At 40.8% G+C, this 55638-nt stretch carries 66 protein-coding genes (2 of these 66 running past the window's edge); 33 read left to right on the top strand and 33 right to left on the bottom strand.

The genetic code is table 11. The features are described from left to right. Window positions 1–209 carry the beginning of a 3-isopropylmalate dehydratase large subunit gene (gene leuC, locus HSP_RS0101695; RefSeq protein ID WP_010128271.1) on the bottom strand. It extends 1201 nt beyond the left edge of the window, so the window shows 209 of its 1410 coding nt (coding positions 1–209); its start codon is at window positions 207–209; the stop codon falls past the left edge of the window. 332 nt (window positions 210–541) lie between these two features. On the opposite strand from leuC, the gene HSP_RS0101690 reads away from it, so the two are divergent. Continuing rightward, window positions 542–814 carry an acylphosphatase gene (locus HSP_RS0101690; RefSeq protein WP_010128270.1) on the top strand — a complete coding sequence of 91 codons (273 nt, stop codon included), beginning with the start codon at window positions 542–544 and terminating at the stop codon, window positions 812–814. On the opposite strand, the gene dusA is transcribed toward HSP_RS0101690, so the two are convergent. The 3 genes from dusA to HSP_RS0101675 form a co-directional block, all read right to left on the bottom strand. Further along, window positions 811–1785, bottom strand: a complete 975-nt coding sequence (dusA, locus tag HSP_RS0101685) for a tRNA dihydrouridine(20/20a) synthase DusA (protein WP_010128269.1) — start codon at window positions 1783–1785, stop codon at window positions 811–813. The two genes, HSP_RS0101690 and dusA, sit on opposite strands and share 4 nt — an antisense overlap. Before the next feature lie 100 nt (window positions 1786–1885). Further along, window positions 1886–2146, bottom strand: a complete 261-nt coding sequence (locus HSP_RS0101680) for a YfhL family 4Fe-4S dicluster ferredoxin (RefSeq protein ID WP_010128268.1) — start codon at window positions 2144–2146, stop codon at window positions 1886–1888. Between the two features lie 38 nt (window positions 2147–2184). After that, complete coding sequence (locus tag HSP_RS0101675; RefSeq protein WP_010128266.1) at window positions 2185–2808, bottom strand: response regulator; 624 nt, start codon at window positions 2806–2808, stop codon at window positions 2185–2187. Between the two features lie 184 nt (window positions 2809–2992). On the opposite strand from HSP_RS0101675, the gene rlmKL reads away from it, so the two are divergent. From rlmKL to miaB, 3 genes are all read left to right on the top strand, one after another. Beyond that, window positions 2993–5128, top strand: a complete 2136-nt coding sequence (rlmKL, locus tag HSP_RS0101670) for a bifunctional 23S rRNA (guanine(2069)-N(7))-methyltransferase RlmK/23S rRNA (guanine(2445)-N(2))-methyltransferase RlmL (protein WP_029494996.1) — start codon at window positions 2993–2995, stop codon at window positions 5126–5128. A gap of 22 nt (window positions 5129–5150) precedes the next feature. Further along, window positions 5151–6392 carry a glutamate-5-semialdehyde dehydrogenase gene (proA, locus tag HSP_RS0101665; protein WP_010128264.1) on the top strand — a complete coding sequence of 414 codons (1242 nt, stop codon included), beginning with the start codon at window positions 5151–5153 and terminating at the stop codon, window positions 6390–6392. A 128-nt stretch (window positions 6393–6520) separates the two neighbouring features. Further along, window positions 6521–7948 (top strand): tRNA (N6-isopentenyl adenosine(37)-C2)-methylthiotransferase MiaB, encoded by a 1428-nt coding sequence (gene miaB / locus HSP_RS0101660; protein ID WP_007526928.1) that lies wholly within the window; start codon window positions 6521–6523, stop codon window positions 7946–7948. A 72-nt stretch (window positions 7949–8020) separates the two neighbouring features. Here the strand turns inward: miaB and HSP_RS11135 are convergent, their stop codons facing one another. The 5 genes from HSP_RS11135 to HSP_RS0101635 all read right to left on the bottom strand — a co-directional run bounded on the left by HSP_RS11135 (window position 8021) and on the right by HSP_RS0101635 (window position 12974). After that, window positions 8021–8113: a methionine/alanine import family NSS transporter small subunit gene (locus HSP_RS11135; RefSeq protein WP_010128261.1), complete on the bottom strand. Its 93-nt coding sequence runs from the start codon at window positions 8111–8113 to the stop codon at window positions 8021–8023. 2 nt (window positions 8114–8115) lie between these two features. Then, the gene (locus HSP_RS0101650; RefSeq protein ID WP_007526883.1) at window positions 8116–9627 is read right to left on the bottom strand and encodes a sodium-dependent transporter; all 1512 of its coding nucleotides are present in this window, start codon (window positions 9625–9627) and stop codon (window positions 8116–8118) included. A 318-nt stretch (window positions 9628–9945) separates the two neighbouring features. Continuing rightward, window positions 9946–11229 carry an HlyC/CorC family transporter gene (locus HSP_RS0101645; protein WP_081466969.1) on the bottom strand — a complete coding sequence of 428 codons (1284 nt, stop codon included), beginning with the start codon at window positions 11227–11229 and terminating at the stop codon, window positions 9946–9948. 95 nt (window positions 11230–11324) lie between these two features. Further along, window positions 11325–12122: a cytochrome C assembly family protein gene (locus tag HSP_RS0101640; protein ID WP_007526901.1), complete on the bottom strand. Its 798-nt coding sequence runs from the start codon at window positions 12120–12122 to the stop codon at window positions 11325–11327. A gap of 207 nt (window positions 12123–12329) precedes the next feature. After that, window positions 12330–12974, bottom strand: coding sequence for a DUF4328 domain-containing protein (locus tag HSP_RS0101635; RefSeq protein WP_231287876.1), 645 nt, complete (start codon window positions 12972–12974; stop codon window positions 12330–12332). Between the two features lie 157 nt (window positions 12975–13131). On the opposite strand from HSP_RS0101635, the gene yceD reads away from it, so the two are divergent. The 5 genes from yceD to HSP_RS0101610 are packed head-to-tail and all read left to right on the top strand — an operon-like array spanning window position 13132 to window position 16001. Then, window positions 13132–13656 (top strand): 23S rRNA accumulation protein YceD, encoded by a 525-nt coding sequence (gene yceD, locus HSP_RS0101630; RefSeq protein ID WP_010128259.1) that lies wholly within the window; start codon window positions 13132–13134, stop codon window positions 13654–13656. A 16-nt stretch (window positions 13657–13672) separates the two neighbouring features. Then, complete coding sequence (gene rpmF / locus HSP_RS0101625) at window positions 13673–13843, top strand: 50S ribosomal protein L32 (protein WP_006251723.1); 171 nt, start codon at window positions 13673–13675, stop codon at window positions 13841–13843. 17 nt (window positions 13844–13860) lie between these two features. Next, window positions 13861–14892 carry a phosphate acyltransferase PlsX gene (plsX, locus tag HSP_RS0101620; RefSeq protein WP_007526699.1) on the top strand — a complete coding sequence of 344 codons (1032 nt, stop codon included), beginning with the start codon at window positions 13861–13863 and terminating at the stop codon, window positions 14890–14892. Window positions 14893–14897: 5 nt separating this feature from the next. Further along, on the top strand, window positions 14898–15377 hold the full coding sequence (gene trmL / locus HSP_RS0101615; protein ID WP_007526825.1) for a tRNA (uridine(34)/cytosine(34)/5-carboxymethylaminomethyluridine(34)-2'-O)-methyltransferase TrmL: 480 nt from the start codon (window positions 14898–14900) through the stop codon (window positions 15375–15377). Between the two features lie 57 nt (window positions 15378–15434). Then, window positions 15435–16001: an elongation factor P hydroxylase gene (locus HSP_RS0101610; RefSeq protein ID WP_007526655.1), complete on the top strand. Its 567-nt coding sequence runs from the start codon at window positions 15435–15437 to the stop codon at window positions 15999–16001. Window positions 16002–16118: 117 nt separating this feature from the next. Here the strand turns inward: HSP_RS0101610 and HSP_RS0101605 are convergent, their stop codons facing one another. From HSP_RS0101605 to HSP_RS0101575, 7 genes are all read right to left on the bottom strand, one after another. Then, complete coding sequence (locus HSP_RS0101605; RefSeq protein ID WP_007526749.1) at window positions 16119–16901, bottom strand: glycosyltransferase; 783 nt, start codon at window positions 16899–16901, stop codon at window positions 16119–16121. Between the two features lie 23 nt (window positions 16902–16924). After that, the gene (gene aroQ, locus HSP_RS0101600; protein ID WP_007526895.1) at window positions 16925–17362 is read right to left on the bottom strand and encodes a type II 3-dehydroquinate dehydratase; all 438 of its coding nucleotides are present in this window, start codon (window positions 17360–17362) and stop codon (window positions 16925–16927) included. A gap of 93 nt (window positions 17363–17455) precedes the next feature. Further along, on the bottom strand, window positions 17456–18490 hold the full coding sequence (bioB, locus tag HSP_RS0101595; protein ID WP_007526890.1) for a biotin synthase BioB: 1035 nt from the start codon (window positions 18488–18490) through the stop codon (window positions 17456–17458). A gap of 101 nt (window positions 18491–18591) precedes the next feature. Next, window positions 18592–19416 (bottom strand): 2,3,4,5-tetrahydropyridine-2,6-dicarboxylate N-succinyltransferase, encoded by an 825-nt coding sequence (dapD, locus tag HSP_RS0101590; RefSeq protein ID WP_007526855.1) that lies wholly within the window; start codon window positions 19414–19416, stop codon window positions 18592–18594. Window positions 19417–19559: 143 nt separating this feature from the next. After that, window positions 19560–19865, bottom strand: a complete 306-nt coding sequence (locus HSP_RS0101585; protein ID WP_010128256.1) for a heavy-metal-associated domain-containing protein — start codon at window positions 19863–19865, stop codon at window positions 19560–19562. Continuing rightward, entirely contained in the window at window positions 19862–20215 is a 354-nt protein-coding gene (locus HSP_RS0101580) for a mercuric transporter MerT family protein (RefSeq protein WP_010128255.1), read from the bottom strand. The genes HSP_RS0101585 and HSP_RS0101580 overlap by 4 nt, the downstream gene beginning before the upstream one ends. After that, on the bottom strand, window positions 20187–21287 hold the full coding sequence (locus tag HSP_RS0101575; RefSeq protein ID WP_010128254.1) for a transglutaminase-like domain-containing protein: 1101 nt from the start codon (window positions 21285–21287) through the stop codon (window positions 20187–20189). The genes HSP_RS0101580 and HSP_RS0101575 overlap by 29 nt, the downstream gene beginning before the upstream one ends. A gap of 226 nt (window positions 21288–21513) precedes the next feature. On the opposite strand from HSP_RS0101575, the gene HSP_RS0101570 reads away from it, so the two are divergent. The 3 genes from HSP_RS0101570 (at window position 21514) to HSP_RS0101560 (ending at window position 23562) form a co-directional block, all read left to right on the top strand. After that, window positions 21514–21921 carry a hypothetical protein gene (locus tag HSP_RS0101570; RefSeq protein WP_010128252.1) on the top strand — a complete coding sequence of 136 codons (408 nt, stop codon included), beginning with the start codon at window positions 21514–21516 and terminating at the stop codon, window positions 21919–21921. Window positions 21922–21966: 45 nt separating this feature from the next. After that, complete coding sequence (locus HSP_RS0101565; protein ID WP_010128250.1) at window positions 21967–22602, top strand: hypothetical protein; 636 nt, start codon at window positions 21967–21969, stop codon at window positions 22600–22602. A 207-nt stretch (window positions 22603–22809) separates the two neighbouring features. Beyond that, complete coding sequence (locus HSP_RS0101560; protein ID WP_010128249.1) at window positions 22810–23562, top strand: carbonic anhydrase; 753 nt, start codon at window positions 22810–22812, stop codon at window positions 23560–23562. 133 nt (window positions 23563–23695) lie between these two features. On the opposite strand, the gene HSP_RS0101555 is transcribed toward HSP_RS0101560, so the two are convergent. Then, complete coding sequence (locus HSP_RS0101555) at window positions 23696–24943, bottom strand: paraquat-inducible protein A (protein WP_007526691.1); 1248 nt, start codon at window positions 24941–24943, stop codon at window positions 23696–23698. Window positions 24944–25160: 217 nt separating this feature from the next. Here HSP_RS0101555 and ilvC point away from each other — a divergent pair, with 217 nt between their 5' ends. The 5 genes from ilvC to HSP_RS0101530 all read left to right on the top strand — a co-directional run bounded on the left by ilvC (window position 25161) and on the right by HSP_RS0101530 (window position 28787). Next, window positions 25161–26645, top strand: a complete 1485-nt coding sequence (gene ilvC / locus HSP_RS0101550; RefSeq protein WP_007526797.1) for a ketol-acid reductoisomerase — start codon at window positions 25161–25163, stop codon at window positions 26643–26645. 61 nt (window positions 26646–26706) lie between these two features. Continuing rightward, a complete protein-coding gene (locus tag HSP_RS0101545; protein ID WP_007526705.1) occupies window positions 26707–27039 on the top strand; it encodes an SMR family transporter in 333 nt (110 codons plus the stop codon). Between the two features lie 156 nt (window positions 27040–27195). Further along, a complete protein-coding gene (gene rplU / locus HSP_RS0101540; protein ID WP_007526734.1) occupies window positions 27196–27507 on the top strand; it encodes a 50S ribosomal protein L21 in 312 nt (103 codons plus the stop codon). 20 nt (window positions 27508–27527) lie between these two features. Continuing rightward, window positions 27528–27785: a 50S ribosomal protein L27 gene (gene rpmA / locus HSP_RS0101535; protein ID WP_005621788.1), complete on the top strand. Its 258-nt coding sequence runs from the start codon at window positions 27528–27530 to the stop codon at window positions 27783–27785. Between the two features lie 84 nt (window positions 27786–27869). Next, window positions 27870–28787: a DMT family transporter gene (locus HSP_RS0101530; RefSeq protein ID WP_007526759.1), complete on the top strand. Its 918-nt coding sequence runs from the start codon at window positions 27870–27872 to the stop codon at window positions 28785–28787. Window positions 28788–28883: 96 nt separating this feature from the next. Here the strand turns inward: HSP_RS0101530 and tpiA are convergent, their stop codons facing one another. Continuing rightward, on the bottom strand, window positions 28884–29675 hold the full coding sequence (tpiA, locus tag HSP_RS0101525; protein ID WP_007526833.1) for a triose-phosphate isomerase: 792 nt from the start codon (window positions 29673–29675) through the stop codon (window positions 28884–28886). Between the two features lie 147 nt (window positions 29676–29822). On the opposite strand from tpiA, the gene truD reads away from it, so the two are divergent. Both truD and surE read left to right on the top strand, forming a co-directional pair. After that, a complete protein-coding gene (gene truD / locus HSP_RS0101520) occupies window positions 29823–30836 on the top strand; it encodes a tRNA pseudouridine(13) synthase TruD (protein WP_007526657.1) in 1014 nt (337 codons plus the stop codon). A gap of 3 nt (window positions 30837–30839) precedes the next feature. Then, window positions 30840–31622: a 5'/3'-nucleotidase SurE gene (gene surE, locus HSP_RS0101515; protein ID WP_007526772.1), complete on the top strand. Its 783-nt coding sequence runs from the start codon at window positions 30840–30842 to the stop codon at window positions 31620–31622. 62 nt (window positions 31623–31684) lie between these two features. Here surE and HSP_RS0101510 read toward each other — a convergent pair whose 3' ends face one another. The 5 genes from HSP_RS0101510 to HSP_RS0101490 form a co-directional block, all read right to left on the bottom strand. Further along, complete coding sequence (locus HSP_RS0101510; protein ID WP_007526892.1) at window positions 31685–32476, bottom strand: glycosyltransferase family 2 protein; 792 nt, start codon at window positions 32474–32476, stop codon at window positions 31685–31687. Beyond that, window positions 32473–33171 carry a UDP-2,3-diacylglucosamine diphosphatase gene (lpxH, locus tag HSP_RS0101505; RefSeq protein WP_007526944.1) on the bottom strand — a complete coding sequence of 233 codons (699 nt, stop codon included), beginning with the start codon at window positions 33169–33171 and terminating at the stop codon, window positions 32473–32475. The genes HSP_RS0101510 and lpxH overlap by 4 nt, the downstream gene beginning before the upstream one ends. 91 nt (window positions 33172–33262) lie before the next feature. Continuing rightward, complete coding sequence (locus HSP_RS0101500) at window positions 33263–33739, bottom strand: hypothetical protein (RefSeq protein WP_007526730.1); 477 nt, start codon at window positions 33737–33739, stop codon at window positions 33263–33265. Window positions 33740–33770: 31 nt separating this feature from the next. Further along, the gene (locus tag HSP_RS0101495; protein WP_007526942.1) at window positions 33771–34193 is read right to left on the bottom strand and encodes a DNA polymerase III subunit chi; all 423 of its coding nucleotides are present in this window, start codon (window positions 34191–34193) and stop codon (window positions 33771–33773) included. Window positions 34194–34500: 307 nt separating this feature from the next. Further along, entirely contained in the window at window positions 34501–34953 is a 453-nt protein-coding gene (locus tag HSP_RS0101490) for a DIP1984 family protein (RefSeq protein ID WP_007526687.1), read from the bottom strand. A 111-nt stretch (window positions 34954–35064) separates the two neighbouring features. Between HSP_RS0101490 and lysM the strand changes: the two genes are divergently transcribed. The 7 genes from lysM (at window position 35065) to HSP_RS0101455 (ending at window position 40501) form a co-directional block, all read left to right on the top strand. Next, window positions 35065–35508, top strand: a complete 444-nt coding sequence (gene lysM, locus HSP_RS0101485; RefSeq protein ID WP_007526930.1) for a peptidoglycan-binding protein LysM — start codon at window positions 35065–35067, stop codon at window positions 35506–35508. 143 nt (window positions 35509–35651) lie between these two features. Then, window positions 35652–36953, top strand: a complete 1302-nt coding sequence (gene tig, locus HSP_RS0101480) for a trigger factor (RefSeq protein ID WP_007526787.1) — start codon at window positions 35652–35654, stop codon at window positions 36951–36953. 106 nt (window positions 36954–37059) lie between these two features. Further along, window positions 37060–37506, top strand: coding sequence for a rhodanese-like domain-containing protein (locus HSP_RS0101475; protein WP_007526862.1), 447 nt, complete (start codon window positions 37060–37062; stop codon window positions 37504–37506). Between the two features lie 9 nt (window positions 37507–37515). Continuing rightward, complete coding sequence (secB, locus tag HSP_RS0101470) at window positions 37516–38013, top strand: protein-export chaperone SecB (protein ID WP_007526949.1); 498 nt, start codon at window positions 37516–37518, stop codon at window positions 38011–38013. Between the two features lie 172 nt (window positions 38014–38185). Further along, on the top strand, window positions 38186–39196 hold the full coding sequence (gene gpsA / locus HSP_RS0101465) for an NAD(P)H-dependent glycerol-3-phosphate dehydrogenase (protein WP_007526841.1): 1011 nt from the start codon (window positions 38186–38188) through the stop codon (window positions 39194–39196). A gap of 39 nt (window positions 39197–39235) precedes the next feature. Beyond that, entirely contained in the window at window positions 39236–40051 is an 816-nt protein-coding gene (cysE, locus tag HSP_RS0101460) for a serine O-acetyltransferase (RefSeq protein WP_007526671.1), read from the top strand. An 87-nt stretch (window positions 40052–40138) separates the two neighbouring features. Then, complete coding sequence (locus HSP_RS0101455; protein WP_007526940.1) at window positions 40139–40501, top strand: DUF4870 family protein; 363 nt, start codon at window positions 40139–40141, stop codon at window positions 40499–40501. A gap of 41 nt (window positions 40502–40542) precedes the next feature. On the opposite strand, the gene tatC is transcribed toward HSP_RS0101455, so the two are convergent. Genes tatC through tatA form a run of 3 tightly spaced genes read right to left on the bottom strand, consistent with a single transcriptional unit; the run spans window position 40543 to window position 42109 of the window. Next, window positions 40543–41301, bottom strand: a complete 759-nt coding sequence (gene tatC, locus HSP_RS0101450) for a twin-arginine translocase subunit TatC (protein WP_007526851.1) — start codon at window positions 41299–41301, stop codon at window positions 40543–40545. Continuing rightward, window positions 41291–41884, bottom strand: coding sequence for a Sec-independent protein translocase protein TatB (gene tatB / locus HSP_RS0101445; RefSeq protein ID WP_010128243.1), 594 nt, complete (start codon window positions 41882–41884; stop codon window positions 41291–41293). Before tatB ends, tatC begins: the two co-directional genes overlap by 11 nt. A 3-nt stretch (window positions 41885–41887) precedes the next feature. Further along, window positions 41888–42109, bottom strand: a complete 222-nt coding sequence (gene tatA / locus HSP_RS0101440) for a Sec-independent protein translocase subunit TatA (RefSeq protein WP_007526803.1) — start codon at window positions 42107–42109, stop codon at window positions 41888–41890. A gap of 364 nt (window positions 42110–42473) precedes the next feature. Between tatA and corA the strand changes: the two genes are divergently transcribed. Then, window positions 42474–43427, top strand: coding sequence for a magnesium/cobalt transporter CorA (corA, locus tag HSP_RS0101435; protein WP_007526678.1), 954 nt, complete (start codon window positions 42474–42476; stop codon window positions 43425–43427). A 124-nt stretch (window positions 43428–43551) separates the two neighbouring features. On the opposite strand, the gene fghA is transcribed toward corA, so the two are convergent. Beyond that, window positions 43552–44379, bottom strand: a complete 828-nt coding sequence (fghA, locus tag HSP_RS0101430; protein WP_007526953.1) for an S-formylglutathione hydrolase — start codon at window positions 44377–44379, stop codon at window positions 43552–43554. An 8-nt stretch (window positions 44380–44387) separates the two neighbouring features. After that, the gene (locus HSP_RS0101425) at window positions 44388–45524 is read right to left on the bottom strand and encodes an S-(hydroxymethyl)glutathione dehydrogenase/class III alcohol dehydrogenase (RefSeq protein WP_007526736.1); all 1137 of its coding nucleotides are present in this window, start codon (window positions 45522–45524) and stop codon (window positions 44388–44390) included. 121 nt (window positions 45525–45645) lie between these two features. Here HSP_RS0101425 and HSP_RS0101420 point away from each other — a divergent pair, with 121 nt between their 5' ends. Further along, window positions 45646–46053 carry a MerR family transcriptional regulator gene (locus HSP_RS0101420; protein ID WP_007526955.1) on the top strand — a complete coding sequence of 136 codons (408 nt, stop codon included), beginning with the start codon at window positions 45646–45648 and terminating at the stop codon, window positions 46051–46053. A gap of 170 nt (window positions 46054–46223) precedes the next feature. Here HSP_RS0101420 and HSP_RS0101415 read toward each other — a convergent pair whose 3' ends face one another. The 5 genes from HSP_RS0101415 to prfA all read right to left on the bottom strand — a co-directional run bounded on the left by HSP_RS0101415 (window position 46224) and on the right by prfA (window position 50283). After that, the gene (locus tag HSP_RS0101415) at window positions 46224–47090 is read right to left on the bottom strand and encodes a SirB1 family protein (RefSeq protein ID WP_029494985.1); all 867 of its coding nucleotides are present in this window, start codon (window positions 47088–47090) and stop codon (window positions 46224–46226) included. Next, window positions 47087–47956, bottom strand: coding sequence for a peptide chain release factor N(5)-glutamine methyltransferase (prmC, locus tag HSP_RS0101410; RefSeq protein ID WP_007526757.1), 870 nt, complete (start codon window positions 47954–47956; stop codon window positions 47087–47089). The genes HSP_RS0101415 and prmC overlap by 4 nt, the downstream gene beginning before the upstream one ends. Window positions 47957–47962: 6 nt before the next feature. After that, window positions 47963–48535 carry an META domain-containing protein gene (locus HSP_RS0101405; RefSeq protein ID WP_244263558.1) on the bottom strand — a complete coding sequence of 191 codons (573 nt, stop codon included), beginning with the start codon at window positions 48533–48535 and terminating at the stop codon, window positions 47963–47965. Window positions 48536–48601: 66 nt separating this feature from the next. Next, window positions 48602–49159: a hypothetical protein gene (locus tag HSP_RS0101400; RefSeq protein ID WP_010128241.1), complete on the bottom strand. Its 558-nt coding sequence runs from the start codon at window positions 49157–49159 to the stop codon at window positions 48602–48604. A 41-nt stretch (window positions 49160–49200) separates the two neighbouring features. Beyond that, on the bottom strand, window positions 49201–50283 hold the full coding sequence (gene prfA / locus HSP_RS0101395; RefSeq protein ID WP_007526922.1) for a peptide chain release factor 1: 1083 nt from the start codon (window positions 50281–50283) through the stop codon (window positions 49201–49203). 206 nt (window positions 50284–50489) lie between these two features. On the opposite strand from prfA, the gene dnaA reads away from it, so the two are divergent. The 5 genes from dnaA to HSP_RS0101370 all read left to right on the top strand — a co-directional run. Beyond that, on the top strand, window positions 50490–51833 hold the full coding sequence (dnaA, locus tag HSP_RS0101390) for a chromosomal replication initiator protein DnaA (RefSeq protein ID WP_029494984.1): 1344 nt from the start codon (window positions 50490–50492) through the stop codon (window positions 51831–51833). 17 nt (window positions 51834–51850) lie between these two features. Beyond that, the gene (gene dnaN, locus HSP_RS0101385; protein WP_007526839.1) at window positions 51851–52954 is read left to right on the top strand and encodes a DNA polymerase III subunit beta; all 1104 of its coding nucleotides are present in this window, start codon (window positions 51851–51853) and stop codon (window positions 52952–52954) included. Between the two features lie 66 nt (window positions 52955–53020). Continuing rightward, a complete protein-coding gene (recF, locus tag HSP_RS0101380; protein ID WP_007526747.1) occupies window positions 53021–54106 on the top strand; it encodes a DNA replication/repair protein RecF in 1086 nt (361 codons plus the stop codon). A 26-nt stretch (window positions 54107–54132) separates the two neighbouring features. Continuing rightward, window positions 54133–54567, top strand: a complete 435-nt coding sequence (locus tag HSP_RS0101375) for a methyltransferase family protein (RefSeq protein WP_007526829.1) — start codon at window positions 54133–54135, stop codon at window positions 54565–54567. Between the two features lie 142 nt (window positions 54568–54709). Continuing rightward, window positions 54710–55638, top strand: the 5' portion of a protein-coding gene (locus HSP_RS0101370; RefSeq protein ID WP_010128239.1) for an anaerobic C4-dicarboxylate transporter. The gene runs 739 nt beyond the window's last position; the window shows 929 of its 1668 coding nt (coding positions 1–929); it begins with the start codon at window positions 54710–54712; its stop codon lies off the right edge, out of view.

Below are 55638 nucleotides of genomic sequence, written 5' to 3'. Positions count from 1 at the left end.
CGCACTTGGGTAGAAATGCTGTGGTCCATCGTACCGAAAGTTTTGCTAACTTGACGAACTTGGCGGCCAGCTACGCGTAAGCCGTCGAATGCTTGTGGGCTGGTCACTTCATGAATTAAGTGGCGGTTAATATAAAGAATAGGTGTTTCGCCTTCGGCTTCATACACGACATGTGCATCGAAAAGTTTATCGTAGAGTGTTTTTGCCATAATAATCCCACTTTTAAATCAATTGAATTTTAAACAGAACAAGCGGTGGAATATGCAAAAAATTTTGCAAAAATCACCGCTTGTGTGAATGCCATTCACTATAACGGCTTAAAAAACGAAAGTAAAATGCAAATTTGTCACTTTTTTTCGACTTTTATGCTATGCGATCAGCAAATAATGACTCCGTTTTAAGATTGCTTAGAATAATATTCTAAATATCATCTTTTTCTTGGCGGGTTGTTTGAGGTTTTTTAGACTTTTTAGCGGAATGAACCTTTAGCATTTTTTAGTATAATTGATTAAAACTCAGACTAAGAATGAGGAGAGGCAGTATGCAAACAAAACAGTTTTTTGTTTTTGGAGAAGTACAAGGCGTGGGATTTCGCTTTTTTACTTTGCAAGAAGCGGGCAAAATTGGGCTAAAAGGTACCGTACGAAATCGGATTGATGGCAGTGTGGAAGTGATTGCACAAGGCAGTGAAGTACAATTAGAGGCGATGGCTGCTTGGCTTAAACATGGGCCGAAAACGGCAGAGGTAGAGCGAGTGGTTGAGTTAGATTACCCAACCACCACGATTTTTGAAAATTTTTCGATTATTCGTTAATCCGCTTGCACGAATGCTAAGGCTTGCTCAACCACTTCCACGCCTGCGCCTGGTTTGGTTGCATTTTCACTTAAATGACGACGCCATTGGCGAGCGCCTTTGCATTGTTGGAAAGCCCCTAGCATATGGCGCACGATATGATTAAGATAAACGCCTTGTGAGAGTTGTTGTTCAATGTAAGGGAACATCTTCTCCACGGCTGCTTTGGCAGTGACAAGCGGTCGATTTTCACCAAAAATTTGCGAATCAATCGCACCCAGTAGCGAAGGGTTTTGGTAGGCTTCGCGCCCAACCATCACGCCATCAACAAATTGCAGGTGGGTTTTGATTTCGTCGATAGTTTTAATGCCACCGTTAATCGAAATATTTAAATGCGGAAAATCACGCTTAAGCTGATAAACCCGCTCATAATCCAGCGGTGGAATTTCGCGATTTTCTTTCGGGCTGAGGCCTGAAAGCCACGCTTTACGCGCATGTACGATAAAATCTTGTGAATAAGGCTGCACTTTTTCGATGAAATCGCATAAAAATTCATAGCTATCTAAATCATCAATACCGATGCGATGCTTCACTGTCACAGGAATATCTACCGCATCGCGCATCGCTTTCATACAATCTGCAACCAAATCAGCTTTGCCCATCAAGCAAGCACCAAACATGCCGTTTTGTACGCGATCTGAAGGGCAGCCAACATTAAGGTTAATTTCCGCATAACCCCGTTCTTCAACTAACTTGGCACAATGCGCTAATTGCGTTGGATCACTTCCTCCTAATTGCAATGCAACTGGATTTTCAGCGGGATCAAATGCAAGTAAATCATATTTTGCGTGAATGATTGCCGGTGCTGTAATCATCTCTGTATAAAGCAGCGTGTGTTGCGTAAATTGACGATGAAAATAGCGACAGTGGCGGGTTGTCCAATCAAGCATTGGCGCAACGGAAAAACGTCCGCGGTAGTAGGTTTGGTGCATAGTTTTCTTTAATCTTTGGTGGAATATGAAATTTCCTCTCCTTTGATGGGAGAGGAAATAGCAAGATGAACAGCGTTAAAATTCAGGACGCAGAGTGTAGTTAAACATCATCAGCATGATGAATGAGCACAAATCGTTCCCAAAGTTCTTCGGTCGTTTCTTGATGCGCCGGATCCGGAATAATACAGTTGCTGATTGGGCAAACTTTCTGGCAAGTCGGGTTATCGTAATGGCCTACACATTCCGTACACAAAACAGGATCGATAACATAGATTTCTTCCCCGACAGAAATTGCCTCATTTGGGCATTCGGGTAAGCACATGTCACAATTGGTACATTTGGAAGTAATGAGTAACGCCATGACCTGATGAATTCTCTTGGTTGCAAAAGTCGGCGATATTAGCCTTTTTGCTGTTCTAAGTAAAGCACTGTCGCCGCTACACGTGAATGTACGTTGAGCTTACGGAGTAAGTTGCGGATATGCACTTTTACCGTTTCTTCCGAAATAAAGAGTTGGGCGGCAATTTGTTTATTCGACATACCGGTGGCAATCCACTGTAATACATCGCGCTCACGATCGGTAAGTGTATGTAATGGATCGCTTTCTGGTTGGCGATTTAGGATATGTTGACGTACATTTTCGCTTAACACGGTTTCGCCTTTAATAGCGCGCTGAATGTTTTCTACTAGCTCAGCGGTGTCGCTGTCTTTTAATAAATAGCCATCAACGCCGGCATCCATCAATGCAAAAATATCAGATTGCGCATCAGAAACCGTCAACACAACAATACGAGAATCTACGCCTTTTGCGCGTAAAGCACGCAAAGTATCTAAGCCAGAAATGCCTTTCATATTTAAGTCTAGAATAATTAAATCTGGCTCGGTTGCTAAAGCTAATGCAACGCCTTCGGTGCCGTTGCTTGCTTCGCCGACCACTTCAATATTATCTTCTAAAGATAATATTTGGCGCATGCCTTGGCGCATCAATGGATGATCGTCAATTAAAATAATTTTGTATGTCATTGCTACACTCCTCAAAAACGGCTATTTTCCGTGCTATTGTGCCTAAATCAAGTTACCTAATTGAGGTAATTTGTCTATTTTTGATCTTCCTATCTTGCTTGTCTAGCGCATTTGCAAAACTTTCCAAGAAAATCACCGCTTGATCCGCTATAATAAAGCTAACTTTTTTTCTGAAAAATTGACCATGACAACAACCACTTATTTCGCCACAGCGGCGCGCGGTTTTGAGGAAATGCTTAAAACCGAATTAGAACAAATTTGCCAAGCGCAATGCCAAGTTGCACAAGGCGGTGTGCATTTCACCACCACACAAGAAGGCATGTATAAAGCGTTATTACATAGCCGTCTCGCTTCTCGAATTCTATTACCACTGATTACGACAAAAATTTTCAGCGAGTTAGATTTATATGCCTCGATAGTTGGTTATGCTTGGGAAACGGTATTCGACCCGCACGATACTTTTTATGTCGATTTCAACGGGACGAATCGTGAAATTCGTAACACACAATTTGGTGCCATGCGTGTGAAAGATGGGGTTGTGGATCACTTTGAGCGTAAAGGTTTTGCCCGTCCTACGGTGGATAAAATCCAGCCGGATATTCGCTTGCATGTTTACCTCAATCGCGATGATTTAATTGTTTCATTGGATTTAAGTGGCGAAGCGCTACATATGCGCGGCTATCGTGAAGAAACAGGTAAAGCGCCATTGCGTGAAACATTAGCAGCCGCTATTATTTTACGTTCTGGTTGGCAGCCAGATACGCCATTAGTCGATCCAATGTGTGGTTCAGGCACATTATTGATTGAAGCTGCGCAAATGCAGGCAAAAATTGCCCCACAACTTCATCGTAAATATTGGGGCTTTAATGCCTGGAAAGGCCATCAACAAGCCATTTGGAAAACGGTGTTAGATGAAGCCTATTTGCAAAAAAATGAAGAAATTCGACCGCTATTTTATGGCTTCGACCTTGATCATCGCGTGTTAGCAAAAGCAAAACAAAATGCGAATAACGCAGGGGTGGGGCATTTAATTCACTGGCAACAAGGCGATATTGCCGCTTTGAAAAATCCGTGTGAAACAGAAGTCGGCACTGTGGTGTGTAACCCACCTTATGGGGAACGTTTAGGCACAACGCCTGCGCTTATTGCACTTTACTCTGTTTTTGGTCAACGCTTAAAACGTGAGTTTGCTGGCTGGAATGTGTCAATTTTCAGTGGTGAGCCAGAATTGCTTAACTGTTTACGCTTGCGTGCGCATCGCCAATTTAAAGCGAAAAATGGCCCGCTGGAATGTTTGCAGAAAAATTATCAATTAAGTGAACGAAAAGCAGAGGAGCAAGCAGAAAACCTGACATTTGAACAAAATGCACAAGTTGCGCCTGATTTTGCCAATCGCTTAGCGAAAAACATTAAGAAAATTGAAAAATGGGCAAAACAGCAAGGCATTGATGCTTATCGTTTATATGATGCAGATTTGCCAGAATATAACTTGGCAGTCGATAGATATGCAGATCATATCGTTGTACAAGAATATGCTGCGCCGAAAAATATTGATGAACAAAAAGCCCGTCAGCGCTTGTTAGATGCTGTTTCTGCAACGCTATATGTGACGGGGGTTGAAACTAATAAATTAGTGTTGAAAGTTCGTCAAAAGCAAAAAGGCACCAATCAATATGAAAAATTGGCGAACAAAGGCGATTATTTCTATGTAAATGAGTACGGCGCGAAATTATGGGTGAATTTGACTGATTATCTTGACACTGGATTGTTCCTTGATCACCGTCTAACCCGCAAAATGGTTGGCGAGATGGCAAAAGGTAAAACCTTCTTAAATCTGTTTGCTTATACCGGATCGGCTACCGTCCATGCGGCTTTACATGGTGCAAAAGCGACCACGACGGTGGATATGTCGAACACTTATTTGAATTGGGCAGAGCAGAATTTAGAGCTTAACAATTTATTAGGTAAAAACCACCGCTTGTTCCAAGCAGATTGCTTGCAATGGCTTGCGGAATGTCGTGAGCGCTTCGAATTGATTTTCGTTGACCCACCAACGTTTTCTAACTCAAAACGTATGGATGAAAGCTGGGATGTACAGCGTGATCACATTAAGCTGCTTACCCAACTTAAACGCATTTTAACAAACGATGGCACCATTGTTTTTTCTAACAATAAGCGTGGCTTTAAAATGGATTTCGATGCGTTAGCGGAGCTTGGCTTAACAGCGGAAAATATTTCGAAGAAAACACTACCGTTAGATTTCGAGCGCAATCCGCATATTCATAACTGTTGGATTATTCGCCACCAAATTTCAGCCTAATTGCAAGGCGATAAGGAGTTTTATGCAAAATATGTTAGACATTGCCAAACAGGCTAAAGCCGCAAGTGTGGTGTTGGCACAATTAGGTAACGTGCAGAAAAATCAGGCATTGTTGACGATTGCTGAACAGCTTGAAGCGCGCCAAGCAGAAATCTTGGCGGCGAATGCAAAAGATATTGAATTTGCCCAGTCACAAGGGATTTCCCCTGCGATTATTGACCGTTTGTTGCTAACAGAAAGCCGTTTACAAGGCATTGCGAATGATGTGCGTAATGTAGCGAAATTGGCTGATCCAGTCGGGCAAGTGATGGATGGCGGATTATTAAATTCAGGCTTAAAAATTCAGCGCGAGCGTGTGCCATTAGGCGTAGTGCTAACGATTTATGAAGCTCGCCCGAATGTGACGATTGATGTTGCTTCGCTCTGTTTAAAAACGGGGAATGCTGCTATTTTGCGCGGTGGTAAAGAAACGAAATTTACAAATGCAGTGCTAGTTGAAGTTGTGCAACAAGCATTAGAACAAAGCGGATTGCCAAAATTTGCAGTACAGGCGGTCACCGATCCTGATCGCGCTTTATTGCTCGAATTGCTCAAACTTGACCGCTATATTGATATGCTGATTCCACGCGGTGGCGCGGGATTACATCAGTTCTGCAAAGAAAATTCAACCATTCCGGTTATTGTAGGCGGTATTGGTGTTTGTCACACTTTTGTGGAGAAGAGCGCAGATCAAGCGCGGGCGCTGGAAGTGATTGCGAATGCTAAAACGCAACGCCCAAGCACTTGTAATACGCTAGAAACGTTGCTAGTTGATCGCGCCATTGCTGCAGAATTTTTGCCAAAATTAGCTGAAAAAATGGCAGGATTAGGCGTAACGCTGCATACAGATGAATTGCAAAAAACAGATAAAATTGCACCGCTTGATCAAGAAAAATTACGCCAAGAGTGGCTCTCTTTAGATTTAAGTGTCGTTGTGGTAGAGGGTTTAGAAGGGGCTGTGGCACATATTCGTGAATATGGTTCACAACACTCTGAAGCGATTTTAACGGCAGACTATAAGCTCGCGCGTCAGTTTGTTGCACAAGTTGATGCCGCTGCAGTTTATATTAACGCCAGTACGCGATTTACAGATGGCGGAGAATTTGGATTAGGTGCGGAAGTTGCGGTAAGTACGCAAAAACTTCATGCGCGAGGCCCGATGGGACTTGAAGCGTTGACCACTTATAAATGGGTGTGCGAAGGGGATTATTTAAGTCGCGCTTAACGATTTCTCCGGATTAGTTATAGCGAAAAAATGAACAATCGGGTAGAATATCCCTCGATTTTTTAGCGTAGAGCCAGCCTCTACGCTTTTATTTTCTAACTTATTGATAAATCTATTATTTTTTGATTATGGCGAAATTACATATTACGACTTGGGGCTGCCAAATGAATGAGTATGACTCATCTAAAATGGCAGATCTTTTATTAGCAACACACGGTTTAGAATTAACTGAAAATCCAGAAGAAGCAGACGTTTTATTATTAAATACCTGCTCAATTCGTGAAAAAGCGCAAGAGAAAGTGTTTTCTCAATTAGGTCGCTGGAAAAACTGGAAAAAAGACAAGCCTGAATTGATTATCGGCGTAGGTGGTTGTGTTGCATCGCAAGAGGGTGAGCATATCCGTGATCGTGCGCCTTTCGTTGATATTGTTTTCGGTCCACAAACGTTGCACCGCTTACCTGAAATGATTAACAAAATCCGTGGTGGCGATCGTGCTATCGTAGATATTTCTTTCCCAGAAATTGAAAAATTTGACCGCTTACCGGAGCCAAAAGCAGAAGGCCCAACCGCATTCGTGTCTATCATGGAAGGTTGTAACAAATACTGTTCATTCTGCGTGGTGCCTTATACGCGTGGTGAGGAAGTTTCTCGTCCCGTAGATGATGTATTATTTGAAATTGCGCAATTGGCTGAACAAGGCGTGCGTGAAGTTAACTTATTAGGTCAAAACGTAAATGCTTATCGTGGCGATACTTTCGATGGCCAAATTTGCAGCTTTGCAGAATTATTACGCTTAGTGGCAGCTATTGATGGCATCGACCGTGTGCGTTATACCACAAGCCACCCAATTGAGTTTACCGATGATATTGTGGAAGTATACCGTGATACACCAGAGTTAGTGAGTTTTTTACACTTACCAATTCAAAGTGGTTCAGATCGTGTATTAACGATGATGAAACGTAACCACACCGCATTAGAATATAAAGCGATTATTCGTAAATTGCGTGAAGTACGACCGAATATTCAAATCAGTTCAGACTTTATTGTTGGCTTCCCGGGTGAAACTGCCGAAGACTTTGAGCAAACAATGAAAGTGATTGAACAAGTAAACTTTGATATGAGCTTTAGCTTTATCTATTCTGCGCGTCCAGGTACACCAGCCTCTGATTTACCAGATGATGTGTCGGAAGAAGAGAAAAAAGAACGTTTAGCACGCTTACAGCAACGTATTAACTTCCAAGCCATGCAATTTAGTCGTGCGATGCTTGGTACAGAACAACGTATCTTGGTTGAAGGCCCGTCGAAGAAAGACATCATGGAATTAACTGGTCGTACGGAAAACAACCGCGTAGTGAACTTCGTGGGGACGCCAGATATGATCGGTAAATTTGTGGATGTGAAAATCACAGATGTTTACACCAACTCATTACGTGGCGAGGTCATTCGCACTGAAGATGAAATGGGGTTACGTGTGGTTGAGTCCGCAGCAAGTGTGATTGCGCGTACGCGTAAAGAAGATGAACTTGGTGTTGGCCAATATGTGGTTAACCGTTAATTTACAAAAAATCTAAAAAACGCCCGCTTGAGTGAAACAACAAGCGGGCATTTTTTATGGTTATTTTGCTAATTATTCTTTTGGTAAGCGTTTAATCGAAAGGATTAAACCGCCCCAAATAATCACTAGCGCAATGCTCATCATAATAATTGCAGAACTACTCATGATTATTCCTCCACTTTAAATTCAGCTTCATTTTTCCAAGGCAGTAGCGAAAGGATAAATGCAACAACTAATAATAATCCTGCCATACCCCAGCCGAAGATGTTCACGAACCAGCTTGGATAGCCTTCATAGCCTTCATTGAAGATTTTAATGGCTTCACTAAATACCATGAACGCTAATACGCCTGTCGTAATAATTACACATAAACGCCATAGAGTTCCCACTTTAAGTGAGGATGTTTTGTTAATATGGTGACCTAAAGTGCTGAGTTTGCCTTTTGCCACGATAGCCACTAATGAAGCAAAGGCTACAGCAACAATACCGAAGTAGTTGACGAATTTATCCATGACATCCAACATTGGTAAACCAGTCGTGGTACCGAATAGCACAGTTGAAATTAACATCATTGGTAAGCCAACGGTAAAGGTTGCTGCTACACGGCTTAATTTTAGTTTGTCTTGGATTGCAGCAATGATTACTTCAATTACTGAGATGAAAGAAGTTAATGCAGCAAAGGTTAATGAACCGAAGAATAATACCCCTAAGGCAGAGCCTAATGGTGCTTCGTTAATAATAGTTGGGAATGCGATGAAAGCTAATCCGATACCACCTTTTGCCACTTCACTCACTTCTTGGCCTGACGCTGTTGCCATAAAGCCAAGTGCAGCAAATACGCCGATACCTGCAAGAACTTCAAAGCTTGAGTTCGCAAAACCAACCACTAAGCCTGTGCCAGTGAGATCTGAATCTTTTTTCAAGTAAGATGAGTAAGTAATCATAATCCCGAAACAGATAGAGAGGGAGAAGAAGATCTGCCCGTAAGCAGCAATCCACACGCTAGGCTCGGCTAATTTTTCCCAGTTTGGTGTAAATAATGCATCTAAGCCTTTTGCTGCACCTGGTAAAGTAAGGGAATAAACAACAAGAACTAAGAACATTACCACTAATACTGGCATTAAGATGCTTGAGCTTTTCGCAATCCCTTTTTCTACGCCTAGTGCTAATACCACAAGTGAGATTAGCCAAACTGCAATTAATGGCCCAATGACCATGCCAACAAATTCAAAGCTAATACCGTTAGCGATATCGCCAGCTTTAAGGAATTCGCCAATGAAGAAATCTGCTGGTTTATCGCCCCAAGTTTTTGCGAAAGAGAAGTAAGTGTAAATAGCGGCCCAGCCAAGCACGACAGCATAGTAAACCCCGATAATGACGTTCACCATAACTTGCCACCAACCGAAGGTTTCAAAGTGTTTGTTTAAGCGGCGGAAAGAGAGTGGTGCGCCCCCACGATGGCGGTGCCCGATAGCAAAGTCTAAGAAGAGTAATGGAATCCCAGCGGTTAATAATGCCACGATATAAGGAATGATGAATGCACCACCGCCGTTTTCATAAGTAGCATACGGGAAACGCCAAATGTTTCCCAAGCCGACGGCAGAACCGATTGCGGCCATAATAAACGCTTGACGACCAGAGAAAGTCGCGCGTTTTTGTTGAGTAGGTTGACTAGACACGGAAAGTTTCCTCTAAAAAATAGAATGTTTGTTTTAAATCAAAATTTCTGCGAATAATTCGCAAGTGGAGGCAAGAATATGATGAATATTTAGGGATGTAAAGGGTGTAAAGTGTTGCAAGGGTGGTAAATTTAGTTTTTTTATAGTGATTTAAACTAATAATAGAGGTTAATTTAGTGATATTTGCTATATTTTGTAAGGAAAATTAGTTTTTTGCACTTGTCGGATTAGAGAAAAACAGCAGAAAGAATTATTTTTTTATACGATGAAAAAACGGTCAGTTTGCAAAATATTTGCAAAATCTGACCGCTTGTAATATTAGGCTGAAGCTGGCTCGTTCTCAGTTTGAAGTGGTTCAACTCGAGCCTGTTTTACCATATTATCTGCCACTTCCATAATGGTCACTTTCAGATTATATAGCTCGAATTGCGTATCTTCTTCAGGGATTTTTTCTAAATGTTCTAGGATTAAGCCGTTAAAGGTGCGGGCTTCATCCACAGGTAGTTGCCAATCAAACAATTTGTTTAAATCACGCAAGTTGGCGGAACCTTCAATAATCACCGTGCCATCTGATTGTGGTTTCACCTCTTCAGCGAGGGTTGGTGCGGTCGAAGTAGTAAATTCACCGACAATCTCTTCTAAAATGTCTTCCAGTGTAACTAACCCTTTAATGTCGCCATATTCATCGACCACTAAACCAATACGCTCTTTATTCGTTTTAAAGTTCATGAGCTGGGTTGTTAATGGTGTGCCTTCTGGAATGAAATAGGCTTCATCAACAGCACGAATTAACATCTCTTTGGTGAATTCGTTACGCTCAAGCATTAGGCGGAATGCTTCACGCACACGGAGCATACCGAGTACGTTTTTGTCCATATTGCCTTTATAAATTACGACGCGTGCGTGTGCAGCGCCCGTCAGTTGGCGCATAATCGCTTTCCAGTCGTCTTCGATATCAATGCCACCGATATCGTTGCGTGGCACCATAATGTCATCCACCGTCACTTTTTCCATATCTAAAATAGAAAGCAACATGTCTTGGTGTTCGGTTGGAATAAATTTACCGGCTTCAAGCACCACACCTTTTAGCTCTTCTGCGCTTAATCCTTGCGATTCATTTTTGCGAATATGCAACAATTTCATTAAGCCGTTAATGATTAGGTTCATTAAGAACACTAGTGGCAGTGCGATTTTTTTCAGTGGCGTGAGGACATAACTCACGACAAATGCCACGCGTTCAGGGAAAATTGCTGCGATGGTTTTTGGTAAGATCTCGGAGAAAACCAACATCACAAAAGTTAATGCCCCAGTGGCAATCGCCACCCCCATATCGCCAGCTAATCGCATACCAATCATGGTTGCAATCGCAGAGGCTGCGATATTGACTAAGTTATTACAAATTAAGATGAGGCTTAATAAAACATCGGTTTTTTCGAGGAGTTTTTCTGCTAGTCTCGCCCCTTTATGCCCTTGCTCAGCAAGGTGTTTCATTTTGTAGCGGTTTAGAGACATTAGCCCAGTTTCAGAGCCAGAAAAGAATGCAGAGAGCAAAAGAAGAATAGTAAGAGTAATAAAGAGACTACTCAGGGGGATACTGTCCAAAATAAAAATCCTATGATAAGTAAATCTTCAAGCGGTCGATATTTTAGTTCTGTTTTTGCAATAAACAGAGAAAATTCGACCGCTTACCTAATCAATTACTTGATTAAATGGCTACCAAAATAGCCAACTGTGAGTAATATCATACCTGAAATCGAGTAAATAAGCACCCGATTTCCACGCCAGCGCCATTTCCACTGCCCTAATATTAAAACACTATACATTATCCAAGCAACAAAAGAGAAGACGGCTTTATGCACTTGTTCTGGCGCAAAGAAATTATGTAAGTAAATAATACCGCTAATGAGCGTCACGGTTAATAATGCTTGTGCCGCAACCGTTAGCGTAAAAAAGTGGCGCTCAACCGTCATCAATGGTGGAAGCATTTGGCAGAAAATAAATTTTTTGCTTTTCAGTTTTTTATCTAACCATTTGATCTGTAATGCATATAAAAGTGCGAGAAAAAAGAGCGCATAAGAGAATAGCGCAATCCCTAAGTGGAAAACCAAACCTGAATTCTGTGCTAAATTCCGAATAAAATTACCCGTTGTAAACAAGGTTAACACAATGCTACAAATAGCAAAGGTATAAACCACCATCAGTGGAAACCAGATGGTTTTTAAGCGGGGAAGGGCTAAGGTTGCAAATGCACTCAGGAAAAAACTCATCAACGCATTGGCATTCGCTAAAGAATAATTTTGACTGCCACCTTCTAAAATAAAGTTTGTGGTAAGGCTAGCAAAATGGCAAACAACCGCCACCAAACCAATGCTAAACACTGCTTTGATATTTGGCTGAGTTTGCTTACCGGTTTGATTTTCTAGGTTAACCAAGGTTGGGACTACCCATAATAGTGCGCCGGCATAAGCGATTATCGCGAAAATAGCAAAAATCATGATTTTTCCGTCAATTAAGAATTATTTTCAATAGGATGCTAAAGTTAGCAGTTTTCTGCGCGTTTGGCTATGCTGAGTGAGCATTTTCCCCAAAAAGTGTTAAAAAATTTACCTTAGGTCAAAGTTTGAAAATGAAAGGAAAAATGCAAGCGGTTGTATTTCTTAGTAATTTTGCAAATTCATAAAGAGATACAACCACTTACTGTTTTATGGCGTGGCTTGGATGCTATTTTGATAAGCCATTTGCATTTCATTGACTTGTTTGACAACAAGAAAGAACATAAGGGCAGATAAGAAATCAAAAATGTTGCTAAAAATAGAAAAATTGGTCAAAAAAGCCAGCGCATTTAAATCTTCAGAATCTACTTTAAATGATAGTCGCGCATAAGCACTATCGACCATATTAGAAAAAATCCATAATCCCCACCAGATCTTTAACAACATTGGCGATGAAGATAAAGACCAGTCAGACGGCTTTTGGCTTGCAAACCACGTTTCTCGCATGGTTTGATATGGCTTAAATAAAGCCATAAAAGGCACAAAATACCACCATACACAACTGCCATCGCTAAATTTTAAATTTTCAACGCCCCAAAATCGTAAGCGTTTATGCGAGCGGTAGAGCCAAATTCCTGAAATAATAAAGATACTAATAAGTGTAACGAGAAATAGAATGTTGAATACAGTGGTATAGTCATCAAATTGGTCGACATAATCAGGAATAATGCCATTTCCAAAATTGTTCAAAATATGAAGTGTGATAAAGTCATTTACAGTGCTCACAATAATTAGGAACATGTATAGCCCTAATATTGTTTTAAGTAATGAGGAGTTGTTTTTGATTGGCTGCATAATTACCTTGTTTATAGAAGATATAAAATGCTTGAGATTATAGATGGATTTTAACGTTTAACAAATTTGAATTATCCATAGAAAGCCAGATGATTTTCATAAAAACGCTGATTTTCCTTTTGACTATTTGACATTCTCTCTGTAATATATCGACCCTATGCAAAAGGTAAAACTACCCCTCACTATTGACCCATACAAAGACGCACAGCGTCGAATGGATTATGAAGGCATCATTCCAATGGCGCTTTTAAACCGCTTGGGTGAATCTGTGAGCAAAGTGCTAAGCGATGCACAAGTTACTCTCTCGTTATATGTTGATCCACAAAAACTGGTCGTGATTAAAGGCTCGGCAACAGTTGATGTGGCGCTTGACTGTCAACGCTGCGGTAACCCATTTACGCAAACGCTCGACTGCACATTTTGTTTCAGTCCAGTGTCGAATATGGATCAGGCGGACGACTTGCCCGGAATTTATGAGCCTATCGAAACTAACGAATTTGGCGAAGTAAATTTACTAGATATGGTAGAAGATGAATTTATCATTGAATTGCCATTAGTCCCGATGCATGATGCTGCACACTGTGAAGTGTCCACGCAGGAACAGGTTTTTGGCGAATTGCCTGAAGAACTGGCGAAAAAACCGAACCCGTTCGCTGTATTAGCTAATTTAAAAAAGAACTAACTTAGGAGTATAGCCAATGGCTGTTCAACAAAATAAAAAATCTCGTTCACGTCGTGATATGCGCCGTTCACACGATGCATTAACCACTGCTGCAGTATCAGTAGATAAAACTTCTGGCGAAACTCATTTCCGCCACCACGTTACTGCTGACGGTTACTACCGTGGTCGTAAAGTAATCAACAAGTAATCCTTTAGGGGGTTCACTTGAAACAACTAACGCTTGCGTTAGATGTCATGGGCGGGGACTTCGGTCCCCGTGTTACTATCCCAGCCGTATCAAAAGCATTGGCTGAAAATCCAAGGCTTAATTTTCTTTTATTTGGCGATCAGCATATTGCCAATCCCTTTCTTTTAAAGCTCCCTGAAGCACAACAAAGTCGAATCTTATTTCATCATACTAAAAAACAAATTGAAAATGATGTGCCGTTTCCGCTTGCCATTCGTCAAAGCAAAGATAGCTCTATGCGTCTTGCTATTGAAGCGGTCGTAAATGGTCAAGCACAAGGTTGTGTGAGTGGTGGGAATACCGGTGCGTTAATGGGGCTTGCAAAATTATTGATAGCGCCGCTTTCTAATATTGAACGTTTGGCATTGACCTCACTTATTCCAACGATGGATGGGAAATCTACGGTAATGTTAGATCTCGGGGCAAATGTTGAAGTAACACCGAAACATCTACAGCAATTTGCCGAAATGGGAAATATTTTTGCTCAAACCATGTTAGGGTTGGTTTATCCAAGACTCAATTTGCTTAACATCGGTACGGAAGAGAGTAAGGGTAATCAGGTCTTAAAAAAAGCACACCAATATTTAAAAGGGCGTTATGACCTGAATTATCAAGGGTTTATCGAAAGCGATAAGCTTATGAATCATCAAACTGATGTTATCGTTTGTGATGGATTTAGTGGCAATATTGCGTTAAAAGCGCTTGAAGGGGCGGCTAAAAATATTTTAGCTTTGCTGAAGAAACCTAGTGAAAGTATGTGGATGTGGCAGATAGTGAAACGTTGTTTTTTACGCGTACTGTTTTATCGCTATTATCGCAAATTACAAGAAATTAACCCTGATCGCCATAATGGTGCAACCTTACTTGGACTCTCCAAAGTAGTGGTAAAAAGCCATGGTGGCGCGAGCGAAAATGCCTTTTTTCACGCTATCAATTACGCAGTACAACAAATTGAAGCAGATATTCCAGAAAAAATTTCTTCTGGATTAACTGATTTACATCGTTATTAAAAATTATGTTAGATATTGTTTTATACGAACCTGAAATTCCACAAAATAGCGGGAATATTATCCGTTTATGTGCTAATTGTGGCTTTCGCCTTCATTTTATTGAACCTCTTGGATTCACTTGGGATGATAAAAAACTCAAGCGTTCTGGTTTGGATTATCATGAATTTGTCGATATTCAGAAATACAAGAATTTTGAAGATTTCCTTGCGCGCGCTAAACCGAAACGTCTGTTTGCACTCACCACAAAAGGCGAGCCAAACCATAGTGAAGTACAGTATGAGTTAGGCGATTTCTTGATGTTCGGGCCAGAAAGTCGTGGTATTCCGATGTCAATTTTAGATACTTTGCCGATGTCACAAAAAATTCGCGTACCAATGTGTAAAGACAGCCGTAGTATGAATTTATCTAACACGGTAGCCGTTGTGGTTTATGAAGCATGGCGCCAATTTGGCTATCAAGGTTCAGTGCCAAGACAGCCTATTTAACTTTAAATAACAGCTAGCAAGCGGTCAGATTTTTCTCTTTTTTTACCAAAATAGCTTATGAATCAAGAACAACATCATATCGAAGATATTATTGCGATTTTCAATCAATGCTTTGCTGAAGAATTTAACACACGCTTAGAAAAAGGCGGAGATTACCCAATTTACTTGCCTGAATTTTTAGATGAAGATGGCGTAAAATCGGAGCGCCCTTATCATGTGATTTTATTTGCGCACGGTTATTACAGCAGCGCATTACATGAAATTTCGCATTGGTTAGTTGCAGGGCGTGAACGTCGAAAATTAGAAGATTTTGGTTATTGGTATGAGCCTGATGGTAGATCGGCTGAACGCCAACGTGAGTTTGAGCAAGTAGAAGTTAAACCACAAGCGATTGAATGGATTCTCGCCACCGTGGCAAATTTCCGTTATTTCGCCAGCAGTGATAATTTAACCGGCAACCCTGGCGATAATACTGCGTTTAAACAAGCAGTGTATGAACAAGTGAAAACCTATGCAGAAAAAGGGTTACCGAAACGCGCAGAAACTTTACGCCATGCGCTTAGCCAGTTTTATGGCACGCCAGATAAAATTGAGTTAGAGAAATTTGATTTGAGCCGTATTTAAGGTTCGACATAAAAGGCATCGTGGAAGCTGATTGATTCCATGAAAGCCAAGAAAAAAATCGCAAGCGGTTTGATTCCCCTTGCGATTTGCAAAATATTTAGAAAATCCTACCGCTTGTTATTTCAGTAGTTCTTCGTTTTTCTTATAGTTCCACTTGCTACGAGGCTTATCAATATATTGGAAATACTCGTTGGTAAACGTGCCTTGTGTGCAAGTAATTTTATCTCGGCGAGTATTCACAACTTGATCGCCAATCGCATTGTTCAGCGTATCTGGCCCAGTCATCACAAACACGCCACCCTCAATACGTCGGTTTTCAATATTATTCACAATCAAATCAAGCGTTGCTTTCATAATTGGGTGCCCAGCTTCGCAAGCGAGAAAGAAGTTCGTGTATTTGTCTCGACGCTTAATGAGCACTTCTGAATCTTGCTCTTGAATAATTTGTGAGAGTGGGAAAACTAAATGTCCATCAATGTCGATATAAATGCCGCCTTCACGCCAAAGGGTAAAAACGCGCCAAAAATCTGCCTGCGCTGCGCCATCGGTTAATTGGCTATAAGCTGCAAAAACATGAGGTTCTGCGTGTGCTTTGATATATTCTTCGCGTGCTTCAGTACTGACATAACGATAATCGTAACTGAGCGACATCAAACGGTTGAATAAGTAGTTACAATACATTGGCAAGGTCACTTTATTGGAATAGTTGGTTTGCCAAATGGTGCGGTTAATTTTGTCTTTACGATGTGTGCCTAATTTTGCAGGGCTAAACTCAGGAATGGTAAAGCGTTTTTTGGGAAAAAGTGCATGAAATGGATAGCTTAGCATTTTCACAATGTTGCCAAGCAAACGAGATAAGCCATTGCATAGCACAATAAATTTTTCATATTTTACTGACATAGCGGTTTCTTATTTTTAATCAATTATTTTTCGAGTTGAGTTATCGCAAAATCTAATGCGTAATCATATCCTTTAGCGCCCAAGCCGCAAATTACGCCTTTAGCAATATCACTTAGATAAGAGTGATGGCGGAAAGGTTCACGTGCATGGACGTTAGACAAATGTACTTCAACAAATGGAATTGATACGGCAAGCAGGGCATCGCGCAAGGCCACGCTGGTATGCGTAAAAGCACCGGGATTGATGATAATAAAATCTACATTTTCAAAGGCTTGATGAATGCGGTTAATGAGCGGCTCTTCGCCATTTGCTTGGAAATAGTCTAACGCGTAACCTTGTTTAGCGGCTTCGGTTTGTAAGTGTGCTTCAATATCTGCAAGGGTTTGAGCGCCATAAATTTGTGGCTCACGTTTGCCCAACATGTTGAGGTTCGGGCCATTTAAAAGAAGAATTTTTTTCATGGATTTACTACCCTTAATAAGAAAACTTCCCCTGTTATAAAATAATTCGTAGAGGCAAACTTGCCCCTACGATGAAAATCATATAACAAGCGGTCAATTTTCCGCAACGTTTTGCGAATTGCTATCGTCAACTTCATAAGCTAACGGATACATATTCAGTTTTTCCATTAGCATACGGTCGCCATCTTCTTCTGGGTTTTCGGTGGTAAGCAATTTGTCACCATAGAAAATCGAATTCGCTCCAGCCATAAAACAAAGCGCTTGCATAGATTCTGGCATATTGCTGCGACCTGCAGATAAGCGAACATAGCTGTGTGGCATGGTAATACGCGCAACGGCAATAGTACGCACAAATTCTGTCCAATCGAGATCTTCGGCATTTTCAAGCGGCGTGCCTGGCACTTTCACTAACTGGTTAATCGGTACGCTTTCTGGCTGTGGATCAAGATTAGCCAAACTTGCAATCAAGCCTGCGCGTTCTGCACGCGTTTCATTCATGCCAACAATCCCACCACAACAAATTTTTAAGCCTGCGTGACGCACTTTGCCTAAGGTATCCATACGATCGTCATGTGAACGGGTATGCACAATTTTATTATAGCGTTCTGGATCTGTATCAAGGTTGTGATTGTAATAATCTAAGCCGGCCTCTTTAAGATCTTCTGCCATGCCATCTTCTAACATACCGAAAGTGCCACATGTTTCTAGTCCAAGTGATTTAACGGCTTTAATGATGCTTGAAACCGTTTCAATATCTTTCGGTTTTGGCCCACGCCATGCAGCCCCCATACAGAAACGGCTTGCACCACGTGCTTTGGCAATTTGTGCTTTTTCAACAATGTAATCCACATTCAACATGGTTTGCTTTTCAACACCTGTATCGTAACGGGCAGATTGCGGGCAATATTCACAATCTTCAGCGCAACCGCCGGTTTTAATGGAAAGCAAGGTTGAAAGTTGAATCGCATTCGGATCAAAATTTTCTCGATGAATACTTGCTGCACGGAAAACTAAATCCATAAAAGGAAGATCGAAAAGTTCTTCAACTTGGCATTTTCGCCAATATTGTGCGGTTGGATGAGGGGTAAGTTCGTTTTTGGCTTTAAGATGTAGAGAATAGGTCGTCATGAAACCTCCAAGGTGCTGTATCCTTTTCTGTATTTATTTTTAGAAGAGTGAGGGCGTGTTCAACACGCCCTTACATACAAGGATGTGACACCGATTAAAAATTATTCTTCAATTGTACGAAGTAATTCGTTGATACCCACTTTACCTAAAGTTTTTGCATCAACTTTTTTCACGATAACCGCACAGTAAAGACTATATTTGCCACATTTTGATGGAAGACTACCAGAAACTACCACAGAACCTGCTGGTACGCGACCGTAGTGGATTTCACCTGTTTCACGATCGTAAATACGAGTAGATTGACCGATAAATACGCCCATTGAGATTACGCAGCCATCTTCAACAATCACGCCTTCAACCACTTCTGAACGAGCACCGATAAAGCAGTTATCACCAATGATGGTTGGGTTTGCTTGTAATGGCTCTAATACACCACCAATGCCCACGCCACCTGATAAGTGTACGTTTTTACCAATTTGTGCACATGAACCTACGGTTGCCCAAGTATCCACCATAGTGCCTTCGCCAACATAAGCACCGATGTTCACATAAGATGGCATTAACACGCAGTTTTTAGAGATATATGCCCCTTTACGCACAGTTGCAGAAGGCACCACACGGAAACCTTCTTGTGCGAAACGTTCTTCAGTATAGTCAGCAAATTTTAATGCCACTTTGTCATAATATTTAGTTTCGGCACCATCAATGATTTGGTTATCGTTAATACGGAATGAAAGTAATACCGCTTTTTTCAACCATTGGTGAGTTACCCATTCGCCATCAATTTTTTCTGCAACACGGTAAGTTCCGTTATCTAATCCTTCAATAACTTGCTCAATTGCTGAACGTGTTTCAGCATCTACAGTTTTAGGGGTGATATCCGCACGGCGCTCAAATGCCGCTTCAATAATTGCTTGTAAAGACATTGTTGTGTTCCTTAAACATATCAAATGAAAAGTAAAAATTCGGCTCACTTTTTAACATAGAAAGGCGCGCTTTTCCACAAGAAAAACGACAAGCGGTCGAATTTGCAAAATCTTTTACCAATTCGACCGCTTGTAAAAAATAATTAGCGTACTTCTGCGGTGTAGTTAATTTTCTTTACCGCTTCAATTAGTTGTGCATCTGTAACATTCGGTGCTGCCACAACTTTTACTTGGCGTGCTTTCATATCTGCTTTGGTTGATTCAACTCCTTCTATTGCTCGTAGCTCTTTATTCACTAAATACACGCAAAGTTGGCAGTGCATCTCTTTAATATAGAGTAGCACCTCTCGACTTTCTGTTTGCTGCGTAGCAGGTGTTTGAGCTTGATTTGCATAAAGTGATGGAGAAAATAGCAGTGCTGCTAATAACACGCTGAGCATTTTTTTCATGAGAGTATCCAAGGTAGAATGTAGGGGTAAGTTAAGAAAAATAGAATCACAATTAATGCCACGCCATAGAAAATCATCAATGTGCGACGAGAAAAATAGCGCGTGCAAATGATTTTCTTAGAAAAGAACAGTTGCCAAAAGCCATAGCCAAAAACGCCGATTGAAAGAATCAGCAATGGCAGCTGCAAATAGTCATATTCACTTAAACTCATCAGCCATGGCGAAGAAACGCCAAAAAGCAAATAAATAAGCGGGGCAATGCAACAAAGCGTAGAGCCGACTGCGGCACTTACCGCAGCCAGCAACATTGCAATGAGTCGATTACTTGATTTGGGTTGAGATGAATTCATAACCGAATGCTTTTGCATCATAAGAGTTAAGAGGATCGCCACCAATTTCCGCATACGGATAACCAAAGTTATTGATCGGGGTTAACGCTGGTTGCGGATAAAGATCGAAATCGCGCGCATGGTTATAACCCATCCAGTTTGCTTCCCAGTTACCGAAAAGATAATCCGCAACAGCTTGTGTTTCTTTATCATTCACTGCTTTTTTCTCAGTTAAGCGCATTTTGGCGACATCGGCTGAATCAACAGGCACCCAACCAAAACCGGCTAAGTAAAACTCTGCACGGCAGTGTTGTCCACCATTAACATTCGCCACACCATCTTTTGCGCTACCAAATGCGGTTTTTGAGTATGGCTCAAGTTTTTTCGCAGCACCTAAACGAATGCCAAAGACTTCTCGTGCAGGAATCTCCGCTGCACGGGCAAGCGCAACAAAGACAGAGTTGATATCGGTACATTTACCTTTTAACACGCCGCTAGTGAGCATTTTTTCAACATCGCCCTCGCCGCAACCTAACACAGAATTATCACGCTCCATGTTTTCTACAATCCATTGATGAATCAACTGTGCTTTTTTAAGCGGATTGGTTTCACTGCCTACGATTTTATCGGCGAATTGTTTCACCACACCGTCCGTTTTAATGTGAGTAGTTGGTTTTAGATATTCTTGAACATCCACCGAATAAATGATTTTTTCTGGCACCTGGTAATCTTTTAATGCCCCTTTCGCCATTGGTTCGCGATCTTTAGTTTCAATGGTTAATTTCACTTTGAGCAAACGCTTATCTGCATTCGCATCCCAGTTAGCATAAAGGGTTTTAGCACCATATTGATTATTTTCAGTTACATAGGCTTTTGCATAATTTCCTTCAAATTCGACCGCTTGTACCGTTTGGTAATCATTGCTAAATGGCAATGGTACCCAAAGGTTGGTTTCACCTTTTGAACCTTGTGGTGGGACTAAATCATAAGATTGTACGAATTCGTAAGTATGAGCGTCAGTATTAGTATTCGGAAGGGTTTGTGCTGAAACAGCAGCGGATGCAAGTAAGCTTGCGAGAAGTAATTTTTTCATAATGTGATTCCAATAAACAAAACTTGTTATATTTCTCTATGTAACACATAGATTGTTGCTAGCATAACAGAAAATTATTCTCGCGCAAGCGGTTGCTTTTTGAAAATATTTTGCAAAATTTGGAGTTTTATTGACTTTTATGCAAAAAGAGATGGTGAAAATATTTACTTCTAATTATGATTGGTGTGGGTATTTTTTATCCACATTCAATTTTAGGAGAACCTTTATGAAAAAAACATTATCTCTCGTCTGTCTTGCATTACTTGTGCCTTCACTCTCATACGCAAATGATGACAGTGCAGCCAAAATTAACTTGATTAAACAAGTGTATCAAGAAGCACGTAATCCAGAGCGTTTATCTTCAGATATCCTGAAAAAATATGCCGATCCTTCATTTAAAAAGGCACTAAATGTAGCAGACCGTGCAGAAGAAGGCTGTTTTGATGCCGATCCTATTTGGAATAGCCAAGACCCTGACTATCAAGAAAAAGTGCGTGTTTCAGTATTATCTAACGGCAAAGTAAGAGCATTACTGTCTGGGCGTCACGTTGATTATTCAGTAAGTTGTTCTAGTGGCGCTTGCAAAATTTCTGATGTCGGTGGCTGGAAGAAAGTATTATTACAATGTAGATAATTGATTTATCTATCAAACTTCATCTATATAAAGGATAAAATAACCATGAAAAAAATTATCTTTTCTGCTTTATTGACATTAAGTTGCATTGGCACAGCAAATGCTGCTGTGGATTGCGAGGCTGTTCAAGATCGAGCAGATAACGAAGGAAAGTTTTTTGAACAAGGTGTCACTAAAAAAGTAGTTCAACAAGGGCGCTTATATTTCCACACTGCCCCACATTCTGAATGTAAAACACCGAAAGTCTTTATTATTAAAAATGATCTTGCGAAAACCTATGCGCATTATAACGGATATGATTTCATTATTTATCGAACCAAAGCTGATCATGATGTTTCAGGGTGGGTTAAAGCTAATGCGTTAAGTACAGATCTTAAAGCAAATCCGATTACTAGCGAAGAAGCCGCGATTAAAGCAGTTGAGAAATCTGTTATGAAACATAAGCTTTTAAGCTCTCTTGATTGTATTGGATTTTATGTTCAAGAAGATAAAGAAACATATGAGATCGACATAAGAGAAGTTCATAATAAACGATGTGGCGGTGATGAAGCAACTGCGCCCCGTCTATTAAGCTACACAGTGAACAAAAAAACGGGTGAGATGTGTACTGGCAGTATGGTATGGGCAGAACGAGTGGGGGCGGAAGACCCAACAGATTTCACTTGTCGCCCAATTGATTAAAACATAATTTATTAGCATTGATAGAAATATCGCAAGCGGTTAAATTTGTAAAACATTTTGCAAATTTAACCGCTTGTTTATTTCTGATATTTTTCAGACTGATACGATGAGTTCACTAACTGCCACCAACTTGACTAAAATCAACATGAATTAACGCAAAGTCGGTAGAATCAGTGAGGCAAATACCATAAAAAAAGAGGAAAACTTATGAGAAATCGTTTCTTAATCTCTGGTCTATTTGTCGCATTAAGCGCAACTACCTTTGCCCAAATCCATCAGGCACATTGGTCTTATAACGGAAAGGAGAGCCCTGAACATTGGGGGGACTTACTGACCGATTATCAAACCTGTAAATTGGGTAAAATTCAATCGCCAGTTGATCTGGAATCTGATAATGGCATGAAAGTGGTGAGTAAACCGCTTAATATGAGTTATTTCCATACAGCTTTCCAAGCAGAAAATAACGGGCATACATTACAAGTGAATGTTGCGCAAGAAAATGCGCCTTTCATTACACTAAATGATAAACCGTTTTATTTAAAACAATTTCACTTCCATACCCCAAGTGAACACACCTTTAAACGTAAACATTATCCTTTAGAGATTCATTTTGTACATCAAAGCGAAGATAAAGCTTTAGCGGTGATGGCAGTAATGGTTCAAGAAGGTCAAGCAAACCCTGCGTTAGCGCAAGTGGTTGAAAAAAAATTGGCTGTTGGGCAGAAAGAAAAATTAGCTCAACCGCTTGATGCGAAAGCGCTATTGCCAAAAGAGATGATTCGTTTCAGATTAAACGGCTCGCTCACAACCCCACCTTGTAGTGAGAACGTCTCTTGGATGATCTTCCAATCTCCAATTCAAGCAAGTGCTGAACAGATTGCAGCTATAGAAGCAATTGAAGGCAAAAATAACCGCCCAACGCAACCGCTAAATGAGCGTGTGGTAGAAATTGAGCAGTAATTTTTGATGTTGCGTGGAGAAAATTCTCCACGCTTTTTTTTGCAAAACGATCGTTAAATTCGACCGCTTGTTCACTCAAAAACGTAAATAGGGCGTACTTAGTACGCCCTATTTTTATATTATGTATGATTTATCAAGAGGATGCTTGATTATTGTGTTCGTAATGAATTCGCCAAAGCATTCGTGAATCGAGCTGGCTTGAGGCAATCATCGTTAAAAAGACTGCAGCGCCAAAGAAGAATGCGGCATCACCTACCGAGAAGCTGAGGATTTGCCCACGTTCTAACAATGACATCATTAGCGCTAATACAAACAAATCGAGCATCGACCAACGCCCAACAAAATGCACGTAATGAAGCAGTTTCATTTGTAAATGAATTGGGTGCTTCCATTTGTAATGAATCGCCAATAATAGATAAAAAAGAACGGCAACTTTGCTAAATGGCACTGCGATACTTGCAATAAAAACGATCGCCGCAACTGAATAACTACCTAGGCTAATAAAAGTTAGCACACCAGAAAACAGCGTATCAGCAGATACCGCACCAGCCAGTCCAGTAGCGGAAATCGGCAAAGTATTTGCCGGAATCATCATGATTACCCCTGCAATAAGTGCCGCCCACACGCGTTGTAGCTTTATGCTATCGGGAACAGAAAGATTGCTTTCACAACGCGGGCAACGTCGTCTGCCTTTTAAGTCAACAATATTTTCATCAAAGGTATATTCACAAGTTGGGCAAAGCGTTGGATGCCCAACGTGATCTGATGGCAATGGGCGATATTCTGGGTAAAAATACGCCCAACCAGTTTTCGGGTTAATCTTAATGAATAATAGCGTGGTGAGAATAGTCACAATCACGAAAGCACTTAATTGCATGCTAAAGCTCAGGCTAGCATAGTCTTTGATTTTGAACGCTGCGACCCCAAGTGCAACCAAATAGACATCTAACATTACCCATTCTTGAATTTTCGTCAGAAAAATCAGCGTATAACGCGGGCGCTGATGAATAATTCGCTGAACGCTGATAGTCAGTACTAAAATAACAAAGGCTATAGGCATGATAATGGAGCAAAACAGCACCATAAACGCCGTGTAAGGATAACCTTCTGTGGCCATTTTCCAAGCGCCCCCCCAAACAGTTGCGTGGATTGGCATGCCAAGCAAGTCAATGCTCATGAGCGGATAAGTAAAAGCAAACGGCATTAAAATAAGAATTGCCAAAGCAATAATCGCACAACGGCGTAAATTCCAAGTGTTATCTTTATCTAACACATCGTGGCAATTTGGGCAGAGTGCAATATGGCCGTGTAGTTGATGCGGAACCTTTACCAGTTCATCACACTCTTTGCACTTTTCAAGAGTTAATCGGTTTATCTTCATGTTAATTTCTGCTTCTTTGTGAAGCGGTCATTTTATCGGAAAGGTTTGCAAGGGGCAAAAAACAATTACATGAATTTGATAAGGAAATTAGGAATAAGCGCTATTTTAATTGCAAAAATTGCAATATAAAATCCTGATAACTTCAATTTACGCAATTAAACGATTACGTTATACTGCACCACATCAATTCAATCCGATTTTAAAAAGGAACACAATTATGGCAAACAACTACTTCAATACTTTAAATTTACGCGAAAAATTAGACCAATTAGGTCGTTGTCGTTTTATGGATCGCAGCGAATTTGCTGACGGTTGCAACTACTTAAAAGGCAAAAAAATCGTTATCGTAGGCTGTGGCGCACAAGGTTTAAACCAAGGTTTAAATATGCGTGACTCTGGCTTAGATATTTCTTATGCATTACGCCCTGAAGCGATTGCGGAAAAACGTGCTTCATTCCAACGTGCAACTGAGAACGGTTTTAAAGTGGGTACTTACCAAGAGTTAATCCCAACTGCAGACTTAGTGATTAACTTAACACCAGACAAACAACACTCTAAAGTGGTGGCTGATGTGATGCCATTAATGAAAAAAGATTCTGCATTCGGTTACTCACACGGTTTCAACATTGTTGAAGTGGGTGAGCAAATCCGTGAAGACATCACTGTAGTGATGACTGCACCAAAATGTCCGGGTACTGAAGTGCGTGAAGAATACAAACGTGGTTTCGGTGTACCAACATTAATCGCGGTTCACCCAGCAAATGACCCACGTGGTGAAGGTATGGCAATTGCGAAAGCATGGGCGGCAGCAACTGGTGGTGACCGTGCGGGCGTATTAGAATCTTCATTCGTTGCAGAAGTAAAATCTGACTTAATGGGTGAACAAACCATTCTTTGCGGTATGTTACAAGCAGGTTCTATCGTATGTTACGACAAATTAGTTGCCGACGGTAAAGATCCAGCATACGCAGGCAAACTTATCCAATACGGTTGGGAAACCATTACTGAAGCCTTAAAACAAGGCGGTATCACATTAATGATGGATCGCTTATCAAATAGCGCAAAATTACGTGCATTTGAACTTGCTGAACAAATCAAAGAAAGCCTTGGTTTCTTATATTACAAACACATGGATGACATCATCAGCGGTCACTTCTCAGCAACCATGATGGCTGACTGGGCAAACGGTGATAAAGACTTATTAGCATGGCGTGAAGCAACTGGCAAAACTGCCTTTGAAAATGCACCAAAAGCAGACGGCATCAAAATTTCTGAACAAGAATACTTTGATAACGGTGTGTTAATGGTAGCAATGGTGAAAGCAGGTGTAGAATTAGCCTTTGATGCGATGGTAGCAAGCGGTATCTATGAAGAATCAGCTTACTATGAATCACTTCACGAATTACCGTTAATCGCTAACACTATCGCGCGTAAACGTTTATATGAAATGAACGTAGTAATTTCTGATACTGCAGAATACGGTAACTACTTATTCTCTAACGTAGCAACCCCAATTCTTGCTAAAGAAATCATCCCAACCTTACAAAAAGGTGACTTAGGTGAAGCAACGCCAGCTGTTGCTATCGACAACATTACTTTACGTGATGTAAACGATGCAATCCGTAACCACCCGGTTGAATTAATTGGTCAAGAGTTACGTGGCTATATGACAGATATGAAACGTATCGCAGTTGCAGGCTAATTACATAAAGATAAAAGATTGCCCATCACAATTGTGATGGGCTTTTTCATTGGGAGAAAAAATGAATCCATGGGTTTTATTGGGCTTTGCCATCGTGATTGAAGTCATTGGCAGCAACTGTATCAAAGCCAGCGAAGGTTTTTCAAAAGCACTTCCAACCGTTGTGTCGTTGATTGCTTTTGCCGTCTCATTATATTTACTTTCTATTATTACAAAATCATTACAGCTAGGCATTGTTTATGCGGTATGGTCAGGCGTAGGCATTGTGTTAACCGCTGTAGTGGCTTATTTTGTCTTCGGACAAAAACCAGATGTTGCAGGGTTTATTGGCATGGGATTGATTATTCTCGGCGTTTTAGTCATCAATCTATTTTCTAGTGGAGCATCACATTAAAGACCAAGAAAAGGAAAATAAATTGCAATTATTTTCTATTTTTGTGAAATTCAGACTTGCTCTTTGATGTGTTTTTGCGTAGAATTCAAGCCCTATTTTTATGAATTTAAATCGTGCTTACGCAAGATAGCAAATAGCACACATAGCGGAGTAAATATGTACGCAGTTTTCCAAAGTGGCGGCAAACAACACCGAGTAAGTGAAGGTCAAGTTGTTCGTTTAGAAAAGCTTGAAGTAGCAACTGGTGAAAAAGTTGAATTTGACTCAGTGTTAATGGTCGTTAACGGTGAAGATGTTAAAATCGGTACCCCAGTTGTAGCGGGTTCTAAAGTAGTGGCTGAAGTTGTTGCACACGGTCGTGGCGAAAAAATTAAAATCGTTAAATTCCGTCGTCGTAAACACAGCCGTAAACAACAAGGTCATCGTCAGTGGTTCACAGAAGTGAAAATCACTGGGATTCAAGCATAATTTCAGAGGAGATCAAGTAGATGGCAACTAAAAAAGCTGGTGGTTCAACTCGTAACGGTCGTGATTCTGAAGCTAAACGCCTTGGTGTTAAACGTTTCGGTGGCGAGTCTGTTTTAGCAGGTAGCATCATTGTTCGTCAACGTGGTACTAAATTCCACGCAGGTTCAAATGTAGGTATGGGTAAAGACCACACTTTATTTGCAACTGCAGACGGTAAAGTTAAATTTGAAGTGAAAGGCGAGAAAAATCGCAAATATGTAAGCATCGTTGCTGAATAATAACGAGTTTACTTCATTTCAAAATGAAAAATTAAAAGCCTCGCAATTTCGCGAGGCTTTTCTGTATTTAAACATAACACAATTATGAAAAAACAACCGTTGGTAGGTTTTCTCTTTACGCTCAGTGCTATTTTAATGTGGGGAACCTTACCCATTGCTTTACAGCCCGTGCTTAAAGAACTGAACGCACAAACTATTGTTTGGTATCGTTTTGTTGCGGCAGCTGTTGGTGTATTTATCCTGTTAGCCTTTGCAAAAAAATTACCAAAATTGACCGCTTTTAGTCTGAATTATCGTTATTTCGTGCTTATCGGGATCATTGGATTATCTGGTAATTTCTTTCTTTTTAATGTTGCGCTACGCTATATTCCGCCCATGGCCAGCCAAGTTTTAAGCCCAATATCTTCTTTTATGATGATGCTCTGTGGGGTATTTATTTTTAAAGAAAGCATCAAATCTCACCAAAAAATAGGCTTTGTTATGGTGCTGACTGGGCTTGGGCTTTTCTTCCATAACCGATTTGCTGATTTTGCGGCAATGAATAATTATGCTTTCGGTATCTTTTGTGGCTTTGTGGCAAGCCTTGTGTGGATTGGTTACGGGTTAGCACAAAAAATCATGTTGCAGAAATTTAATTCCCTGCAAATTTTATTGGTGATTTATATTGGTTGCAGCATTGTTTTTACCCCCTTTGCAGATATTTCACAAAGTGAGAAATTAAGCCCATTTGCATTGATTTGTTTAATTTATTGTTGTTTAAATACGATTATTGCATACGGCAGCTATGCTGAGGCGTTAAACCGTTGGGATGTTTCTAAAGTTAGTTTGCTCATGCCACTTATTCCGATTTTTACCTTAGGCTTTTCCGAATTGGCTTACCTATGGAAACCCGCATATTTCCATGAACCAGATTTACCTTTTTTAAGTATTATTGGGGCATTTATTGTTGTTTTCGGGGCATTATTTGCCTCAGCTGGGCATAAAATTAAACGTTGGTGCTAGCGTGATAAGATAAAAAATCGACACCCAAAGGTGTCGATTTTTCAGTTTTATGATTATCAGTTTTGCAAAAGATTCACAAAATCTGACCGCTTGTCATTATGCTTTTGCTTGTTCTGCGGCTTTAACGATCACTGCAAATGCTGGTGCTTTTAATGATGCACCACCCACTAATGCGCCATCAATATCTGGTTGGGTAAATAATTCAGCCGCGTTAGCATCGTTTACAGAACCACCGTATTGAATAATCACTTGGTCTGCTACAGCTTGTGATTTTGCTGCGATATGACCACGGATAAATGCGTGAACGGCTTGCGCTTGCGCTGGAGTTGCAGATTTACCAGTACCGATTGCCCAAATTGGCTCATACGCAATGACTGCGTCATTGAACGCTTCAACGCCTAATGCGTTAATGACCGCATCGATTTGACGTGCGCAAACCGCTTCAGTTTGACCTGCTTCGTTTTCTGCTTCAGATTCGCCGATACATAATACTGGCACTAAACCTGCTTTTTTAATCACTTCGAATTTTTTCGCAATAAACTCATCGCTTTCTTTGTGGTAAGTGCGACGCTCAGAATGGCCGATAATGATATATTTCGCGCCAAACTCTTTTAACATTTCAATTGAAATATCACCTGTAAATGCACCTTGTACATTCACATCTACGTTTTGTGCGCCAAGTTGTACCACGCCTTTACCGCTGCAGCTGCAACCACAGCCTTGTAAAGCAACTTCAGCTTGCGCTAAGTACATAACAGGTGGGGCAATTGCAACATCACAGCCGGTAACGCCGTGTAATTCAGCTTTTAATGCACTGATAAGCTCTGCATTGAATGCTTTGCTGCCGTTTAATTTCCAGTTACCCATTACTAGTGGACGACGTGCCATTTTGATTTCTCCTATAAAGTTAAAATAAACGTGCAAACTATACCAAATTTTAGGGAGAATTTGCTTATTTTATCCATTTTTTGTGATCTCAATCACAAGGACTAGCGTATAATCTAGCCCTTTTCTACTCTTTTAAAAATATCTTAAATGAAATTAAATTATTTATTGGGCAAACCACAACAAGTTGGCCGCCTTAAGGCTTATTATGAAGATTTTATTGTGCGTGAAGAATTAGGTTATCCATTAGCTGGAGAAGGTGAATTTGTTGTTGTACACATTCGTAAAACTGATGCAAACACGTTATTTGTTGGCGAAAAATTAGCAAAATTTGCGGGCATTAGCGATCGTGATATGAGTTATGCAGGATTAAAAGATCGCCATGCAGTTACTGAGCAATGGTTCTGTTTACACCTTGCAGGTAAAGAAACGCCTGATTTCAGTCAATTTGTTTGTGAAGGCGTAGAAGTGCTTGCGGTGACTCGTCACAATCGAAAAATTCGTGTTGGTGCATTAGCGGGTAACCATTTTGAGATTTTCTTGCGTGATGTGAAAGAAAGTGAAGATCTCCAAACACGTTTAACCCAATTACAAGCGGGCGGATTTCCAAACTATTTTACCGAACAGCGTTTTGGACGAGATGGACATAATTTAACCCAAGCACACCGCTGGGCAGCAGGTGAAATTCAAGTTAAAGATCGCAAAAAGCGCAGCTTCTATCTTTCTGCGGCACGTAGCGAAGTGTTTAATTTAGTGGTTTCCGATCGAATTGCCAGTGGAAAAATAGGGCAAGTTGAAGCCTATGACTATTTACAACTTAATGGCACGAATAGCTTTTTTAATGTTTCGCCTGAAGAAGTTGAAAACTGTCAAACACGTTTATTACAAGGTGATGTTCACCTGACAGCCCCGTTAATTGGCGAACGTTCGCTTGAGTGCCAAGCAAATCCGGCAGAAAAAGCAATAATCGAAAAACAACAAGCCTTAATCGGCTTAATGAAAAATGCACGAATGAACGAAGCACGTCGAGCGATGCTTTGCCAGCCTAAAGAACTGAGTTGGGTATTTGAAGCAGAAGGCTTACGACTACGATTCTTTTTAGAAAGTGGTAGCTATGCGACAGCCTTAGTGCGTGAATTGATTCAATTGGATGAAGAGGCATAAATAATGAACATTTTAATTAGTAACGACGATGGTTTCCATGCTGAAGGCATCCAAACTTTGGCACGCGCTTTACGCCAAGCAGGACATAGAGTCACACTTATTGCCCCTGATCGCAACCGAACCGCAGCATCAAGCTGCTTAACCTTAACTGAACCATTACGAGTACATGCTTTTGATGAGTTCAATTATGCGGTCATTGCTGGTACGCCTGCAGATTGTGTCCATTTAGCATTAAATGGTTTGTTTCTGAATGATTTTGATATTGTGATTTCGGGTATCAATCATGGGGCTAACTTAGGGGATGATGTGGTTTATTCAGGCACAGTAGCTGCAGCTTTAGAGGGGCGCTATTTACCTTTACCAAGTATTGCAGTCTCTTTAGTTGGTAGAAAGGGAGAGGATAAATACCACGGCATTCTTTTTGGAAAAAATCATTTTGAAACAGCAGCACGCGTGGTAGTGGATTTACTTCCTAAGCTGAAAGAAGGCATGGTGACTCAGCGGGAAATTCTTAATATCAATGTCCCAGATTTACCTTATGAACAGCTTAAAGGGGTAAAAATCACCCACTTAGGCAAGCGCTCACCAGCAGCTGAAATTGTGAAAACCAATGACCCTCGCGGTGGTTGTGTTTATTGGTTAGGCGCGAACGGTGTCGCGATTGATGAAAGAGAAGGAACAGACTTTGCTGCAATCAACCAAGATTGTGTGTCAATTACCCCACTTCAAGCAGATATGACTGCTTATAAAACGCTTGAATCACTCCAATCGCTTTGCGCTAAATAATAAAATAGAGATCTGCATCTAAAAGTTAGATAAATTGGCTAACTGATTAAGCTGCAGATTTTTTATGCCCAAGTAATGGTCATCGGGATGATACCCGTTTGAGCAGATGTTAAGCCGGTTTTTAAGTAGTGGAGTTGTTGGCAGATACGCGCAGTAACAGCTTCAGCTTCAGCAATATGTTCTGGGGTAATGCCTTCAGGTAGCTTGTTAAATAAGAGAGCATCAAGCAGGCGTTCTGCGTGCATGCCATCTCTGCAGTAATGTTGCACGCCCGGTGAGTCAAAAGCAGTTGCGACTAATGCGGACCGCGTTGTGGCAATGCCAAGTGCGCCATCTTCCCCACCAAAGGTGCGAAATAATTCATCTTGTGGAAAGCCACCGCAAGCAAGAAAAAATGCACGACGAAAAACAACATTACCCCCACAGGTCATTCGCATACTTTGCCATATTTGGGGGAAGTTGGGATGTTCATGATAACGAGCAGGGAGATCAATGGGGTTAAGTGCTAAGCGTACCAAACTGACATCATTTCTTGCTTGAAAAATGGCTTGAGCAACTTGCAAAGCGTTTGGTTCGTAAGCATCGTCAGCATCTAAAAAGGCGACAAATTCTGCTTGGCTTTGTAATGCCCCCCAATTGCGCGCTTTAGCAACGCCCCCGTTTTTAGGTAAAGATTCAACTTTAATTTGCGCTGAAAAAGTTTGTGCCAGTTGTTCTGCAACAACAAGCGTATGGTCGGTTGAGGCATCATCAATGAGCCAAAGTGTGCCAAGTTCAGGCTGCGCAAGCACGCTTTCTACTGCGCGCATTAACGTTTTTTCTGCGTTAAAGCAAGGGATTATGACATCAATCATACAAATCTCGCGCCTTGTTCATCGACTGCTAAGATTGAGGCATAATCTGCTTTCCAATCTCCCAGCACAATTCTAGTAAATTTCGGTTCAAAATGTACCGCTTGTCGGTGTGTGTGCCCGTGAATCAACTGCGTCGCATCAAATTTTTCGATAATTTGCGCCGTAAATTGTGGGTTCACATCCATAATTTGTGCACTTTTTCCTTGCTTATCTTGTTGGCTTTTCTGGCGGATTTTCCGTGCAATAAGCAATCTAAGCGCAAGGGGTAAACATAAAAAGAGGCGTTGGCGCCATTTTTGATGCACTTTCCGACGAAATTGTTGGTATTTCACATCATCAATGCACAGCGTATCGCCATGGCAAATTAAGGTTTTTTTACCATATAAATCTAACGTTGCATAATCAGGGAGTAATTGCATGCCACAGGCAGTTGCAAAACGCTTGCCGATGAGAAAATCCCGATTTCCGCAAATGAAATAGCAAGGCACGCCTGTTTGAGTCAGGCTAGAAATAGCTTGCTTAACTTGGCCGATAAGGGCTGAATCTTCATCATCGCCAATCCAAAAATCAAAAAGGTCACCTAAAATATAAACAGCCTCTGCAAGCGGTGCTTTTTGTTGCATAAATTGCAAAAAATGCGTAGTAATTTCAGGTTGGGCTTCGTTTAAGTGTAGATCGGCGATAAAGTAAATCATAAGAATGGCGCAGATGAAAAATTGTTGCAGATATTTTAGCAAACAATGGTGCTAAATGCTTGAAGAAAAGGGAGCCTGGTGCTCCCTTGAATTATTTGACCAGCTCGTATTTTTCGAGCGTACTATTTTTTGTTTTGGTAATTTGGGCGTATTTCGGTTTTTTGATAATTTCAATAAAACGGTAAAACGCTTCAATTTCTTTGCTAATGTTGATGCTGGTTAGGCTTTCTTGCTGAATCCGTTTTTGTTGCTGACGGGTTGCTTCAATATAGCAGGCAATAGACACTTTTTCGTAATTAACGTTAGCTGTAATTTTTACGTATTGATGTTCAATGCCTAATTGATAGAAATGTGATTGTGCGTATAGCACCAAATGCGATTCTAGCTGTTTATTTACAGTATCGAAAAATGCACCGTTAAAGACATAATCAGGATAATCAATATCCAAAAGATTATCGCAGCTGACGTAAAAATAAATAATCTGTCGTTCAAGAAAGTAGCAGTAAAGAATCAATAGACTAAAAAATACCACTGCAGGTAAGATATAAAGCCAATCCATTGGGTTCATAAAAATCTCGTTAAAATGTAGATGGTATAATTTAGGCTGGTTGAGTGGAAAGTTGCCAGCCAGCTGCGCGATATTGTTTGTAACGTTCGCGCGCAAGTGCTTTTTGTTCTTCTTCTGTCGGGACAAAATCAATAACTTGGGTAAAGCTTTGTGCAAAATTCGGGATGTGATGTTGTAAAGAAATCAGCACATCGCGGCGTTGCGCATTACGTTTATCAGCCCAAGTGATTTCAATTGGCGTGGGATATTGCGTGACTTCACCAGAAAGATTATGGGGGACAAAGGCGTTTGGATCGCGTGCCCAAAGTAATTCATCTACTTCAAAGGCTTGTTGTTCCGTTTCACAGACAATTAACACGCGTTTGCCTAATCGCCACGCATTAGCGGCTAATTCGCAAGCAAGATTGAGCTCACTATTAGGCTGATTTAGCAAGTAAAATTGCACTTGTTTCACAACGAGTCCTTTAACAATAAATGTAAAAATTGTCAGATATTCTATCTGAAATCCTAGCGATGAAAAATAGAACTGGTCGGATTTTGCAAAACTTTTACAAAATCCGACCGCTTGTTCGTAAAACCCCAATCCCACCCTTTTCAATTTCAATCAATACATGGTAGTACAGTGTACACAATACAATTTACACAATAAGCATTACAGAGCGACACGATAAATAAAGTGAGATTGCTCTTCATCTCGATGAATAAATTTGCTATCCCTTAAGCGAGGTCGTATTCGCCTTGAAATTGAAACACCAAATTGATTAAATTTCAGTCAGCCAGTTTGCTTGCTGAATTTGCGTATCAAGTTGGCGCAGTGATTTAGCTAATTCATCAATTTGCTTGCGAAGTGCTTGAATATCCACAGCCGCGAGCATTTTGATTTCGCTATGGCTATAGCGATCCATGGTTGGCATGGCTGCATTAGCAAGGTCAAGCAAAGCAGCATGTTCGGTTTTAAGACGATCGCGTTGAGCCAGTGCTTCAACCATATTCATGCCATTTTCAAGCGTCACCTGATGATTAGCCACGTTAATTTTGACGACCCAATTGGCAAGAGCCAAGCTTGTTTGATGATATTCAATCAGTAATTGTGCGGGCGATTCAGCAGGCGATTCGCCTTCTTGATATTGCGCATTTTGGATTAAACGCTGTTTTAATTGCGCTAAACGGCGTTGTAAATCCGCACGTTCAATGAGTGCTTCTGCGAGTTTCATTTGTATTCTCCTCATCACAGACTTTTACAATACTCTAACATAAGGATGACATATTTTCGATAAAATGGTGGTAAAATTAACTCCCTTTCAGCAAAAAATGAGGATGCAAAAATGGGCTTATTTGATTTTGTTTCAAACATTGGTAACAAATTATTCAACAAAGAAGAAGAAGCTTCTTCTGCAGTTACTGCGCATTTAAATGCCGATAATCCAGGCGTTGAAAATGTAGAAGTGAAAGTTGAAAATGGTATTGCGAGTATTACTGGTGTGGCAGCAACAGCGGCAGCAGTTGAAAAAGCGGTATTGATGACAGGTAACATTGCTGGTATTGCAAGCGTAAATATCGACAATTTACAAATTGCAAACGGTGAGTCACTTGGTAGCGATGATGAGTTTTATGTGATTGAGAAAGGGGATACCCTTTGGAAGATCTCTGAAAAAGCTTACGGCAATGGCGCAAAATATACGGCGATTGTTGATGCGAATAAAGAAGTGATCAAAGATGCGGATAAGATCTTCCCAGGTCAAAAAATCCGTATTCCAAAAGGATTATAATCAATGATATAGAAGCGGGGCGTGTTGAAGACACGCTCCGTTTTTTTATGGTTTTTGTGGCAAAGGCTTGCCAGATCTTCTTTTGATGAGTACAATGATTGTCTATTTTTGTATCTAATAATATATCTCATTGAGGTTTAAGAATGTCAATTTCTATCGAAACTTTAGAAGGCTTACAACGCCGCGTTACTATCACTGTGCCAGCAGACAAAATCGAAGCAGCATATAAAGAGCAATTAAAAGGCTATGCAAAAAATGCACGCGTAGATGGTTTCCGTAAAGGTAAAGTGCCACACTCAATCATCGAACAACGTTTCGGTTTAGCAGCACGTCAAGACGTGTTATCTGATGAAATGCAACGCGCATTCTTCGAAGGCGTAATGGCAGAAAAAATTGCCCTAGCAGGCCGTCCGACATTCACACCAAACAACTATCAACCAGGTCAAGATTTCTCTTTCTCTGCAACTTTTGAAGTATTCCCAGAAGTAGAATTAAAAGGCTTAGAAAACATTGAAGTTGAAAAACCAGTTGTTGAAATCACAGAAGCAGATTTAGACAAAATGGTTGATGTATTACGCAAACAACAAGCAACTTGGGCTGAATCTCAAGAAGCAGCGAAAGCAGAAGATCGCGTTGTTATCGACTTCGTAGGTTCTGTAGATGGTGAAGAGTTTGAAGGCGGTAAAGCAACTGATTTCGCACTTGCAATGGGTCAAGGTCGTATGATCCCTGGTTTCGAAGAGGGTATCGTTGGCCACAAAGCGGGTGAACAATTTGATATTGATGTGACTTTCCCAGCAGATTACCATTCAGAAAACTTAAAAGGTAAAGCAGCGAAATTCGCAATTATCTTGAAAAAAGTAGAAAACATTGTATTACCTGAATTAACTGAAGAATTCGTGAAAAAATTCGGTAACGCAAAATCAGTTGAAGATTTACGCGCAGAAATTAAGAAAAACATGCAACGTGAATTGAAAAATGCAGTGACTGCACGTGTGAAAAACCAAGTTATCAATGGTTTAATCGCACAAAATGATATTGAAGTACCAGCGGCAGCAATCGCGGAAGAAGTGGATGTATTACGTCAACAAGCGGTTCAACGTTTTGGTGGTAAACCAGAAATGGCAGCACAATTACCAGCTGAATTATTTGAAGCAGATGCAAAACGCCGTGTTCAAGTAGGTTTATTACTTTCAAATGTAATCAGCCAAAACGAATTAAAAGTCGATGAAGCACGCGTTGAAGCAATGATCGCAGATATCGCATCAGCATACGAACAACCAGCTGAAGTGGTAGAATACTATGCGAAAAACCGTCAATTAACTGAAAACATCCGTAATGTGGTGTTAGAAGAGCAAGCGGTTGATGCTGTACTTGAAAAAGCGAAAGTAACAGATAAAGCACTTTCTTTTGATGAGTTAATGCAATCTCAAGTTCAAGCTTAATCTTTCATAAATTGCCTTCATATTGAGGGAAAATGACACACAAGCGGTGGATTTGCGCAAAAGTTTTGCAAAATCCGACCGCTTGAATTTCACAGAGAGAGGAACAATGGACTTAACATTTACTCAGCAACTACAACAATTTGTTAGCCATCATCCTGTGATGGTGATGGCGTGGGTAGGTATCTTCTGCGCAGTTTTGATGAATTTCTATAAAGGCGCAACCAGTAAATATCGCGTAATTAACAACGCGATTGCGACCCAATTGGTTAATAATTCTGATGGTGTTGTAGTGGATTTGCGTTCAGATGATGAATTTAAAGCAGGACATTTAGTCGGTAGCGTACATTTGTTACCAAGCGAAATTAAAGCGAATAATGTTCATCAAATCGACAAATACAAAGATCGCCCAGTTATTTTATTAGATGCTAATGGCTTTAGCGCGACCAAAAGTGCTGAGCTATTAACCAAACAAGGTTTCAACCAAGTTTATGTATTAAAAGAAGGGATGGTTGGCTGGAAAGCAGAAAACTTACCGACTGTGAAAAAGAAATAAGGACACATTATGGCTGAAGAGAATCAAGTAGCAGAAAATACCGAACAAACCCCGGTAGAATTCCAAATTCAACGTATTTATATCAAAGATGTTTCATTCGAGGCGCCAAACCTTCCAACGATTTTCCATCAAGAATGGAAACCGCAGTTAGGCTTTGAGTTAGATACTGAAACTGTTCAAGTAGATGAAGATCTTTATGAAGTTGCATTACACATGACGGTGAGCACAACTTTAGAAGATAGCGGTGATACTGCATTTATCTGCGAAGTGAAACAAGCAGGTGTGTTCACTATTAAAGGATTAGAAGGCATTCAATTACAACACGCATTAGCGTCACAATGCCCGACAATCTTATTCCCTTATGCACGTGAATTGATTTCAAGCTTAGTGAATCGTGGCACTTTCCCAGCATTAAACTTATCGCCGGTAAACTTTGATGCACTTTTCGTAGATTATTTAGAGCGCCAAGCGGCGGCTGAACAAAGCGACGAAACAGCGGTAAACTAATTTCTTATTGATAAAAGGGTATGCGTAATTTGCGCATACCCTTTTTTCTTTATGCTGGCAGTCATAAGGTTTTTTGATACAATGCCAACCATTCCCGCCTTTGAGCGGCACTTTTATTCTCGGCAAGCGGTCATTTTTTTATGATTTTTTGCCAAGCTTTTAAGGAGAATCTATGACTTCAACCTATTCTGCACCGGTCACGGTATTAGGTGCTGGTTCTTATGGTACAGCCTTAGCGATTGCCCTTTCTCGTAATGGTCACCAAACCTATTTATGGGGGCATCTGCCTGAAACAATGGCAGTATTAGCCCGTGAGCGTACCAACCAAGCATTCTTGCCTGGCATTCCTTTTCCTGATGCTTTAACGATTGAATCTGATTTAGCGCAAGCTTTAGCTAAATCTCGCGATATTTTGGTCGTCGTGCCAAGCCATGTATTTGCTGAAGTGTTGAATAATATTAAGCCATTGATTCGCCCTGATCACCGTATTATGTGGGCAACCAAAGGGCTAGAGCGCGACACGGGGCGTTTACTACAAACCGTAGCAGAAGAAATTCTTGGAAAAGAACACGCCCTAGCGGTGCTTTCTGGCCCAACATTTGCAAAAGAATTAGCGGCAGGTATGCCAACAGCCATTGCATTGGCTTCTAATGATCCGGTTTTTGCTGATGAAATGCAGCAACGTATTCACTGTTCAAAAGCATTCCGCGTTTATATTAACCATGATATGACGGGGGTGCAGCTTGGTGGGGCGATTAAAAACGTTATCGCGATTGGCGCAGGGATTTCTGATGGAATGGGCTTTGGTGCGAATGCTAGAACAGCATTGATTACCCGAGGATTAGCAGAAATTAGCCGTTTAGGGGCTTCATTAGGGGCTGATCCAAAAACCTTTATGGGAATGGCGGGGCTAGGTGATTTAGTGTTAACTTGTACCGATAACCAATCACGTAACCGTCGTTTCGGTTTAGCTTTAGGGCAAGGGCAATCTGCAGAACAAGCTATGGCGGAAATCGGACAGGTTGTGGAAGGTTTCTATAACACCAAAGAAGCTTACTTGTTAGCACAAGCGCAAGGCGTAGAAATGCCGATTGTTGAGCAAATCTACCAAATGCTGTTTGAAGGCAAAAATGCGCATGATGTCGTGAAATCTCTGCTAGGCCGTGAGCGAAAAGGCGAATAAGCGGTCGGATTTTGTGAATTTTTTGCAAAAGGAAATGAAATGACACAAACAGAATTAGATCAAATTTGGCAAGCTATTCGTCAAGAAGCGCATCAGTTGGTAGAAAGTGAACCGATGTTAGCTAGTTTCTTCCATGCCACCATTTTAAAGCATAGCCATCTAGGGGGCTCGTTAAGCTATATTCTGGCGAATAAACTGGCAAATCCAATTATGCCTGCCATTGCGCTGAAAGAGATTATTGAAGAGGCTTACCAAGCTAATCCGAGCATTATTATGAGTGCAGCGTGTGATATTGATGCGGTTAGAACGCGAGATCCAGCGGTAGATAAATGGACAACACCATTACTTTATCTTAAAGGATTCCACGCTTTGCAAAGCTATCGGGTGACCCATTATCTCTGGAAACAAGGTCGCCAAGCATTAGCTGTTTATCTGCAAAATGAAATCTCGGTTGCTTTTGATGTGGATATTCATCCTGCTGCTCGTGTGGGGTGTGGGATTATGTTTGACCATGCAACAGGTATTGTGGTGGGTGAAACTGCAGTGATTGAAAATGATGTGTCGATTCTACAAGGCGTTACGTTAGGCGGAACGGGCAAAGAACACGGTGATCGTCATCCAAAAATCCGAGAGGGGGTGATGATTGGCGCAGGTGCCAAAATTTTAGGAAATATTGAAATTGGTCAATATGCCAAAATTGGTGCGAATTCTGTGGTGTTGCAGCCTGTGCCTGATCATGCTACTGCGGCAGGTGTGCCAGCGCGTATTATTAGTCAGTCTGCTGAGCAAAAACCAGCCTTTGAGATGAATCAATACTTTGAATATATTCAAGGCATGGATGGTGAGGGGATTTAATTCTCCCAAAATGAATGACTTTACAAGCGGTCAAATTTTGGTAAAGTTTTGCTAAAATCAGACCGCTTGTCTATTTAAGGAGGCTTTATGCAAGAAGAATTTTCACCTCAACCTTCATTAGAAAAACAACGTAACCTCATGTACCTTTTATACGGTTTGTTTGGGTTAGGCATGATTTTCGGGGGATTGCCTACGTTAATTGGCGTCATTCTTGCTTATATTAGACGTGATGAATTGATTCATACCTATTACCACGATCATATTAACTATTTAATTCGTACTTTTTGGGGCGTAGTTATTGGGATGTTGATTGGCGGACTACTTACCTTTATTTTCATCGGCGTGCTTATTATTTGGGCGGCAGGAATTTGGTACATTTTCCGTGTTGTTTATGGCTTCATTAAGTTGATGGATAACCAAAGTGTCACACCGACAGGATGGTTAAAATAAGACAAAAAAATGCGCACTTAACTAAGTGCGCATTTTTGTTATTAAGATTGGCTTTCTTGTGAAGGCTCTTCGGTAGATTCTTCTCGTGGTTTATAGAATCTGGCACAGATAACGCCCACTTCAAACAGCAAGCACATTGGAATGGCTAGCAAGGTTTGAGAAAAAACATCTGGTGGAGTGAGTATCATACCGATGACAAATGCCGCGACCACAATATAAGGGCGTTTTGCTTTAAGATCATCAGGTGTCGTTATGCCTGCCCAACAGAGTAAGATAATTGCCACAGGGACTTCAAAACAGATACCAAAAGCGATAAAGATAGTCAGAACGAAATCTAAATAGCTACTAATATCTGTTGCCATTTGTACGCCTTCCGGTGTGGTGCTCGTTAAGAAACTGAACACTAATGGGAAAACGACATAATAGGCAAAAGCCACACCAGCATAAAAGAGCAAAGTACTGGAAACCAATAGTGGGTAAATCAATCGTTTTTCATGCTTGTATAAGGCTGGTGCAACGAAAGCCCAAACTTGATACAAAATAAAAGGCACGGAAAGAAAGATTGCCACAACACCCGTTAATTTAATGGGTGTAAAAAATGGCGTTGCCACGCTGGTGGCAATCATTGTTGCCCCTTTTGGCAGATTGTCAGTTAATGGCGCAGCAAGTAGGCTATAAATATCGTTTGCCCAAAATACCAAGCCACAAAAAACGACTAATATGAAAATGAAAATTCTTAATAGTCGGTTTCGAAGTTCCACCAAATGCGCAATTAACGGTTGGGATTGATCAGCTTGCATGCGGTTTATCCTCCGATTTTGGTGCTTCAAAATCATCTGGTGAGTAGTAAGCTGAAAGCTGCGCGGCTAACTTTTCTTCATCTAATTCTGCCATTTCGGCAATATCAGCTGCAGAAGTCGTGTTTTCTTCTTGCACTTGTGCCGTTTCCACTTCATTGTTTTCTGCATTCTCTGCAACAAGCGGTGGAGTTTCTTCGCTATTTTGCGAATGTGCAGTTTCTTCTTGTGCAATTTTTGCTTGAATTTCCGCAACTTGTTCATCAGTCAACTTACGAATTTCACCTTCAGTTTGATTCAGTGAAGACTGCATTTGCTGAGCAGATTGTTTAAGATCTTCAACCGTTTTACTTAATTCTGGCGAAAGTGCACTCAGATTTAAGGCTTCTGCTTTTTTTATGCTTTCTTGTAACTCTTTTAATTTGAGCTCTTGGGCAAGTTCATTTTGCACGTTCGCCGCTAGTCCTCGAATGGTTCTAATCCATCCCATGACTGTTTTTATCGCTACCGGTAAGCGTTGCGGCCCTAATACGACTAAGCCTACAACGAATACCAAAAGTAATTCTTGAAAGCTGATATCAAACACGGATTATGCCTGCTCTTTTTCTTTTGCTTTTTGTTCTGCACTTTCAGCGGCTTTTGATTCTACTTTTTCAAAGCTAGCATCTTGTGGTTTTTCTTCAGACATTGCTTTTTTAAAGCCTTTTACGGATTCGCCTAAATCTGAACCTAATGAGCGCAGTTTTTTCGTTCCGAATAGTAATACAACGATAGCAATAATAATCAGAAGTTGTGGCATGCTAATACCCATAGTGAATTCCTCTTAATTTAAATTAGAAAATAATTGCGTTTCGATTATACGCTGAATTGTTTGAAATAAAAAGCAACGAAAAACATACATTGTGGAGTTTAGCGCTCAGTTAGCTAGATTTAGCAAAAATTCTTTGAAAATAGACCGCTTGATTGCCTTTTTCTTGACTCATTTGCTGAACCTCTGTAGTATTTGCGCCGTTATTTTTACTTGAGGATTATACATTTTGGACAGCCATAGTCGATACTTTGCATTTTAACCCGCCTTGTCCGCCTCAAGATGCCGACTTGGTCGGTACCGCTCGCCTAGTATTTTTCCTTTTGTTCATTTTGTTCATCACCTCCTAACTCTATGGAGAAATGAAATGATTCGCGCTTTTGCATTAGAACACGCCCATCTCATTAGTATTGATGATACCTCTCGCGATCAGCTTAATGATGCGATTTGGATTGATTTAATCGACCCTAGTGATGATGAACGTAGCGTATTAAAACTCGGACTAGACCAAACCCTTGCTGAAGAACATGAATTAGAAGACTTAGAAGCTTCTGCACGTTTTTTTGAAGATGAAGACGGGTTACATCTACACTCATTTTTTTATTGCCTTGATGATGATGGTTATGCGGATATTGCAACCGTCGCATTTACCATTCGTGATGGGCGTTTATTTACCTTGCGTGAACGTGATTTACCTGCATTTCGTCTTTATCGAATGCGTTCACGTCGTATGAAATTGATTGATAGCAATGCTTATGAATTGTTGTTAGATCTATTTGAAACCAAAATCGAGCAGCTTGCTGATGTCATTGAAACCGTTTACTCAGACTTAGAAAATTTAAGCCATGTGATTTTGAATGGTAAACAGCAAGGCGATAGCCTTAATGAAGCGCTTTCTGATTTAACTGAATTAGAAGATGTCAGTTCGAAAGTACGCCTCTGTTTGATGGATACCCAACGTGCACTAAGTTTCTTATTACGCAAAACTCGTTTGCCAAATAATCAGCTAGAGCAAGCACGAGATATCATGCGAGATATTGAATCTTTGCAACCACATAATGAATCACTATTCCAAAAAGTGAATTTCTTGATGCAAGCAGCGATGGGTTTCATCAATATTGAACAGAACCGTATTATGAAATTCTTCTCGGTGGTCTCAGTGATGTTCCTACCAGCAACGTTGGTGGCATCGACCTACGGAATGAACTTTGAGTTTATGCCAGAGCTACATTTCCAATATGGTTACCCGATGGCAATTGGGTTAATGATTCTCGCGGCAGCGACACCTTATGTTTACTTTAAACGAAAAGGGTGGCTTTAGACTAAATAAAACCTGCCCCTTAATCGGTTGGAAGTTTAGTCCAACTGATTAAGGGGCTGATTACTTTTCACCGACTAACCTCATTAACTAATCGAAAAGCTTTGGAAACAGGCCACGCTTTTACTTACTTCAAAAATGCCGCATGATAGGCAATATGCTCACCAATAAAACTGGCGATGAAGTAATAGCTATGATCGTAGCCTTTGTGGAAGCGCACATCGGCCGGTTGATTTGCCGCACGACAGGTTTCGATAAAATCTTCGGTACGCAATTGTGTTGGCAAAAACTCATCTTCCAAGCCCTGATCAATGCGCATACCTTGCACTTTACAGCCTTGTTGGATGAGCGAGCCGGCATCATATTGCTGCCATTTTTCGCGATCTTTTCCTAAATAGGCAGAAAAGGCTTTTTCTCCCCAAGGCACAAGGCTTGGCGACAAAATGGGCGAAAAGGCAGAAACACTTTGATAACGTTCCCGGTTTCGTAGTGCCAATACCAATGCGCCGTGTCCGCCCATTGAATGCCCCATAATGGAACGTTTGCCGTTGGTAGGAAATTTTTCCTCAATCAGACTAGGCAACTCATTCAAAATATAATCATACATTTGATAATTCGTCGCCCAAGGCTGCTCGGTCGCATTAAGATAAAAGCCTGCACCTTGCCCTAAATCGTAAGCCGCATCGTTCGGCACTTGCTCTCCGCGAGGGCTGGTATCGGGGGCAACCACAATCACTTGATGTTCTGCCGCATAACGCTGAAAGCCTGACTTGGTAATGAAATTTTGTTCCGTACACGTTAAACCGGAAAGCCAATAAATCACACCAAGCGGTCGATTTTCCTGATTATTTGGCAAATAGACGGCAAATTTCATTTCGCATTGAAGCGTTTGGGCATCATGTGCCCAAACTTGCTGCAAACCGCCAAAAATTTGATGTTGTTCAATCAGTTTCATCGCGTACCTTAGTAATGAATAACCGTGCGGATCGATTTACCCTCGTGCATTAACTCAAAGGCTTCATTGATTTGTTCGAGTGTCATTGTGTGAGTCACAAACGGTTCTAACTGGATGTCGCCTTTCATTGAATCTTCCACCATTTTCGGAAGTTCAGAGCGACCTTTCACGCCACCAAATGCGGAGCCTTTCCAAACACGACCTGTGACCAACTGGAACGGACGAGTTGAAATTTCTTGTCCTGCACCCGCTACACCGATGATAATGGATTGTCCCCAACCACGGTGTGCACTTTCTAATGCTTGACGCATTACATTTACGTTACCGATACATTCAAAGGTGTGGTCAATGCCCCATTTGTTAATGTCTAACAACACATCTTTGATCGGTTTATCGTAATCGTTCGGATTTAAACAATCCGTTGCACCAAACTGTTTTGCCAACTCGAATTTTGAAGGATTGGTATCAATGGCGATAATACGACCGGCTTTGGCTTGACGCGCACCTTGCACCACTGCCAAACCAATTGCCCCTAAGCCAAACACGGCAACAGAGTCGCCTTCTTGTACTTTTGCTGTGTTATGCACCGCTCCAATACCCGTGGTAACGCCACAGCCGAGCAAACATACTTGTTCATGGTTGGCTTCTGGATTGATTTTCGCTAGTGAAACTTCTGCAACAACTGAGTATTCACTGAAGGTTGAACAGCCCATATAGTGATAGATCGGCTGATCTTGATAAGAAAAACGCGTTGTGCCATCTGGCATTAAGCCTTTACCTTGTGTATCACGCACTGAGACGCATAAGTTGGTTTTACCTGAACGACAAAACTCACATTCGCCACATTCTGCGGTATAAAGCGGAATAACGTGATCGCCTGGTTTTACGCTTAACACGCCTTCACCCACAGCAACGACTACACCCGCACCTTCGTGTCCAAGCACCACTGGGAATACGCCTTCAGGATCACTTCCTGATAACGTAAATGCATCAGTATGACACACACCTGTGTGAGTGTTGCGGATTAGCACTTCGCCTTTGCGGGGCATTTCTACGTCGATTTCTACAATTTGTAAGGGTTGATTTGGGGCGAATGCTACCGCCGCACGAGATTTAATTGTTGAGTTGATTTGTTTAATTTCCATTGTTTTTCCTCTTAATTCATTGACAAAGTTGCCTTGCATAAGCAAGATAATGACAGTTTACACTTTAGAGCTCACTCTAAGGCAAGCATTTTTTGCAACTTTTTATTTGGAAGGAAGGGAAATGACTTACACCACCGCTAAAGCTGCCGAAAAAATCGGTATTTCTGCCCACACTTTACGCTTTTACGACAAAGAGGGCTTATTGCCTAACGTTGGACGCGATGAACACGGCAATCGCCGTTTTACTGATAACGACTTGCAATGGTTGAGTTTATTACAATGCTTAAAAAATACAGGCATGAGCCTAAAAGACATCAAACGCTTCGCTGAATGTACCACCATTGGTGACGATACCATTGACGAACGCCTTGCATTATTTGAAAGCCAAACGGAAAATGTAAAGTGTCAAATTGCCGAATTAAAACGCTATTTAAACTTGCTGGAATACAAGTTAGCATTTTATCAAAAAGCCAAAGCACTAGGCTCGGTGGAAGCTGTGAATTTGCCACAGATTCCTGAAACGACCTAAAAAGGCAAAAGAGTGGGCAAATCACGGTATTACAAAGAATTTTGCAAGAGGCTTTTGCAAAAGCTAACTAAAAATAGACCGCTTTTTTAAGCCTCTTATAGTTATTACACCAAACACTTCGCTGTGGAATAAAAGCTCATTTTTTAGGTGTGAATTGTATTTTCCACAGGTTAGTGGAGTGAGTTTTGTTTAGATTTGCGCTCTAAGCCTTGAATTTCATTTTTTAATATCATGGCAGAAGGGTCTTCTGGACACTGATCAATAAAATAGCTTAAATCTTCATAAGCGGCTTGATAGCAATCCATGCTAGCAAGCACCATGCCACGGTCTCGAATTTCATATGGATCTTCAGGCGAGAAGATCAATCGGTATTCAATTAAGCGTAATGCCGCTTCAAATTTCTGTTCTTTGGTAAGCGCCATTTTAAATAGCATTTCCACTCTCTCGAGCAACTCTGCAGGCTCAGCTCGGCGCAAGTTATCAGGTGTGACCGTTACCCCAAAATGCGCTTCTGCCATCAGCCATTTTTCTAATTCTTCAACACTGACGTAATCGCCTTGCCATGGATTGATAAAACGGGTTTCTCGTCTGCCATCAGCGTGTGTTAATTCAGCACGAAGAATCAGTTGCGTTGGAAAATTTACTGCAAAAATCGGTAAATCCAGTGAAGCAGCAAGGTAAAGCACAATCGCAGCCATGGAAATAGGCATTCCTTTTCGCTCACTTAATACTTTATGCAGCAAAATGCAATTGCTGTTGAAATAACCTTCCGGTTCACAATGAAAGCCTAAAGTGTGATAGACAAACTCAATGAGCTGCTCAACACGCGTTTGGCAATCTTCTGCGGTCACAGCCAATTTCGCTTTGCGTACCAATGGCGACATTTTGGCAATAATTTGTTTATCAGAAATTTCATCATCCACTAAAGCGGAAAGACGGCGCATTTCTTGAAACAGATATTTTTGAGTTTCAGTTTGGCTGATTTGTCCTTCATTTGAGGAGATTTCTTTTAAAAGTTGTTCAATAATATCCATTATTTTGTCTGTTCTGCTTTGGTAATTCGGTCTTGCCCACCGTAATCTTGCATAGATTGAACTTCAACCCAGCCATTTTCACGAAATAAAGATTGTACCGCATTTGCTTGTTGCCAGCCATGTTCTAAAAAGAGTGCGCCTTTCGCATTTAAATATGCAGGGGCATGGCAAATAATATGGGCTAAATCACTTAATCCTTGGTTATTTGCCACCAATGCAGTTAAGGGCTCAAAACGAACATCGCCTTCGTTGAGATGGCTGTCTTCTGCATCAATGTAGGGTGGATTACTCACAATAAGGTCAAAGCTACGATTTTCAAGGGCGCTAAACCAATTGCTTTGTAAAAATGCGACATTATGCAAACCTAAATTGGCTTGGTTTTCTTGTGCAAGTGCCACAGCTTCAGCTTTAAAATCAACGCCGATGATATGTGCTTTTTCGCCTAATTCGTGAGCCAGTGCAAGCGCAATTGCGCCTGTGCCAGTGCCTAAATCTAAAATTTGCAAATGTGCTTGCGTTTTTAACCGCTTGTTAGCCCAATTTAGTGTCTGTTCAACCAAACATTCGGTATCAGGGCGAGGAATCAGCGTATGCGGTGAGGTTTTTAAAGTAAGAGACCAAAATTCTTTCTCACCTAAGATATAGGCCATCGGCTCCCCTTGCACACGTCGCGCTAATAATGTGGCAAGTTGTACAGTTTCAGATTCCGTTAATTCTGTTTCGCCAAAGGCAAAAATAGCTGATTTCGATCGTTTTGTGACCGCTTGTAATAGCAAATTTGCATCGGTTTTAGGATTAAGATAAGGATCGGTGGCTTTATTAGGCGCTAAAGCGTTTATCGCAAAGGCTAACCAGTCGGTGTAGTTCATAAATAATTATTGATCTAAAGTTTTTTCATCAAGTTTCTTTTCAGTTATACATTTTCCATGACGAGAGTAGTGAGAAGAAATTTTTTGCTTAAATGTAAACTCGTTTGGGGTAAATGCTGAAATGGTGACTTCTGTTGGTTCGAGCTCTTCCGGTTTATAAGGTTGCCCTTTATAATTTGAATGCATTTCTCGCGCGATGTCTATGATTTCCGCTTTTTTACTCATTATTCCGATTAAGTCTGCAATATTGTTATTATTTTCTAAGAAATGCACAAAATAAAAGAGTTTATTGCCAACAATTTTCCAGCTTCCTAATTCATGAAAATGAAGTTTTAACGCTTTATCGTCTTTTGGGTAGAAGAGAGCAGTATTCATATATTCGTTATTATTTGTCGCTGGGTTTACAGTTTTATCATAAAACTCTAATGTTTCAAGAATACGAATATTTGTGCCTGAAATCTCTGATTGGCAAACCCACATCTGGTTCATTAAATCCTTTTCTTTTATGTTTATTTTATTGGGGTTTGTACAACCTAATAAAAGAAATAATGTTGCAAGGGAAAAGAGATATTTTTTCATATTTTGCGTTATGTAAGATTTAAAGAAAAAGCACAGCTAAGGCTGTGCTTCTCACTAGCATAGAGATTAGTTTGCGATTGGACGTGAGCAGTGGCCAGTGCGCTCAGTATTTCCAACAGTTTGGCTAATAGTAAAGCGATGTTGAGAGAAGTTGCTCACTTTTAGCATAATTGGTTTTTGGTTAGCTTTAGACATTTGTGCTTTTACGCTTGAAAAGTATTCTTTTTCCATTGCTTGTACGTCTTTGTCGCTATTGATGTTATTTAACATAGCATCAGTATGCGCACGTTTTACTGAACTTTTCTTAAACACATACGCGAGCGTATTGTTAGCAAACGACCAAGTACCATCACGGGTTACTTCAAATTGGAATGCAGGGTTTTCTTTTGGCATTGCAATCAAACCAACGTATTTTGCAACACCATCTTCGCCTAGATTAACTTGGTTTGAGCTTCCAACTTTGCCACCATCCATTTCACAGTTCCATCTGCCAACAAAATGTTTTGCGGTTAATGTATCTACTGAAGTTTGTGGTTGTGAAGTTGTTGTGCTAGTCCCTGATTGCGTAAAAAGGTGACAGCCACTGAGTAAAGAAATACTTGCAACTAATAATAGTTTTTTCATAACAGTTCCTAATAAAGTAAATAAAAAGGGTAGCCCTTTAATTATGGATTTTCAGATAAAGCAGCTAATTGATCTGCTTGGTATTCGGTAATAATTGGCTGAATAAGTTCATCAATTTTACCGTTCATTACTTCATCTAAACGATAAACCGTTAAGTTGATTCTGTGATCGGTAACACGGCCTTGTGGATAGTTGTATGTTCGGATCTTATCTGAACGGTCTCCCGAGCCTAATAAATTACGGCGTGTATCTGCTTGTTCTGCCGCTTGACGCTCTTGTTCAACTTGTACAATACGAGATGCTAATACGGCTAACGCTTTTGCCTTATTTTTATGTTGTGAACGCTCGTCTTGGCATTCAACGACAATCCCTGTTGGAATATGCGTAATACGTACCGCTGAGTCAGTGGTATTAACGTGCTGACCACCTGCACCAGATGAACGGTAAGTATCAATACGTAAATCTGCAGGGTTGATTTCAGGCATTTCAGACTCTGGCAATTCTGGCATTACAGCGACAGTACACGCAGAAGTGTGAATACGGCCTTGCGATTCAGTTTTTGGTACGCGTTGAACACGATGACCGCCTGATTCAAATTTCAGTTGACCATAAACACCTTCACCTGAAATTTTTACGATAATTTCTTTATATCCACCTTGCTCGCTTTCGTTGGCAGACATTTCTTCAATTCGCCAGCGTTTGCTTTCACAATAACGGCTATACATACGATATAAATCGCCAGCGAAAATCCCAGCTTCATCACCACCTGTACCGGCACGAATTTCTAAGAATGCGTTATATTCGTCGTTTGGATCTTTCGGTAGCAATAAAATTTGTAAGTGTTGTTCTAAATTTTCGATCTCAGCTTTATTTTCGGCAATTTCTTCTGCTGCCATATCTTTCATATCCGGATCGTCTAAAAGCAGTTGAGCCTCTTCAATATCGTTGTTGAGTTTTTTCCAACGATTGAAAGTGCCAACCACTTCTTCAAGTTGAGAATATTCTTTCGAATAAGCACGGAATTTGTCTTGATCGCTAATTACTGAAGCATCACCTAATAAGGCTTGAAGCTCTTCATGGCGCTCACTTAAACTGTCTAATTTACTGATAATAGAGTCTTTCATTCTTGATATATGTTAATAAAGGAGAACTAAAAATTGCGCATATTGTAACGGAAATTTGATGAAATTGCTTGTAGAAAGTCACGTGCGCATTTAAACGATAAGATCCGCCCGCAAAATTTAAATGCAAGCGGTCGTTTTTTGTGAAAATTTTGCAAGATCTCCACAAGATTTTCGGGTATTATACCCAATCTTTTCACAACAAATTTTTGGAGCAAAACGTGTCTTCTCTTTGGGCTGATTGTTTACATCATTTACAAACCAAAGTCTCACCAACAGACTATAATACTTGGCTTCGCCCATTACAGGCGAGTTTTGCCAATGGAGAGCTCACACTTTATGCGCACAACCAATTTGTTGAGAACTGGGTAAAAGACAAATTTCTTGCCGAAATTATCGATCTCGCTCGTTTTTTATCAAAAAATGAAGGGTTAAAGGTGTCGATCGAAGTTGGGATTAAACCAGTCGAATCAAGCCGATCTGTTCAAATTGAATCCATCGTGCAAAAGCCAGAAAGTGGATTGCGCACAGGAATTGATACCAACCAAAACTTTGATAATTTCGTTCAAGGACGATCTAATCAACTGGCAAAAGCAATTGCGCAACAAGTAGTGAGTGATTTAGGGCAGACACATTGCAATCCTTTCTCGCTATATGCCGGTACCGGTTTAGGAAAAACCCATTTATTACATGCTATCGGTAATGCGTTGTTACAGCGCTCACCGAATCTGCGCGTGCTTTATATTCACTCTGAACGTTTTTATCGCGATATTTTAAAAGCGATCAACACTAGCAGTGTGGAAGCGGATAAACTCAAAAAATTCTATCGTTCGCTTGATGTGTTGATGATTGATGATATTCAATTTTTAGCAGATAAACCGAAAGTACAAGAAGAATTTTTACACCTGTTCAATGCGTTATTAGAGCAGAGAAAGCAGATCGTGCTGACTTCGAATATTTTCCCGAAAAATATAGAAGGCATTGATCCAGCCATTAAATCTCGTTTGAGTTGGGGGATCAGTTCTACGATTGAACCACCAGAATTAGAAACGCGTGTCGCTATTTTACGTAAAAAAGCAGAAGACCGTGGCGCGGAAATTTCTGATGATGCTACTTATATGATGGCGCAAAAACTCCGTACCAATGTGCGTGAGTTAGAAGGCGCACTGAATAAATTGATTGCATGGCAGAAATGGAAACAACAGCCGATTACCGTAGATACGGTGCGTGAAACCTTACGCGATCTGTTTGCGTCATACGATCATTTAATTACGATTGAAAATATTCAGCGTGTTGTGGCAGAGTATTACAATATTAAGTTAGCGGATATTAAATCCAAACTTCGTACCCGCTCAGTGGCTCGCCCACGTCAGATGGCAATGGCTTTGGCTAAAGAGCTAACGAACCATAGCTTACCTGAAATTGGCCGCGAATTTGGTGGACGCGATCACACCACCGTGATGCATGCATGTAAAGCAATTAACAAGCTGCGTGAAAGTGAAAGCAGCATACAAGAAGATTATACTAATTTAACCAGAAAACTTTCTTCCTAGACAACATAGGCAACATTATGCAATTTACGATTACCAGAGAACAGTTACTCAAACCATTACAACAGGTCTGTGGCGTATTAAGCAATCGCCCAACGCTGCCTGTGATTGGCAATATCTTGCTTGAAATCCAAGGTAACCAGTTATCAATGACAGGAACGGATTTAGAAGTCGAGCTCACGACGCTTGCAACGCTAGAACAAGCGGTCGAATTTGACGGAAAATTTACCATTCCTGCGAAAAAATTCTTAGATATTTGCCGAAGCCTACCGGAAGATAGCATGATTTCGGTGCAGTTTGAGGAAGATAGAGCTTTAGTGCGTGCGGCAAGAAGTAAATTTAATTTAGCGACTTTGCCAGCAAGTGATTATCCGAATTTAATGGATTGGAAGCCAGAAGTGGATTTCACCATTGATCAATCCACCCTTGCACGTTTAATTGATGCGACCCAATTTTCCATGGCAAACCAAGATGCGCGTTATTTCTTAAACGGGATGAAATTTGAAACCGAAGGGAATTTATTACGCACAGTTGCAACAGATGGACACCGTTTAGCGGTTTGTACGATGGCACTAAGTCAAGAATTGACAACCCATTCCGTTATTGTGCCACGCAAAGCGGTTCTTGAGCTTTCTCGTTTAGTTTCAGGCAATCAAGAGCCTGTGCGTTTAGAAATTGGTTCAAGCAACATTCGTGTTTCAATGAATGGCATTGTCTTTACTTCAAAACTGATTGATGGTCGATTCCCTGATTATCGCCGAGTATTGCCTCGTAACGCAGATCGAATTTTAGAAGCAGAAACCGAAGTGTTAAAACGTGCTTTAATGCGTGCGGCGATTCTTTCTAACGAAAAATTCCGTGGTGTGCGTTTAGCGCTTAAAGATAACGTGCTTAAAATTACCGCAAATAACCCAGAACAGGAAGAAGCAGAAGAAATTATTGATGTGCACTACCAAAGCCCAGAAATGGAAGTTGGCTTTAATGTGAGCTACTTATTGGATGTGCTTAACACGTTAAAATGCGAACGTGTACGTTTTAATTTAGTCGATGCTAGCTCTAGCTGCTTAATTGAAGATTGCGATAATAGCACGGCAGAATATGTCATTATGCCGATGCGTTTGTAATTGTTAAATTTTTCTCCCTCCACAATTGGAGGGAGATTTAATAAAAACTTCTTTTTATACACTTCTATGCCATTATCTCGCCTGATTATTCAAAATTTCCGCAATCTGCAATCTGTCGATTTAGAACCTAGTCCAAGTTTTAACTTTATTGTCGGTGCAAACGGCAGTGGAAAAACCAGCCTGCTAGAAGCCATTTTTTATTTAGGGCATGGCCGTTCATTTAAAAGCCATGTGAGTCAGCGAGTGATTCATCACGAGGCAGATGATTTTGTTTTACATGGGCGCTTAGAAGAAGCACAGCACAGCTGGTCTGTCGGGATTCAAAAAAAACGTTCTGGCGATACAACACTAAAAATTAACGGAGAAGACGGGAATAAAATTGCCGATTTAGCACATTTATTACCCATGCAAGTGATCACGCCTGAAGGGTTAACTTTGCTCAATGGCGGGCCAAGTTTTCGCCGTGCTTTCCTTGATTGGGGACTGTTTCATCAACATACTGAATTCTATGCCCACTGGGCAAACCTTAAACGTTTACTCAAACAGCGTAATGCAGCATTACACCAAGTTCACCATTATCATGCGCTGAAAGCTTGGGATATTGAATTAGTAAAATGTGCTGAAATTGTAAGCGCCATGCGAGCTGAATATACGGAAGCCTTGCGTCCTGAAATTGAAAAAACAGTGCAATTCTTTTTACCAGAATTGAGTGTGAATGTGAGTTTTCATCAAGGTTGGGAGAAGGGTGCAGATTATGCAGAGATTCTAGCGCAAGGTTTTGAACGAGATAAATCGGTAGGTTATACCATGGTTGGGCCGCAAAAGGCGGATTTTCGTTTTAGAACCAGTGGTTTGCCGGTTGAAGATGTGCTTTCTCGCGGACAATTAAAATTGTTGATGTGTGCTTTAAGACTGGCTCAAGGAGAACATTTAGTGGCGAACAAATCTCGCCAGTGTTTGTTTCTCATTGATGACTTTGCTTCTGAGCTCGATCCAACTAAGCGTGCGCTATTAGCACAGCGTTTGCGTGAAAGCCAAGCGCAAGTTTTTGTGACTGCAATTACGCATGAGCAACTTAACCAAATGCAATGGCTGATTCAACCAGACGATAAGCATTTCGAAGTTCAAAATGGTCAGATTAGCCCGTTATAAATTACAATTCATTTAGGAGTTTCAGCATGAAAAGCCTGCCACCGCCAATTGTTTTTGTTCTTGCTTTAGGCTTGATGAGTCTCTTTCCTCATTTGCAAAGTGTTGCCTTTTTTCGACCGCTTGCAGTGGCGTTAGGAATCCTTGCCACCCTTATTGGGAGCTTAAGTTTATGGGCTTTTTATCAAGCTAAAACCACGATTGACCCTCGCCGATTAGAGGCGACTTCTGCACTTGTTCAACATGGTATTTTTCGCTTTAGCCGCAACCCAATGTATTTAAGCCTTGCTATTTTGTTGATTGCTTTTGTTTTATGGCGAGGGAATCTTTGGGCATTATCGGTATTGCCATTGTTTATTAGCTATATTCAAATTTTCCAGATTTTGCCTGAAGAGCGAATGCTTACTGAAAAATTTGGGCGGGATTATCAAGATTATTGCGCGCGTGTACGTCGTTGGATTTAGTTATTCTTTAAATCAGCAACGCAAACGTTCAACTAGCTTAAATCTTTATCTATATCAAATTCTGCGAAGAAAGGCGGTGTTTTAGCATACGGGGTATGCTACACTCAATTTAGTCATTTTAATAATCCGAAAGAGGTAATTTATGGACTTTCTTATGAACCTAGGGGAAGGCGCACAATTTGCGATTCAGCTCGTCATTGTGTTGATCTGTTTATTCTATGGCGCGAAAAAAGGCGGTATTGCACTGGGTATGCTAGGTGGTATCGGCTTAATCGTATTGGTATTCGGCTTTGGTATTGAACCGGGTAAGCCAGCAATTGATGTTATGCTAACGATTTTGGCGGTAGTGGTAACATCAGCAACATTGCAAGCCAGTGGCGGTTTAGATGTCATGTTGCAAGTGGCTGAGAAATTACTGCGTAAAAATCCAAAATATGTAAGTATTTTTGCGCCATTAGTCACTTGTTCTCTTACCATTTTATGTGGAACGGGGCATGTGGTTTACACCATGTTACCGATTATCTATGACATCGCGATTAAAAATGATATTCGCCCTGAGCGCCCAATGGCAGCAAGTTCAATTGCCTCTCAAATGGGGATTATCGCTTCACCAGTATCTGTGGCGGTGGTAACTTTAACGACATTCTTAGTGAATGCGAAAAACCCACTTGCTGGTTTCGACGGTTATTTAGACTTATTAAAAGTGACTGTACCATCAACCCTTTTCGGGGTATTAGCTATCGGGATTTTCAGCTGGTTTAGAGGGAAAGATTTAGACAAAGACGCCGACTTCCAAGCGAAAATTAAAGATCCAGAATTCCGTAAATATGTTTATGGTGACAGCACTTCATTATTAGACAAAAAATTACCACAATCTAGCTGGACTGCGATGTGGATTTTCTTCGGTACGATTTTACTGGTTGCTTTATTAGGTTATTTCAAAGAGCTTCGTCCATCATTTGAGAAAAATACGCCAGCACAAGTAGTTGAAGTTGTGGTAGATAACAAAGCTGTGAAAAGCTTCAATGTTAAAGATGGCCAAATTTTAGCGCAAGCACAAAATGGCGTAGT

The sequence above is a fragment of the Haemophilus sputorum CCUG 13788 genome (assembly GCF_000238795.1).
GTDB classification, from domain to species: domain Bacteria; phylum Pseudomonadota; class Gammaproteobacteria; order Enterobacterales; family Pasteurellaceae; genus Haemophilus_A; species Haemophilus_A sputorum.
This window is presented reverse-complemented; position numbering and strand designations above follow the sequence as displayed.

Coding starts and splice junctions, on each gene's coding strand:
- HSP_RS0101690 (WP_010128270.1), top strand. CDS start 542: ATGCAAACAAAACAGTTTTTTGTTTTTGGAGAAGTACAAGGCGTGGGA.
- dusA (WP_010128269.1), bottom strand. CDS start 1,785: ATGCACCAAACCTACTACCGCGGACGTTTTTCCGTTGCGCCAATGCTT.
- HSP_RS0101680 (WP_010128268.1), bottom strand. CDS start 2,146: ATGGCGTTACTCATTACTTCCAAATGTACCAATTGTGACATGTGCTTA.
- HSP_RS0101675 (WP_010128266.1), bottom strand. CDS start 2,808: ATGACATACAAAATTATTTTAATTGACGATCATCCATTGATGCGCCAA.
- rlmKL (WP_029494996.1), top strand. CDS start 2,993: ATGACAACAACCACTTATTTCGCCACAGCGGCGCGCGGTTTTGAGGAA.
- proA (WP_010128264.1), top strand. CDS start 5,151: ATGCAAAATATGTTAGACATTGCCAAACAGGCTAAAGCCGCAAGTGTG.
- miaB (WP_007526928.1), top strand. CDS start 6,521: ATGGCGAAATTACATATTACGACTTGGGGCTGCCAAATGAATGAGTAT.
- HSP_RS11135 (WP_010128261.1), bottom strand. CDS start 8,113: ATGAGTAGTTCTGCAATTATTATGATGAGCATTGCGCTAGTGATTATT.
- HSP_RS0101640 (WP_007526901.1), bottom strand. CDS start 12,122: ATGATTTTTGCTATTTTCGCGATAATCGCTTATGCCGGCGCACTATTA.
- HSP_RS0101635 (WP_231287876.1), bottom strand. CDS start 12,974: ATGCAGCCAATCAAAAACAACTCCTCATTACTTAAAACAATATTAGGG.
- yceD (WP_010128259.1), top strand. CDS start 13,132: ATGCAAAAGGTAAAACTACCCCTCACTATTGACCCATACAAAGACGCA.
- rpmF (WP_006251723.1), top strand. CDS start 13,673: ATGGCTGTTCAACAAAATAAAAAATCTCGTTCACGTCGTGATATGCGC.
- trmL (WP_007526825.1), top strand. CDS start 14,898: ATGTTAGATATTGTTTTATACGAACCTGAAATTCCACAAAATAGCGGG.
- HSP_RS0101610 (WP_007526655.1), top strand. CDS start 15,435: ATGAATCAAGAACAACATCATATCGAAGATATTATTGCGATTTTCAAT.
- HSP_RS0101605 (WP_007526749.1), bottom strand. CDS start 16,901: ATGTCAGTAAAATATGAAAAATTTATTGTGCTATGCAATGGCTTATCT.
- aroQ (WP_007526895.1), bottom strand. CDS start 17,362: ATGAAAAAAATTCTTCTTTTAAATGGCCCGAACCTCAACATGTTGGGC.
- bioB (WP_007526890.1), bottom strand. CDS start 18,490: ATGACGACCTATTCTCTACATCTTAAAGCCAAAAACGAACTTACCCCT.
- dapD (WP_007526855.1), bottom strand. CDS start 19,416: ATGTCTTTACAAGCAATTATTGAAGCGGCATTTGAGCGCCGTGCGGAT.
- HSP_RS0101585 (WP_010128256.1), bottom strand. CDS start 19,865: ATGAAAAAAATGCTCAGCGTGTTATTAGCAGCACTGCTATTTTCTCCA.
- HSP_RS0101580 (WP_010128255.1), bottom strand. CDS start 20,215: ATGAATTCATCTCAACCCAAATCAAGTAATCGACTCATTGCAATGTTG.
- HSP_RS0101575 (WP_010128254.1), bottom strand. CDS start 21,287: ATGAAAAAATTACTTCTCGCAAGCTTACTTGCATCCGCTGCTGTTTCA.
- HSP_RS0101570 (WP_010128252.1), top strand. CDS start 21,514: ATGAAAAAAACATTATCTCTCGTCTGTCTTGCATTACTTGTGCCTTCA.
- HSP_RS0101565 (WP_010128250.1), top strand. CDS start 21,967: ATGAAAAAAATTATCTTTTCTGCTTTATTGACATTAAGTTGCATTGGC.
- HSP_RS0101560 (WP_010128249.1), top strand. CDS start 22,810: ATGAGAAATCGTTTCTTAATCTCTGGTCTATTTGTCGCATTAAGCGCA.
- HSP_RS0101555 (WP_007526691.1), bottom strand. CDS start 24,943: ATGAAGATAAACCGATTAACTCTTGAAAAGTGCAAAGAGTGTGATGAA.
- ilvC (WP_007526797.1), top strand. CDS start 25,161: ATGGCAAACAACTACTTCAATACTTTAAATTTACGCGAAAAATTAGAC.
- HSP_RS0101545 (WP_007526705.1), top strand. CDS start 26,707: ATGAATCCATGGGTTTTATTGGGCTTTGCCATCGTGATTGAAGTCATT.
- rplU (WP_007526734.1), top strand. CDS start 27,196: ATGTACGCAGTTTTCCAAAGTGGCGGCAAACAACACCGAGTAAGTGAA.
- rpmA (WP_005621788.1), top strand. CDS start 27,528: ATGGCAACTAAAAAAGCTGGTGGTTCAACTCGTAACGGTCGTGATTCT.
- HSP_RS0101530 (WP_007526759.1), top strand. CDS start 27,870: ATGAAAAAACAACCGTTGGTAGGTTTTCTCTTTACGCTCAGTGCTATT.
- tpiA (WP_007526833.1), bottom strand. CDS start 29,675: ATGGCACGTCGTCCACTAGTAATGGGTAACTGGAAATTAAACGGCAGC.
- truD (WP_007526657.1), top strand. CDS start 29,823: ATGAAATTAAATTATTTATTGGGCAAACCACAACAAGTTGGCCGCCTT.
- surE (WP_007526772.1), top strand. CDS start 30,840: ATGAACATTTTAATTAGTAACGACGATGGTTTCCATGCTGAAGGCATC.
- HSP_RS0101510 (WP_007526892.1), bottom strand. CDS start 32,476: ATGATTGATGTCATAATCCCTTGCTTTAACGCAGAAAAAACGTTAATG.
- lpxH (WP_007526944.1), bottom strand. CDS start 33,171: ATGATTTACTTTATCGCCGATCTACACTTAAACGAAGCCCAACCTGAA.
- HSP_RS0101500 (WP_007526730.1), bottom strand. CDS start 33,739: ATGAACCCAATGGATTGGCTTTATATCTTACCTGCAGTGGTATTTTTT.
- HSP_RS0101490 (WP_007526687.1), bottom strand. CDS start 34,953: ATGAAACTCGCAGAAGCACTCATTGAACGTGCGGATTTACAACGCCGT.
- lysM (WP_007526930.1), top strand. CDS start 35,065: ATGGGCTTATTTGATTTTGTTTCAAACATTGGTAACAAATTATTCAAC.
- tig (WP_007526787.1), top strand. CDS start 35,652: ATGTCAATTTCTATCGAAACTTTAGAAGGCTTACAACGCCGCGTTACT.
- HSP_RS0101475 (WP_007526862.1), top strand. CDS start 37,060: ATGGACTTAACATTTACTCAGCAACTACAACAATTTGTTAGCCATCAT.
- secB (WP_007526949.1), top strand. CDS start 37,516: ATGGCTGAAGAGAATCAAGTAGCAGAAAATACCGAACAAACCCCGGTA.
- gpsA (WP_007526841.1), top strand. CDS start 38,186: ATGACTTCAACCTATTCTGCACCGGTCACGGTATTAGGTGCTGGTTCT.
- cysE (WP_007526671.1), top strand. CDS start 39,236: ATGACACAAACAGAATTAGATCAAATTTGGCAAGCTATTCGTCAAGAA.
- HSP_RS0101455 (WP_007526940.1), top strand. CDS start 40,139: ATGCAAGAAGAATTTTCACCTCAACCTTCATTAGAAAAACAACGTAAC.
- tatC (WP_007526851.1), bottom strand. CDS start 41,301: ATGCAAGCTGATCAATCCCAACCGTTAATTGCGCATTTGGTGGAACTT.
- tatA (WP_007526803.1), bottom strand. CDS start 42,109: ATGGGTATTAGCATGCCACAACTTCTGATTATTATTGCTATCGTTGTA.
- corA (WP_007526678.1), top strand. CDS start 42,474: ATGATTCGCGCTTTTGCATTAGAACACGCCCATCTCATTAGTATTGAT.
- fghA (WP_007526953.1), bottom strand. CDS start 44,379: ATGAAACTGATTGAACAACATCAAATTTTTGGCGGTTTGCAGCAAGTT.
- HSP_RS0101425 (WP_007526736.1), bottom strand. CDS start 45,524: ATGGAAATTAAACAAATCAACTCAACAATTAAATCTCGTGCGGCGGTA.
- HSP_RS0101420 (WP_007526955.1), top strand. CDS start 45,646: ATGACTTACACCACCGCTAAAGCTGCCGAAAAAATCGGTATTTCTGCC.
- prmC (WP_007526757.1), bottom strand. CDS start 47,956: ATGAACTACACCGACTGGTTAGCCTTTGCGATAAACGCTTTAGCGCCT.
- HSP_RS0101405 (WP_244263558.1), bottom strand. CDS start 48,535: ATGAAAAAATATCTCTTTTCCCTTGCAACATTATTTCTTTTATTAGGT.
- HSP_RS0101400 (WP_010128241.1), bottom strand. CDS start 49,159: ATGAAAAAACTATTATTAGTTGCAAGTATTTCTTTACTCAGTGGCTGT.
- prfA (WP_007526922.1), bottom strand. CDS start 50,283: ATGAAAGACTCTATTATCAGTAAATTAGACAGTTTAAGTGAGCGCCAT.
- dnaN (WP_007526839.1), top strand. CDS start 51,851: ATGCAATTTACGATTACCAGAGAACAGTTACTCAAACCATTACAACAG.
- recF (WP_007526747.1), top strand. CDS start 53,021: ATGCCATTATCTCGCCTGATTATTCAAAATTTCCGCAATCTGCAATCT.
- HSP_RS0101375 (WP_007526829.1), top strand. CDS start 54,133: ATGAAAAGCCTGCCACCGCCAATTGTTTTTGTTCTTGCTTTAGGCTTG.